A 57671-nucleotide genomic window follows, 5' to 3' on the forward strand; every position below is an offset into this window, starting at 1 on the left:
AGCCCGGCGAGCGAGGAGACGTTCAGCTCCTCGGCGATCTGCCCGCGCAGCTCGGCCGACAGGTCCTCGAAGCCCGCGGCGGCGACCAGCGCGCGCGACAGCGGCTGCCTGGTCTTGACGCCGGACTCCGCCCGGGTCGCCCGGCCCAGCTCCACCAGCCGCCGCACCAGCAGCATCCGCGCCGAGAGCTCCGGGTCGATGAGGGACGCGTCGGCCTCGGGCCAGGTCGACAGGTGCACCGAGTCCGGCGCACCGGGCACCACCGGCACCACCAGGTCCTGCCACACGCGTTCGGTGATGAAAGGCACCAGCGGCGCCATCAGCCGGGTCACCGTCTCGACCACGTCGTGCAGCGTGCGCAGCGCCGCCGCGTCACCCTGCCAGAAGCGGCGCCGCGACCGGCGCACGTACCAGTTGGACAGGTCGTCCACGAAGGACGACAGCAGCTTGCCCGCGCGCTGGGTGTCGTACGACTCCAGCGCGTCGGTGACGTCGCGCACCAGCACGTTCAGCTCGCCGACCAGCCAGCGGTCGGTCACCGGCCGGTCCTCGACCGCCGGGTCGGCCGCGGAGGGCGCCCAGCCGGACGTACGGGCGTAGAGCGCCTGGAAGGCCACCGTGTTCCAGTAGGTGAGCAGCGTCTTGCGCACCACCTCCTGGATCGTGCCGTGCCCGACCCTGCGGGCCGCCCACGGGGAGCCGCCGGCCGCCATGAACCAGCGCACCGCGTCGGCGCCGTGCTGGTCCATCAGCGGGATGGGGTCCAGGGTGTTGCCCAGGTGCTTGGACATCTTGCGGCCGTCCTCGGCCAGGATGTGGCCCAGGCACACCACGTTCTCGTACGCGGACCGGTCGAAGACCAGCGTGCCGACCGCCATCAGCGTGTAGAACCAGCCGCGGGTCTGGTCGATCGCCTCGGAGATGAACTGCGCCGGGTACGTCCGTTCGAAGACGTCCTTGTTGTGGTACGGGTAGCCCCACTGTGCGAAGGGCATCGACCCCGAGTCGTACCAGGCGTCGATGACCTCGGGCACCCGGGTCGCGGTGCCGCCGCAGGTGCCGCAGGGGAAGGTCACCGCGTCGACGTAGGGGCGGTGCGGGTCGAGGCCCGACTGGTCGGTGCCGGTCAGCTCGCTCAGCTCGGCCAGCGAGCCGACGCAGGTCAGGTGGTCCTCCTCGCAGGTCCAGATCGGCAGCGGGGTGCCCCAGTAGCGGCTGCGGGACAGCGCCCAGTCCACGTTGTTGTCCAGCCAGTCGCCGAAGCGGCCGTGCTTGACCGACTCCGGATACCAGCTGGTCCGCTCGTTCTCCCGCAGCATCGCGTCCTTGACCGCGGTGGTCCTGATGTACCAGGACGGCTGGGCGTAGTAGAGCAGCGCGGTGTGGCAGCGCCAGCAGTGCGGGTAGCTGTGCTCGTACGGCACGTGCCGGAAGAGCCGGCCGCGCGCCTGGAGCTCGCCGACCAGCGCCTCGTCGGCCTTCTTGAAGAACACCCCGCCGACCAGGGGCACCTCGGGCTCGAAGGTGCCGTCCCTGCGCACCGGGTTGACCACCGGCAGGCCGTAGGCGCGGCACGCCTTGAGGTCGTCCTCGCCGAAGGCGGGGGACTGGTGCACCAGGCCGGTGCCGTCCTCGGTGGTGACGTAGTCGGCGTTGAGGACGAAGTGCGCGTCCGGGATGTCGACCAGGTCGAGGGGCCGGTCGTACGTCCAGCGCTCCATCTCGCGGCCGGTGTAGGTCTCCCCGGTCGGCTCCCAGCCCTCACCGAGCGCCTTGCCCAGCAGCGGCTCCGCCACCACGAGCTGCTCGGTGCCGTCGGTGGCCACCGCGTAGGTGACGTCCGGGTGCGCGGCGACCGCGGTGTTGGACACCAGGGTCCAGGGGGTCGTCGTCCACACCAGCAGCGAGGCGCGGCCGGCCAGCGGGCCGCCGGTCAGCGGGAAGCGCACGTAGACCGAGGGGTCGACGACCGTCTCGTAGCCCTGCGCCAGCTCGTGGTCCGACAGGCCCGTCTGGTCCTTCGGGCACCAGGGGGCGACCCGGTAGTCCTGGATGAGCAGGCCCTTGTCGAAGATCTGCTTGAGCGACCACCAGACCGACTCGACGTACTCCGGGTCCATGGTGCGGTAGGCGTGGTCCAGGTCCACCCAGTAGCCCATCCGGGTGGTCAGCTCGGCGAAGGCGTCGGTGTGCCGGGTCACCGACTCGCGGCACTTCGCGTTGAAGGCCGCGATGCCGTACTCCTCGATGTCCTGCTTGCCGGTGAAGCCCAGCTCCTTCTCCACGGCCAGCTCCACCGGCAGGCCGTGGCAGTCCCAGCCGGCCTTGCGGGTCACGTGGTGGCCCCGCATCGTCTTGAAGCGCGGGAAGACGTCCTTGAAGACCCGGGCCTCGATGTGGTGGGCGCCGGGCATGCCGTTCGCGGTGGGCGGGCCCTCGTAGAAGACCCAGTCGGGCAGGCCGCGGGTCTGCTCGACCGAGCGGGCGAAGGTCTTGCGGTCGTCCCACAGCGCCAGCACCTCGTGTTCGAGGGCGGGCAGGTCGACCTGCGCGGGCACCTGGCGGTACTGCGGCTGGCTGTTCGGGCTCATCGGGGACTTCCTCCGGCGGACACTGGGACAGACTCCGTCGAAGGGACGAGGGCGCGCATGCGCTCCCGCGGTACCACCCTTCTTGGCGGTGGAGGACTTCCCACCGCCCCCTCATTGGGGTCAGCGATGCCGGTTCTACTCGCCCAGCGGGCTTTCTTCCGGCGGCTCCGGGCTGATCTTCACCCCGCGCACACCCCCGGGCTTCCACCGTCCCCGGGTCGCTCATGGCTGCGTGCGGCGCTACTCGTCCCATCCACACGTTTCGCTGCCGCAAGTGTACGGGGGCACGGGGTGCGGCGTCGCCGCGATTACGGCCGCCCGCGCCGGGTGGCCCGGCTGACCCGAATGGCCTGCTCCGCGCGCCAGGCAGCCGGTCGTCACGCATCGTTACGGAGGTACCGGAATACCTGGCGGTGAGCTGGGCACAACGGATGCAGACCTGTCCGCCCCGCCCCGGGCCGGCCGGGTCGGCCGGTCAGTGCCCCGCTGCCGCAGGTCCGGCGCGGACCGCCGTCGCCGGCGTGATCCGCGCAGAGGATCACAGACGTGAAGGGGCCGCGCCCATGGTCGTGGACAAGCCGGCCGCCAAGAAGGCGGCCCCGAAGAAGGCGGCCGCCAAGAAGGCCTCCCCGAAGAAAGCCGCAGGCAAGAAGGCCGCTGCGGCCGGGGAGGCGGCGGCGGAAGCGGCCGCACGGGGGAAAGCCGCAGCAAGTACGGCGGCTTCTGCTGGGGAAGCGCCCGCCGTGGGTAAGAAAGCCGGAGGCAGGAAGGCGGCCCCCGCCAAGAAGGCAGCGGGCAAGAAGGCCGCCGCCAGGGAGGCGGCGCCCGACGAGCGGGTTGCGGGCGACGGGGAGGGCGTGGGCAGGCGTGCCGCGGCCGAGGCGGCGGCCGGTGGCGGGGAAAGCGTTGGCCGGGATGGGTCCGAGACGGGAGCTGGCACTGTGGGTGTGGAGAAGACTGCGGCAGGTACGGCCGCGAGCGGCGTGCCCGCGGCGCGCGGGGCAGCCGAGGCCGGGGTGCTCGCCGTCCTGCCGGGGGAGGACCCCTGGACGGCGGACGAGGTCGAGGAGGCGAGATCCGAGCTGGTCTCCGAGGTCGAGCGGCTCAATGCCGAGATCGCGGCCTCGGAGGCGGCGGTCGCGGGCATGCTCCGCGACTCCGCCGACAGCGGCGGCGACGAGGTCGACACCGGCGCGAAGAACATCAGCCGGGAGTCGGAGCTGGCGCTCGCCGCGAACACCCGCGACATGCTCGTGCAGGCCGAGCACGCGCTCCAGCGGCTGGAGGAGGGCACCTACGGCCTGTGCGAGGTGTGCGGCAACCCGATCGGCAAGGCCAGGATGCAGGCCTTCCCCCGGGCGACCCTCTGCCTGGACGACAAACAGCGCCAGGAGCGCCGATGACCGGCCCGCGGGGTGTGCCGTACCCTCGTCAGCAGGCGAGCGTCGGAGCACACACGGGCTGAGGGCTGAGGGACCACGTGACGGAAGCGGAGCGCATCATCATCACGCCGGACGGCGACACCCCGGACGGGGCCGCGGAGTCCGCGTCCGGCACCTCCGTGGCGTCCGGCGCCGCGGACGGCGCGGGCACCGCCGACCTCGCGGCCGGGCGCCGGCGCCGCGTCCTGGTGCTGGTGGGCGTCGCGGCCTTCGCCTACCTGCTCGACCTGCTGTCGAAGATATGGGTGGTCACCAGCCTGGAGAACCACGCCCCGATCAGTGTCTTCGGCCACTACCTGCGGTTTGACGCGATCAGGAACGCCGGCGCGGCCTTCGGCCTCGGCCAGGGCATGACGATCGTCTTCACGGTGATCGCGGCCGGTGTGATCGTGGTGATCGCCCGGCTGTCCCGGCGGCTCTACAGCGTGCCGTGGGCCATCGCGCTCGGCCTGCTGCTCGGCGGCGCCTTCGGCAACCTGACCGACCGGGTCTTCCGCGCCCCCGGCGGCTTCCAGGGCCGGGTGGTGGACTTCATCGCCCCGGCCCACTTCGCGGTCTTCAACCTCGCCGACTCCGCCATCACCTGCGGCGGTGTGCTGATCGTGCTGCTGTCCTTCCGCGGCATCGACCCGGACGGCACCCGCCACCGCGACTAGGCCCCGATCCCCGGACACGGCGCTGCGTGGCCCCCTCCCGCAAGGGGGCGCCCACCAGGGGCGGGCCGGGAGGCCGGGCGGGTCCTGCATACTCGTCGGGTGAGTACCGTTCCTGAAGTCCGCTCCCTGCCCGTGCCCGACGGCCTCGAAGGCGAGCGGGTCGACGCCGCCATCGCCCGTATGTTCGGCTTCTCCCGCACCAAGGCCGCGGAGTTGGCGGCCGGCGGGAAGGTCTCCCTCGACGGGTCGGTCGCCGGCAAGTCGGAGCGGGTCCACGGCGGGGCGTGGCTGGAGGTCGAGATGCCGGCGGCCGCGGCCCCGGTGCAGATCGTCGCCGAGCCCGTGGAGGGCATGGAGATCGTCCACGACGACGACGACGTCGTGGTCATCATGAAGCCGGTCGGCGTGGCCGCCCACCCCAGCCCCGGCTGGACCGGCACCACCGTGATCGGCGGCCTGGCCGCGGCGGGCTACCGTATCTCCACCTCCGGCGCCGCGGAGCGCCAGGGCATCGTCCACCGGCTCGACGTGGGCACCTCGGGCCTGATGGTGGTCGCCAAGTCGGAGCGCGCCTACACCCGGCTCAAGCAGCAGTTCCGCGACCGGGTCGTGGACAAGCGCTACCACGCCCTGGTCCAGGGGCACCCCGACCCGATGAGCGGCACGATCGACGCCCCCGTCGGCCGGCACCCCACCCACGACTACAAGTGGGCCGTCACCGCCGACGGCAAGCCCTCGGTGACGCACTACGACCTCATCGAGGCCTACCGCTCCGCGAGCCTGCTGGACATCAAGCTGGAGACCGGCCGCACGCACCAGATCCGGGTGCACATGTCCGCGCACCGCCACCCCTGCGTCGGCGACCTCACCTACGGCGCCGACCCGGTGATGGCCAAGCGGCTCGGCCTGACCCGGCAGTGGCTGCACGCCAAGCGGCTGGGCTTCGAGCACCCCGCGGACGGCGAGTGGGTCGAGTTCGACAGCGACTACCCCGACGACCTCAGGCAGGCGCTGGAGACCGTGCGGGCGGACAGCCGATGACCGCCGTGCAGTCCGCGGGGCCCCGGATACGGGTGGTCGCCGCGGACGACGCCGACGCCATGGCCGCGGTGCACGCGATCCGGCACGAGGTCTTCGTGGTGGAGCAGAACGTGCCGGCCGACCTGGAGTGGGACGGCAAGGACGGCAGGGCCGTGCACGTGCTGGCCCCGGGCGCGGGCACCGGGCGGCTGCTGCTGGGCGCCGACGCGGCCGCCAAGAACGGCGGCGATCCGGACCTCGCGGTGCTGGGGCGGCTCGCCGTGCTCGAACCCGCCCGCGGTACGGGCCTGGGCGCCCTGCTGGTGCGCGCCCTGGAGGACGAGGCCGCCAGGCTCGGCCTGGCCGGCGTCTACCTGGAGGCCCAGGTCCACGCCATCGGCTTCTACCTCAAGCTCGGCTATGCCGCCTCCGGCCCGGAATTCCAGGACGCCGGCATCGCCCACCGCGCCATGCGGCGCATCTGGCGGCCGTAGCAGCGGCCGTGGCGGCGCTCGGCGCGGCCCGAGGGCCGCGGCGGCGCCGCGTGGCACTCTGACGGGCGTGGATCAGCTCGCCCTGTTCTTCTCGCTCATGCTCGCGGCCGTCGTGGTGGTGCCGCTCGGGGATCGTACGGGCCTGCCGTCACCGGTGCTGATGACGCTGATCGGCGGGGTGCTCGCGCTGATCCCGCAGGTCCCCAACGTCCAGATCGACCCCGACCTGATCCTGCCGCTGGTGCTGCCGCCGCTGCTGTACGCGGCGGTGCAGCGCACCTCCTGGCGGCAGTTCGCGGCCAACCGGCGGGCGATCTTCCTGCTCGCGGTGGCGCTGGTCTTCATCACCACCGCGGCCGTCGCCGCGGTGGCGGACGCGGTGGTGCCCGGCATCACCCTGGCCGCGGCCTTCACCCTCGGCGCCCTGGTGGCGCCGCCCGACCCGGTCGCGGCGACCGCGGTGGCCGGGGCACTGGGGCTGCCGCGCCGGATGATCTCCATCCTGGAGGGCGAGGGGCTCTTCAACGACGTCACCGCGATCGTGCTCTACCACGTGGCCGTGGCAGCGGCCGTCTCCGGGCACTTCTCGCTGCCGCACGCGGTGCTCGAACTGGTGCTGTCCGCGGTCGTCGCGCTCGTCGTCGGCCTGGTGCTCGGCTGGGGCGCCAACAAGCTGATGGGGGCGGTCGGCGACCCCACCCTGCAGATCAGCCTGTCGCTGCTGGTGCCCTACGCGTCCTACGCCCTCGCCGAGGAGCTCTCCGGGTCCGGCGTCCTCGCGGTCCTCACCAGCGCCCTCTTCCTGGCCGAATACGCCTTCGCCGCCGACGACGTCACCGCGCGGCTGGCCGGCACCACCTTCTGGGAGATCGTCGAGACCCTGATCACCGGGATCGCCTTCGGCCTGATCGGCCTGGAGCTGCACCATGTCTTCAGCGTCGGCTCGAGCAACTGGGGGCCGATGACCCGGCACGCGGGCCTGGTCGTGGCCGTGGTGGTGGGTGTACGGCTGCTCTACCTGCTGCCGGCCGCCTGGATCGCCAGGAGGCTGCACACGCTGCGGGACATGGACGAGGACATCCCGATGACCTGGCAGGAGACCGTCATCATGTGGTGGTCGGGCATGCGCGGGGTCGCGTCGGTCGCGCTGGCGCTGGCCATCCCGCTGACCACCGACCACGACGGGGCCTTCCCGGCCCGTACGGAACTGCTCTTCATCGCCTTCGCCGTGGTGCTGGCCACCCTGGTCGTCCAGGGCCTGACGCTGCCCTGGCTGGTCAGGCGGCTCGGGGTGAGCAGCGACATCGACGCCGAGCACGCCCTGGAGCACGACCTCGCGGTGCGGGCGATGGCCGCGGCCCGCGCCCGGCTCAAGGAGATCGAGCGGAGCGAGCCCATCGACGACGACCTGTCGGAGATGCTGCACCGCAGGGCCTTCGACATGGGCGCCCGCATCTCACCCGACATCGTGGACGAGGAGCGCCGCGAGTCGCACGCCCGCCGGGTCAAGCGGGTCAAGGCGCTGGGCCGCATCCAGGACGACATGCTGTCCGCCGCCCGCCACGAGGTGCTCGCGGCCCGCAGTGAGCCGGGCAACGACCCGGAGGTCGTCGACCGGGTGCTGCGTCACCTCGACCTGCGCTCGATGCGCACCTGAGCGGCCCTCCCGCGGTCAGGAGGCGCCGGGCGCGGACGTCGTGCTCACCCGCGGCAGCGCGTACGGGTGCTCGCGGCGCAGCCACTCGATCATCTGCTCGCGCACCAGGCAGCGCAGGTTGAAGACGTCGTCGGCGTCCTTGGCGGTGACCAGGGCCCTGAGCTGGACGGTGGTGGGCGTGGTGTCGATCACCACGAGATTCCACGCCCTGCGGTCCCACTCCCGGGTCTGCTCCAGCACCTCGTACAGCCGCTTGCGCATCGCCTCGACCGGCACCGCGTGGTCCAGGTGGAAGTAGACCGTGCCGGTCATCCGGGCGTCGCCCCGCGACCAGTTCTCGAAGGGCCTGCTGGTGAAGTACGACACCGGCATGGTGATCCGCCGCTCGTCCCAGGTGCGGACGCTCAGGTAGGTCAGGGTGATCTCCTCGACGGTGCCCCACTCGCCGTCCACCACCACCGTGTCGCCGATCCGCACCATGTCGCCGAAGGCGATCTGCAGCCCGGCGAAGAGATTTCCCAGCGTGGCCTGGGCCGCGACACCGGCGACGATGCCGATGATGCCGGCGGACGCCAGCATCGACGCCCCGACCGTGCGCATCTCGGGGAAGCTGAAGAGCATCGAGGCGACCGCGATCACCCCGACGATCGCGGTGAACACCCGCTGGATCAGCGCCGACTGGGTCCGCAGCCGGCGGATCTTCGCGACGTCCCTGGAGACCGCCGCGTAGCGCGCGTAGGAGGAGTCGGTGCCGGCGGTCGCGACCCTGACCAGCAGCCAGGCGGTGGCGCCGATCAGCACCAGGGTCAGGCCCTGCCCGACGGCCGCGCTGTGTCTCCCGCCGACGTGCGCCGTCCGGTAGGCGCCGCGCAGGATCGCCGTGCACAGTGCCACCTGGAGCGGCAGCCCGCAGCGCCGCAGCAGGTGCCACAGCGGGGTCTCCGGGTGCCGGGCGTCCGCCGCGCGCAGCGATCTGTCCACGGCCCACCCCACGGCCAGGGTGAGCGTGAGCGCCACTCCCACCACCATCACCGGCCGCAACGCGCCTTCCATGGTCACCTCTCAGGTCCGACGTCCCAATGGCACCATGGACGCGTACCCGACCTGCCGGAGGAAACCCTGTGACGATCGTCCTGTTCCACTCCATGTACGGCCTGCGGCCGGCCGTGCACACCGCCGCCGACCGGCTGCGGGCCGCGGGGCACGAGGTGCTGGTGCCCGACCTCTACGACGGCAGGACCACCACCGACGCCGAGGAGGGGATGCGGATCAAGGACGAGATCGGCAAGGACGAGCTGCTGCGCCGGGCGGTCGCCGCGGCGGCGCCGCTGTCCGACCGGGGCCTGGTCTACGCCGGGTTCTCGCTGGGCGGCTCGGTCGCGCAGAACCTGGCACTCGGCGACGAGCGGGCCCGCGGGCTGCTGCTCCTGCACGGCACCTCGGACATCGCCGACGACGCGGCCACCGACATCCCGGTGCAGCTGCACGTCGCCGACCCCGACCCCTTCGAGCCCGACGACTGGCTGAACGCCTGGTATCTGCGGATGGGCAAGGCGGGCGCCGACGTGGAGGTCCACCGCTACCGCGGCGCCGGCCACCTCTACACGGACCCCGGGCTGCCCGACTACGACGAGGAGGCCGCGACGCGCACCTGGGCGGTCGCGCTGGACTTCCTCCGGGAGCTGTAGCCCGCCGGAGGAAGCCGCACGCTGCGGGCTACTTCTTCAGCTGGGCGGCGATGCCCGCCACCACCTTGTCGGAGGCCACACCGTTGACCTCGACGGCGGTGCCGTTGACCAGGACGTAGGGGGTGCCCTTCGCGGACGCGGGGTCCTTGTTGTAGGCGGCGGTCATGGCCAGCGCCCACTTGTCGAAGGTGCCCTTCTTCACCGCGTCGGAGAACTTGGCATTGCCCTTGAGCGCCGGGACCTGCTGCGCGATGGAGATCAGCTTGTCGGCGCTCTTGTAGGAGTCCGAGGTCTCGTCGGGGTGGTTGGCCTTGGAGTACAGCGCCTTGTGGAACTGCTCGAAGGCGTCGACGGAGACGTTCAGCGCGGCGCCCATGGCGCTGAGCGCCTTCTTCGAGCCGGAGCCGTTGTCCTTGTCGTCGATGAAGGTGCCGAACGTGTAGTTGATCTGGTACTTGCCGTCCTTGGCGCCCTGCAGTACCGCGTCGCCCGCGGTCTGCTCGTAGGCGGCGCAGTAGGGGCAGCGGGGGTCCTCGAACTCGTGGACGACGTTCTTGTTGCCCGCGTCGCCGATGACGATCGTGGTGCCGTCGGTGCCCGAGGTGTTGGCCGGCTTGACCAGGGTGTTCTTGGCGGCCGCCGACCAGTAGCTGGGCTTGTTCATCTCGTTGACGGCGAAGGCGACGCCGCCGGCTATCGCCAGCAGGGCCACGACGCCGCCGCCGACGGCCAGCTGGCGGCGGACCTTGGCCCGCTTGGCGTCCTTCTCGCGCTGGGCGCGCAGCCGCTCGCGTGCGGCTTCCTTGCTGGCCTTGCTGTTGCGGTTGCTCATGACGGATCTCCGTGAGTACGCGTGGTGATGACAGGGGGTGGTGCCGAGCCGGTACCGCGGTCAGGCGGTGGCCGGGACGGGCGGACCACGGCGTACGACGGCGTGGTGCAGCCAGCGGGCGGACCGGCCGCCCGCCACGGGGGTGCGGGCTGGGCGCACCCGGTGCGGCACCGCGGTGAGCACGCTGCGGATGGCGGCAGCGGCGAACAGCAGCGGGCGGAAGGCGGCCAGCGCGACGGCCCGCACGGTCCGGTGCAGGGCCGCCTCGCCTCGCCGCAGCCACCAGGCGGCCAGCAGGCCCACGCCGACATGGACGGCGAGCAGCAGCCAGGGCAGCGCGCTGGACTGCAGCTGGGCGGCCGCCTGGGCGCTTCCCGGCACCGCGGCGAGCGGGGTGTCCGGGGTCGGGCCGACATGGCCGTTGTGGCACAGGAAGGCCTCGTTGAAGGACCGCCAGGGGCCGGTCACCGGGCCGCCGAAAGCGCCGTAGCAGGCCTGCTGCCCGGTGGTCAGCAGGGTGTCCACGGCCAGTTCGAGCGGCACCATCAGGCCGGCCAGCGTCCAGAAGCCGCACTCGGGGCGGGCGGTGGCCAGGTACACCAGCGCGAAGACCGCGCCGAAGGCCCCGGCCACCGCGGGCAGCGGCAGCGGGGCCTTGGCCATCAGGACGTGCGAGGTCGAGGAGAGCGTGACGCACAGCGCGGCGAAGAGGGCGGCACGCAGTGCCCTCAGCCGCGGTCGTATCGCCTCCATGGCGACAGAGTGTGCCACGGGTACCTGTAGGTGTGACCTAAGAGCGCGTAACAGATGAGGTACGGGAGGCGGCGGCGGGCCCCCTACAGGCCCCTTATGCGGCCGTTGCGGAAGAGGTCCACGAAGATCCGGTGGTCGGAGCGGACCCGGTCGCCGTAGGAGTGGGCGAAGTCCACCAGCATCGGCGCGAAGCCCTCCTCGTCCGCGCCGATCGCCTCGTCGATGGCGTCCTCGGTGGAGAAGGGCACCAGCGAGTGCCCGCTCTCGTCGTCCGCGGCCGCGTGCATCGTCGCGGTGGCCCGGCCCAGGTCCGCCACCACCGCCTCGATCTGCGCCGGGTCGTCCAGGTCCGACCAGTCCAGGTCCACCGCGTAGGGCGACACCTCGGCGACCAGCTGCCCTGCCCCGTCCAGCTCGGTCCAGCCCAGCCACTCGTCGGCGTGCGCCTGCAGCGCCCGCTGCGAGACGACCGTGCGCTGGCCCTCGTGCAGGAAGTAGCCGCGCACCGCGGGGTCGGTGATGTGCCGGGAGACCGCGGGGGTCTGGCCCTGCTTCATGTAGATGACGACGTCGTTCTCCAGCGCGTCGGTGGTGCCTTCGAGCAGCAGGTTGTACGACGGCAGGCCCGCGCTGCCGATGCCGACCCCGCGCCGCCCCACCACGTCCTTGACCCGCAGGCTGTCCGGGCGCACCCGGCTGGCCTCCGGCAGCGTCTCCAGATACGCCCCGAAGGCGGTCAGCACCGCGCCGCGGGTGGCCGCGTCCAGCGCGACGGCGCCGCCGTCCGCGGTGAAGCGCCGGTCGTGGTCGCGCACCTCGGTGAGCGAGTCGAGCAGCCCCACCCTGGTCCGGGTGCGGGCGCTGCGCAGGGCGTCGAGCAGCGGGCCCCGCGCGGTGTCCAGGGTCAGCTGCGGCACCGTCTCGCCCTTGGCCAGCAGCCGGATCTGCTCGCGGTAGGCGGCGGCGTAGACCGTCACCAGGCGGCTGATCATGTCGTCGCCGAGCGCCTTGACATAGCCGAGCAGCGCCACGGAGCCGGCGAAGCGCTTGAGGTCCCAGGTGAAGGGGCCGACGAAGGCCTCGTCGAAGTCGTTGACGTTGAAGACCAGCCGGCCGTTGGACGCCAGGTAGGTGCCGAAGTTCTCGGCGTGCAGGTCGCCGTGGATCCACACCCGGCCGGTGCGGTCCGTCACATAGGGCCCCGCGTCCTGCTCGCCGTCCAGGTCGGCGTAGAACAGGCACGCGGTGCCCCGGTAGAAGGCGAAGGCCGACGCGGCCATCTTTCGGAACTTCACCCGGAATGCGGCCGGGTCGGCGGCCAGCAGCTCGCCGAAGGCGCTGTCGAAGACGGAGAGGATGTGCGCTCCGCGCGGGCCGTCGCCCGCAGTGATGTCTGCCACGACAGGGGGGACGACGGGCGCGGCGCGATGGTTGCCTCCTGTCCGGTCCTGGGGGGTGCCGCCGCCGGGTTGCGGCCCGCTCTGTCGGACCCGGGTCGTAGACTCACCGACGCCGCCAGACAACCCGTTCCGATGGCCCGTTCTCGCCGGAGGTGTCGCCGCCTTGACCGATCAGCCCTTCACTCATCTGCACGTCCACACCCAGTATTCGCTGCTGGACGGAGCGGCGAGACTGAAGGACATGTTCAAGGCGTGCAACGAGATGGAGATGAGCCATGTGGCCATCACCGATCACGGCAACCTGCACGGCGCCTACGACTTCTTCCACCAGGCCAAGGACGCCGGTGTGACCCCGGTGATGGGGATCGAAGCGTATCTGGCGCCCGAGTCGCGGCGGTACAACAAACCGGTCAAATGGGGCGCGCCGCACCAGAAGGGCGACGACGTCTCCGGCGCGGGCGCGTACACCCACATGACGATCTGGGCGCGCAACAGCGTCGGGCTGCACAACCTCTTCCGCGCCCAGTCCCGGGCCTCCTTCGAGGGCTACTTCCGCAAGCCCCGGATGGACCGCGAGCTGCTCGGCGAATACGCCGAGGGCCTGATGGCCACCACCGGCTGCCCGTCCGGCGAGATCTCCACCCGGATCCGGCTGGGGCAGATGGACGAGGCGATCAAGGCCGCCGGCGAATACCAGGACATCTTCGGCAAGGAGAACTTCTTCGTCGAGATCATGGACCACGACATCGACATCGACCGCCGGGCCCGCAAGGGACTGGAGGAGATCGCCAGGAAGATCCAGGCGCCGTTCGTGGTCACCAACGACTCGCACTACACCTACGCCGGGGAGTCGTCCGCGCACGACACCCTGCTGTGCATCCAGACCGGCTCGAACATGTCGGACCCGGACCGCTTCAAGTTCGACGGCTCCGGCTACTACCTCAAGTCCGCCGCCGAGATGTACGCGATCGACTCCTCGGACGCCTGGCAGGAGGGCTGCCGCAACAGCCAGCTGCTGATCGCCGACCGGGTCGAGACCGAGGGCATGTTCCAGTTCAGGAACCTGATGCCCAAGTTCGACGTGCCCGAGGGCTACACCGAGGTCACCTGGTTCCGCGAGGAGGTCGCCCGCGGCATGGCCAGGCGCTTCCCCGGCGGCATCCCCGAGGACCGGCGCAAGCTCGCGGACTACGAGATGGACACCATCGTCCAGATGGGCTTCCCCGGGTACTTCCTGGTGGTCGCCGACTTCATCATGTGGGCGAAGAACAACGGCATCGCGGTCGGCCCCGGCCGCGGCTCCGCGGCCGGCTCGATCGTCGCCTACGCGATGGGCATCACCGACCTCGACCCGGTCCCGCACGGGCTGATCTTCGAGCGGTTCCTGAATCCCGAGCGCGTCTCCATGCCCGACGTCGACATCGACTTCGACGAGCGCAGGCGCGGCGAGGTCATCCGGTACGTGACCGAGAAGTACGGCTCCGACAAGGTCGCGCAGATCGCCACCTACGGCACCATCAAGGCCAAGGCCGCGATCAAGGACTCGGCCCGGGTGCTGGGCTACCCGTTCTCGATGGGCGACCGGATCACCAAGGCGATGCCCGCCGACGTCCTCGGCAAGGGCATCCCGCTGTCCGGCATCACCGACAAGGACCACCCCCGCTACAGCGAGGCGGGCGAGGTCCGGGCGATGTACGAGAACGAGCCGGACGTCACCAAGGTGATCAACTCGGCGAAGGGCATCGAGGGCCTGGTCCGGCAGATGGGCGTGCACGCCGCCGGTGTGATCATGTCCGCCGAGCCGCTGATCGACCATGTGCCGATCTTCTCGCCGAAGAACGACGGCGCGGTCGTCACGCAGTGGGACTACCCGAGCTGCGAGTCGCTCGGCCTGCTCAAGATGGACTTCCTCGGCCTGCGCAACCTGACGATCATGGATGACGCGGTCAAGTCGATCAAGGCCAACAAGGGCGTCGACATCGACCTGCTCTCGCTGCCGCTCGACGACCCCAACACCTACGCCCTGCTGGGCCGCGGTGACACGCTGGGCGTCTTCCAGTTCGACGGCGGGCCCATGCGGGCCCTGCTGCGGATGATGAAGCCCGACAACTTCGAGGACATCTCCGCCGTCTCGGCCCTCTACCGGCCGGGCCCGATGGGCATGAATTCGCACATCAACTACGCCCTGCGCAAGAACAAGCAGCAGGAGATCACCCCGATCCACAAGGAGCTGGAAGAACCGCTCCGCGAGGTCCTCGAAGTCACCTACGGCCTGATCGTCTACCAGGAGCAGGTGCAGAAGGCCGCCCAGGTGCTGGCCGGCTACTCGCTGGGCCAGGCCGACCTGCTGCGCCGGGCGATGGGCAAGAAGAAGAAAGAGGTCCTGGACAAGGAGTTCATCCCCTTCCAGGCGGGCATGCGCGAGCGCGGCTATTCCGACCAGGCCATCCAGGCGGTCTGGGACGTGCTGGTGCCCTTCGCGGGCTACGCGTTCAACAAGGCGCACTCCGCCGCGTACGGCCTGGTGTCGTACTGGACGGCCTATCTCAAGGCGAACTATCCGGCCGAGTACATGGCCGGCCTGCTGACGTCCGTGAAGGACGACAAGGACAAGATGGCGCTCTATCTCAACGAGTGCCGCCGGATGGGCATCAAGGTGCTGCCCCCGGACGTGAACGAGTCCAACGCCAACTTCACCCCGCGCGGCGACGACACGATCGTCTTCGGCCTCACCGCGGTCCGCAACGTCGGGCAGAACGTGGTGGAGTCCGTCGTCAGGTGCCGCAAGTCCAAGGGCCGCTACGCGAGCTTCCCCGACTTCCTCGACAAGGTCGAGGTCGTGGTCTGCAACAAGCGGACGGTCGAGTCGCTGATCAAGGCCGGCGCCTTCGACACCATGAAGCACACCAGGCGCGGCCTGACCGAGCACTTCGAGTCGATGATCGACAACGTGGTGCAGGTCAAGCGCAAGGAGGCCGAGGGGCAGTTCGACCTCTTCGGCGGCATGGGCGACGGCGACGCTGACGACGGTCCCGCCTTCGGCATGGACGTCGTCTTCTCCGACATCGAATGGGACAAGGCCTATCTGCTCGCCCAGGAAAGGGAGATGCTCGGCCTGTACGTGTCCGACCATCCGCTGTTCGGCATCGAGCACATCCTCGGCGACAAGACCGACACCGCCATCGCCGCACTCGCGGGCGACTACCAGGACGGCGCCATCGTCACCATCGGCGGCATCATCTCCGGCCTCCAGCGCAAGATGACCAAGCAGGGCAACGCCTGGGCGATCGCCACCGTCGAGGACCTGGCCGGCTCGGTGGACTGCATGTTCTTCCCCGCGACCTACCAGCTGGTGTCCACCCAACTGATGGAGGACGCGGTGGTCTTCGTCAAGGGCCGGCTCGACAAGCGCGAGGACATCCCGCGGCTGGTCGCCATGGAGCTGATGGTCCCCGACCTGACCGACGTCGGCACCAACGCGCCGGTGAGCATCTCCATCCCGACGGTCAAGGTCACCCCGCCGCTGGTCGCCAGGCTCGGCGAGGTGCTGGCCAGCCACAAGGGCAACACCGAGGTGCGGGTGCGCCTGCAGGGCGTGCGGTCCACCACGGTGCTGCGGCTCGACCGGCACCGGGTGACCGCCGCCCCGTCGCTCTTCGGCGACCTCAAGGCGCTGCTGGGGCCTGCCTGCCTGGGTGCGGGCCAGCAGGCGGGCTGACCGCCGTACGACGGGCGCGGGGGTGCCCCGAAAGGGACACCCCCGCTCATGCTGCGTTGCCTCATTGCCTCATGCCCAACGGCAGGGGCGGCACGTTCAGTTGTGGCCGAACCGCTTCTGCTGCTTGCCGCGCGGCGCCTGGCCGGCGGCGGGCATCATGCGCTCCTCCGACTGGTGGGCGCGGTCCTGCTCGTGCTCCTCCGCGCCGGAGTTGCGCTGCTGGTCCTGGTTCTGCTCGGGCCGGCGGTTCGGGTTCTGGTTCCGGTTCTTAGCCACTTTCGTGCCTTCCTGATGAGGGGATGTCGGCCGATCGGCCTGCCGCCACTGCGGGCTTGACGCCCAGCGGGCTCTCCGCCCCGGTGGGGCTGGTGGCCGAGCGGCCGACATCAGATTTGCACGGGAGTACGAAGGGCGCATTTCGGACAGTTGGCGGGGTGGGTGTGGCGAAAATGCCATGACCGCCACGCCGAAGATCGTGTTCCAGCTCATAACGCCCCCGCATTCGGGCAGACTCGTGGAGACCTGGGGGGATTCAGGGCCGAGGGGGGCGACCGGAAGAGGTGCGATATGGACCGCTGCGTCGTCCTGGTGGACGCCGGGTATCTACTGGGCGCAGCAGCAAGCCTTCTGGCCGGTGAACCCTCCCGTTCCCGGATCGTCGTGGATCATGCCGGCGTCGTCGCTGGCCTGCGGGAAAGAGCCGAACTCGAGACCGGGCAGCCACTGCTGCGGATCTACTGGTTCGACGGCGCACCCGACCGCGTTCCGCAACCCGAGCACCGCAGACTGCGGGTGATGCCCCGGGTGACCGTACGGCTCGGCGCACTCACCCGGACGGACGGCCGGTGGGCGCAGAAGGGCGTCGACGCCGCCATGCACGCCGAGCTGTCGGAACTGGCCCGCAACCGGGCCTGCTCCGACATCGTCCTGGTCACCGGTGACGGCGACCTGCTGCCCGGCATGATGTCCGCCAAGGAGCACGGCGTCGCCGTCCACCTGTGGGCCGTCCAGGCCGCCGACGGCGACTACAACCAGTCGGAGGACCTGGTCGCCGAGGCCGACGAGCGCCGGGTCCTGGACCGGGAGTGGATCACCGCCGCGATCAGGGCCAGGGACGGGATCTGTCCCCCGGCGGGCGGTACGCGGCCCGACATCGGCCCGGAGATCGCCGCGATCCTCTCCGCGCCGCTGCCCGAGTCCGCAGGCGGCCCGCCCCCGCAGGAGCCGCACCCCGCCCACCCCGCCCATCCCGCCCATCCGCCCCACCCCCCGCACCCGCTCACGCACCCCCACCCCGCGGACAACGGCACCACGCCGGCCGCCGAGCCCGCGGAGCCGGCCGGACCCGGCAGCAAGGCCGTACCCACCCCCAAGGATCTGGCCGGCCTCGGCAAGCAGCACGCCGCCCCGCCGGCCCCCTCGCACCCCGCACCCAGCGCCACCCTGCGCTGGTCGTCGGACAAGGGCTGGACCGACCGCGCGGGCGGCCCCGACCTGCCCGACACAAGCGGCCTGCCCACCCTGGCCCAGCTGACCAGCGCCGAGCAGCGCTGGGCCGACCGGGAGGCCGACATCACCGCGGTCAGCGGCGACCCCTACGAAGTCGGCCAGGTCTTCGCCCGCCGCTGGATCGCCCGCCTGCCCGACACCGGCCAGCTCCAGCAGCTGTCCACCCACTACCCACGGGTCCCGCACCGCATCGACGGCGAGCTGCTGCGATACGCGGCCCGCTTCGGCCTGCTCGCCCACAAGGACGACCAGATCGACGAGCACGACCGGTACGCGATCAGGGCCGGATTCTGGCGCGAGATCGACGCGCGTACCGGCGTCGACCACAGCCAGGGCGGCGACTGACCCGCGGTGCGGGTCCACGCGTACAACCCCCGTTGCCCCACGAGCCGTCCGCGCCGCGTAGTCTCGATCCTCGTGAATACGGGCACGGAGGACGAGGCGCCCCCGGCGGTCGCCGCGGCCCGCGACGCGGTGTGCACCGTGCGCGGACTGATCAGGACGTACCCGGCAGGCTCCGGCGCGCGCCGCCGCGGGCTGCGCCGCCGCGGCCCCGCCGCCGAGCCCGCCGTCGTGAGGGCCAGCGACGGCATCGACCTCGATGTGCGGCGCGGCGAGCTGTTCGGCATCCTCGGCCCCAACGGGGCGGGCAAGACCACGCTCGTACGCCAGCTCACCGGCCTGCTGCGGCCGGACGCGGGCAGCATCGACCTGCTCGGCCACGACCTCGTACGCCACCCCGACCGGGCCGCCCGGCTGATCGGCTACCTCGGCCAGGAGTCCATCGCGCTGGACGAACTGACCGTGTCGCTGGCCGCCGAGACCACCGGACGGCTGCGCGGCCTCGACGCGGCGGCCGCCCGCGCCGCCAGGGACGCCGTGCTGGACGAGCTCGAACTCGGCACGATCGCGTCCCGCCCCATCAAGCGCCTCTCCGGCGGCCAGCGCCGGCTGGCCTGCTTCGCCGCGGCCCTGGTGGGGGAGCGGCCGATACTGGTCCTCGACGAGCCCACCACCGGCATGGACCCCGTCGCCCGGCGGGCGGTGTGGGCCGCGCTCGGCCGCCGCAGGACGGAGAACGGCGCCACCGTGCTGCTCGTCACGCACAACGTCATCGAGGCCGAGACCGTCCTCGACCGGGTCGCCGTGCTCGACCACGGCCGCGTCATCGCCTGCGACACCCCCGCGGGCCTGCGCGCCCTGGTCGCCGACGAGGTGCGCCTCGACCTCGTGTGGCGCACCGACCCGCCGCTCGACCTCCCCGAGATCGCCGCACTCCACCCGCTGGCCGACATCGCGGGCCGCCGCTGGACCCTGCGGCTGCCCCACGACCACGCCCGCACCACCGTCGCCCAGCTCACCGCCGGCCCCGCCTACGCCTCCCTGGACGACTTCACCCTGGCCACGCCCAGCCTGGAAGACGTCTACCTGGCCCTGGGCGGCCGCTCGAAGGGCCTGGTGAAGTCGTGAACACGGTTCGCCGCCCCGCGGGCGGCCGGGGGGCACCGGTCCCGGTCGGCTCGGCTCTCAGGCCCGGAGGCCGCAGATGACCGTCATCGCACAGGCCGGCCCCGGGCGGGGCGGGGCCACCGCCGCGGCCGCCGGCGCCGTGGAAGCCGCGCCGCTCGCGCCGCGCGCCCGGTTCTGGTCCGCCTTCGCCGCCGTCTACCGGGCGCAGCTCTCCCGCGCCCGGGTCGCGCGGATCCCGCTGCTGTTCGTGGCCACCTTCCAGTCCGTCGGGATCATGGTCATGATGCGCGGGGTCGTCGAGGCGGGCGACGGCGAGGCCGCACGGGCCGTCGTCGCCGGCTCCAGCGTCCTCGTCGTGGCCTTCGTCGCCCTCAACCTGCTGGCGCAGTACTTCGGGCAGCTGCGGGCCTCCGGCGGCCTCGACCACTACGCCACCCTGCCGGTGCCGCCCGCCGCCGTCGTACTCGGCGCGGCCGGCGCCTACGCGTCCTTCACCGTGCCCGGCACCCTGCTCACCGCGGTCGTCGGGTGCGTGCTCTTCCACCTCACGCTGACCACCCTGTGGGTGCTCGCCGTGGTCATCCCGCTGGCCGGCGCCGCCCTGTCCGGCCTCGGTGCCGCTCTGGGGCTGCTGGCGCCCCGCCAGGAGATCGCCACGCTCTTCGGGCAGCTCGGCATGTCCGCGGCCCTGCTGCTCGGTGTGCTGCCCGCCTCGCACCTTCCCGCGCCCATCGGCTGGGTGCGCGACCTGCTGCCGTCCACCTACGGCGTCGAGGCCTTCGCCCGCACGCTGGGCGGCAGCGCGGGCACCGACTGGGCGGCGGTCCTCGGCGACCTGTCGGTGTGCGCGGCCGTCGGCGTCGCCTCGCTGGCCGTCGCCACCTGGGCCTACCGCAGGGCCGCCTGCCGGTGAGGCGTCCCGCGCCCGGACCTGGCACGATGGTCGGGTGACCGCTCCCCTGACTCCCCACGACCACTCGCCGCACCTGCCGCCCGATCCGGGCTCCGGGTCCGACCCCGGCATGGGCGAGAACCGCAGGAAGGCGGTGCTCTCCGAGGTCCGCAGAGGCGCGCTCGTCGCGCTGCTGGTCACGGTGTGCGGAATCGCCCTCGGCCTGCTCTGGCTGTGGCTGTCCCCCCGGGTCCCGCTGGTCTCGGACGGCAAGGCGGTCTACCTCAAGGACACCGAGGGCGAGGAGGCGATCGGCGGCGACGGCACCTTCGCGCTCATCGCGGCCGGGCTCGGTGTGCTGACCGCCGCGGTGGTCTTCTGGCGCTACCGCCGCGGCGGGGTCGGCGTCGTCCTCGGCCTCGCGGCCGGCGGCGTCCTGGCCTCCGTCGTCGGCTGGCGCCTCGGCGTCTGGCTCGGCCCCGACACCGACATCGTGGCTCACGCCACGGCGGTCGGCCCGAAGGTCGTCTTCGACGCGCCCCTCGAACTGCGGGCCAAGTCCGCGCTCGTCGCGTGGTCGGTGGCCGCCATGATCGTTCACCTCGCGCTGACGTCCGCGTTCGGCCCGCGAGACCCGGCCGAGCCGTCCAAGTCCGCCGACTCGTCCGGCCCGTACTGGCCCCCCGGCCCGACCTCACCCCCGCCCCCACCTGCGGCGCACCCGCACACCCCTCCGCCCCACGACGACTGACCGCGCCGCCGGGCGCCGATTTCCGCGGCAGGCGCCGCGTGGGCGCGCTCAGCCCCCGCAGGCCGGTGGTCCGGGACGCACCGAACAGCCCCTTTCGGACGGTGGCGACGTGCAGCTTGTCGACGGCTGGTCGCGCAGTTCCCCGCGCCCCTGCGGGCTCGGCTCTGCCGCAGAGGGCAACCACCCAGGGGCGCTGGGAACGGCGCGCGCAGCCCACCACCCGCCGGTGGTCCGGGACGGACCGAACAGCCCCTTGGGACCGCGGGCTGCTCGCGCCCCTGGAGGGCGTCAGGCCCTGGCGATGGGTGCGGACGTCGCCGACGTCAGAGCTCGGAGGTCGGCGGGCGTCAGCTCGACCTCAAGGCCGCGCTTTCCCGCGGAGACGAAGACCGTCGGGAAGGGGAGGGCCGAGGTGTCCAGGACCGTGGGGAGGGGGCGGCGCTGGCCCAGCGGGGAGATGCCGCCCAGGACGTAGCCGGTCGTGCGTTCGGCCACCGCCGGGTCCGCCATCGCGGCGCGCTTGCCGCCGACCGCCGCGGCCAGGGCCTTGAGGTCGAGCGAGCCGGCGACCGGGACGACCGCGACGGTCAGGGTGCCGTCGACTTCCGCGACCAGCGTCTTGAACACCCGGTCAGGGCTCGTACCGAGGGCCGCCGCCGCCTCGTCGCCGTACGAGAGTGAAGACGACGGATCGTGTTCGTAGGCGTGCACGCTGAAAGGGACGCCGGCCTTCTCCAGGGCCACCGTCGCCGGAGTCCCCCCGGCGGAGCCGCTCCGCTTCCTGGCCATGTCAGTTCGCGCTGATCGGCTGGCTGGTCAGATCGACCGCGGGCAGCGACGGCAGCTTCTCGATGACCGCGGTCTCGCGGCGCAGCAGCCGCAGCTCCGCGGCCAGCCGGGCCGCGCTGCTCGGCTCTTCGAGCAGTGCCTGCTTCACCGGCGTCTCCGCGATGAGCGCGGCCGCGACCAGATACGACAGCACGGTCGGGTCGTCGGGGAATTCCTGGCCCGGCGCCAGAGTGCGCTCCCGCGCTCCCGCCAGCCGCTTCTGGTAGGTGCCGAACACCCGGGTCACCTCCGACGCCAGCGCGCCCGCGCCACCGCCCGGGTCCTCCGGGATCTCCTCGATCTCCGCGGTCAGATACGGGCCGCTGACGTCCAGCGAGAGCAGCTTGAAGCGGAGCAGCCCGGTGGCGACCAGCTCGTAGCCGCCGCCGTCGCGCTCGGCGATACCCGTCGCGTCCGCGATGCACCCGACGCCGTGCAGGGCGGCGAGCGGGTCCTCGCCGAGACCTGCGGCCGGGCCCGCGGCCCTGCCCTCCTGACCGGTGGGGGCGACCTCCTGGCCGTTCTTGATCGCGACCACGCCGAATCGCCGCGGGCCGTCCTCCGGGAGGGCCAGCAGATCCGCCACCAGGGAGCGGTAGCGCTCCTCGAAGACGTTCAGCGGGAGCACGAGGCCGGGGAACAGTGCCGTGCCCAGGGGGAAGAGCGGAATCCGATCGGTCACAATGAGCCAGCGTACGGCCTCTTCTGCGAGCCAGTACGCTCCTTTCCCCCTCCCCCCGGGGCCCCGGTCAAGAAGTGCGGCGCAGGAGGCGGGTGGCGCCTGCCGCGGCGGTGGTGGCGAGCATCCAGCCGAGGAGGGTGAGCAGGGAGGCGACCCACTGCGCGAGCCCGGACTCGCGCCACGCGTTGTCCTGGCCCAGGTCGATGACCGGGAGGAGCAGGTCCAGGGCGTAGAGCGCCGGGCTCCAGTGCGGCCGGTAACCGCCCGCGTCCGCCGCCGGGGGCGTGTGGTGGAGGGCGAAGTAGACGGCGCCCAGTGCCCAGAGCACCCCCATCCAGACCGCGGCGCGGCCCGGGCGGTAGCCGTAGCCGACGGTGACGTCCTGGAGCCAGCCCCAGACCCGCCCGGCGGCCGGCAGGGTGTCGCGGCGGCGGCGCTGCCGGGCGAGCAGCACCTCGCGGGCCTCGGCGTCCTCGCCGGCGGCCCGCAGCGCCGCGGCCAGCCGCTCGTACGGCTCCGGCCGGAATTCCGGGGTCGCCGCCTGGAGCCAGTCGAGCCGCTCGCGGAGCGGGAATTCGGCGAGCGGGGTGAGGGTGTCGTAGCTGAAGCCGGTCATCCGCAGCCGCCCGGCCGCGGGCCACGCCCCGACGGAGTCGTTGAGCTTGCCGATCTTCGAGCCGGACAGCACCACGGGGCCCTCGGGGGCCCGCGGCAGCGTGAAGCACAGCTCGGGCGTCTGGACGCGCCGCAGCGACACCTGCTGGTCGCCGGTGAGATGGAAGCGCGCCCGGCTGATGATCACCGCATTGCCGAACCGTCCGTCGTCGAGGCGGAGCCCGCCGTGGCAGGTGAATTCCCGCACGGTGACGCCCCCGGGCGGCGGCGCGGACGAGCCGCCGACGCTCCTGGCGTTCCATCCGCCGGACAGGTACAGCGTGTGCTCGACGGCGATGCGGGCGGCGTTGAGCGCCTGTCGGCCGTCGGGATTGCGCAGGGTGGCGCCGCGCAGGCTGAGCCGGCCGCCTATGCGGGCGCTGCGCAGGCTGAACTCCCCGGTGATGTCGATGAGTTCGGCGTCGACGTCCTGGCCGACGGTCAGCCCGTCGGCGGCGAACGCCTGGGCGGCCCGGCCGCGCAGCACGGTGAGCTGGTTGAGCAGCAGGTCGGTGCCTATCTGCGCGTCGGCCATCCGGACACCCCCGGTGACCAGGCACTGCGGCAGGTGCAGGTCGCCGTCGACCTGGATCCTGGCCGCGTCGATCCTGGGCATCCGGCAGCGCACCATGCGCATGCTGCCGACCCGGCACTCCTGGAGCATCAGCGGGTCGTCGAAGCGGCAGTCGTCGAGCTGGACGTACGGCGTCACCGTGCCGCCGGAGAGCATCAGCCGCCGGTGATCCGCGTCCCGGCCAGCTTCAGCGCCGTCACCCGCCCCGGGACCGCGGGCGGCCCGTCGAGCAGCAGCTCGGCGACGGCCTGGGCGCGCACGGTGCGGTCGGCGCCCCAGGCGGGGCCGGTTGGGGGTACCCCCACGCGAAGCCATGGGGGAGGATCGTCCGCGTCGGCGCGCCCGGTGCGCAGGTCGCAGGTGCGGCCCTCGCGGAAGGCGTGCCACATGCGCTGCTCCACCGGCGTCCAGCCCTGCGGCGGTGCCCCGCCGGCCGCCTCTGCCATCGGATTCCCCTCCCCGTCGTCGCGCCGCACACCGTAGCGGGTCGGTGCGACGGCGGCGTATCACGGACTGGAACCTGCGACCGACCCGCAGACCTGGGTCTCTACACTTGGCACCGTGATCTCCCGAATCGATCTGCGTGGTGCCGCCTTCCCCGAGGGCGGGATCGACCGCGACCTGCTGCCCCGTGCCGACTTCGACGTGGAGGCCGCGCTGGAGGCAGTGCGGCCGATCTGCGATGACGTCCGCCATCGGGGCTCGGTGGCGGTGCTCGACCACGGGGAGCGCTTCGACGGGGTGCGCCCCGCCTCGCTGCGGGTGCCCGCGGCGGCGCTGGAGACCGCGCTGGCCGAGCTGGACCCTGCGGTCAGGGCAGCGCTCGAGGAGTCGGTGCGGCGGGCCAGGATCGTGCACCGCGAGCAGCGCCGCACCGACGTCACCACCCAGGTGGTGCCGGGCGGCACGGTCACCGAGCGGTGGGTGCCGGTCGAGCGCGTCGGGCTGTACGTGCCCGGCGGCCTGGCGGTCTACCCGTCCTCCGTGGTGATGAACGTGGTGCCCGCCCAGGAGGCCGGAGTCGAGGGCATCGCGGTGGCCTCGCCCGCGCAGAAGGACTTCGGCGGCCTGCCCCACCCCGCCATCCTCGCCGCCTGCGCCCTGCTCGGGGTGACCGAGGTCTACGCGACCGGCGGCGCCCAGGCGATCGCGATGTTCGCCTACGGCACCGAGGACTGCCGCCCGGTGAACCTGGTCACAGGCCCCGGCAACATCTACGTGGCCGCCGCCAAGCGGCTGCTCAAGGGCCGCGTCGGCATCGACGCCGAGGCCGGGCCCACCGAGATCGCGGTCCTCGCCGACGACTCCGCCGACCCCGCCTTCGTCGCCGCCGACCTGATCAGCCAGGCCGAGCACGACCCGCTGGCCGCCGCGGTGCTGGTCACCACCTCGCCCGAGCTGGCCGACGCGGTCGACAAGCAGCTGGACGTCCAGGTCGCCGCCGCCAAGCACCGCGAGCGGATCACCGCCGCGCTGTCCGGCCGGCAGTCCGCGACCGTGCTGGTCGACACGCTCGACCAGGGCCTCGCGGTGGTCGACGCCTACGCGGCCGAGCACCTGGAGATCCAGACCAGGGACTCCGCCGCGACCGCCGCCCGGGTGCGCAATGCCGGCGCGGTCTTCGTCGGCCCGCACGCCCCGGTCTCGCTCGGCGACTACTGCGCCGGGTCCAACCACGTGCTGCCCACCGGCGGTTGCGCCTGCCACTCCTCGGGCCTGTCCGTGCAGTCCTTCCTGCGCGGCATCCACGTGGTGGACTACTCGCGCGACGCGCTGGCCGAGGTCGCCGCCCACGTGGTGACGCTGGCGAACGCCGAGGACCTGCCCGCGCACGGCGAGGCGGTCCGGATCAGGTTCGACGGGGGGACGGCGTGACGCGCATCGAGGACCTGCCCATCCGTGACGAGCTGCGCGGCCAGTCCCCGTACGGGGCCCCGCAGCTGGACGTGGCCGTGCGGCTGAACACCAACGAGAACCCGTACCCGCTGCCCGAGGCCCTGGTCGCCAGGATCACCGAGCGGGTCGCCGAGGCCGCCCGCGGCCTGAACCGCTACCCGGACCGGGACGCGGTCGAGCTGCGCACCGCGCTCGCGGCGTACCTCACCAGGACCGCCGGCCACCGGGTCGGCCTGGCCCAGGTGTGGGCGGCGAACGGCTCCAACGAGATCATCCAGCAGCTGCTGCAGACCTTCGGCGGCCCCGGCCGCACCGCGATCGGCTTCGAGCCGTCGTATTCGATGCACGCGCTGATCTCCCGCGGCACCGGCACCGGCTGGATCTCCGGGCCGCGCAGGGCCGACTTCACCATCGACCTGGCCGCGGCCGTGCGGGAGATCGCCGAGCGCCGCCCCGACGTGGTCTTCGTCTGCTCGCCCAACAACCCGACCGGCACCGCGGTCGCCGCCGACACCGTCGTGGCGCTCTACGAGGCGGCGCAAGCCGCCCGCCCCTCGCTGGTCGTGGTGGACGAGGCCTACGGCGAGTTCTCGCACCGCCCTTCGCTGCTGCCGCTCATCGAGGGCCGGCCCAACCTGGTGCTGACCCGCACGATGTCCAAGGCCTTCGGCGCCGCCGGGCTGCGGCTCGGCTACCTGGCCGCCGACCCCGCCGTGGTCGACGCGGTGCAGATCGTCCGGCTGCCCTACCACCTGTCCGCGGTCACCCAGGCGACCGCGCTGGCCGCGCTGGAGTACACCGACACGCTGCTCGGCTACGTGGACCAGCTGAAGGCCGAACGCGACCGCCTGGTCCGCGAGCTGCGCGCCACCGGCTACGAGGTGGTCGACTCCGACGCGAACTTCGTGCAGTTCGGCCGGTTCGCCGACAGCCACACCGCCTGGGAGGCGGTGCTCGCCCACGGCGTGCTGGTCCGGGACAACGGGGTGCCCGGCTGGCTGCGGGTCTCGGTCGGCACACCCGCGGAGAACGACGCGTTCCTGGACGCGGCGCGGGCTGTCTTCAAGGAACACAGCACTACAGAGGAGCAGGTATGACCCGCGTGGGCCGCGTCGAGCGCACCACCAAGGAGACGTCGGTGGTCGTCGAGATCGACCTCGACGGCACCGGGCAGGTCGCCGTGTCCACCGGCGTCGGCTTCTACGACCACATGCTGGACCAGCTCGGCAGGCACGGGCTGTTCGACCTGTCGGTGAAGACCGAGGGCGACCTGCACATCGACACCCACCACACCATCGAGGACACCGCCCTCGCGCTGGGCGCCGCCTTCAAGCAGGCGCTCGGCGACAAGGTCGGCATCTACCGCTTCGGCAACTGCACGGTCCCGCTGGACGAGTCGCTCGCCCAGGTCACCGTCGACCTCTCGGGACGCCCCTACCTGGTGCACACCGAGCCGGAGGGCATGGCGCCGATGATCGGCTCGTACGACACCACGATGACCCGGCACATCCTGGAGTCCTTCGTCGCCCAGGCCCAGATCGCCCTGCATGTGCACGTGCCCTACGGGCGCAATGCGCACCACATCGTGGAGTGCCAGTTCAAGGCCCTCGCCAGGGCGCTGCGTTACGCCAGCGAGCGCGACCCGCGCGCCGCCGGGATTCTGCCGTCGACGAAGGGCGCGCTGTGAGCGACGCGCGCAAGGCCACTCAGCCGCAGTCAGGACGCCGCGCGAGCTGTCGCCGCGCGGGCGGAGAAGCGAACGGACAAACACAGTGAGCAAGGGATCGACCCTCTTCATCCTGCTGGGGCTGTTCCTGGCAGGCGGGGTGTACTCGTTCTGGCAGCAGAAGCAGTCCAAGAGCCTGATCGCGCTGCTCGCCGTCGGCTCGGTGATGGCACTCGTCACCGGCCTGCTACAGCTCTAGGGGGCAGGGATGGGCAAGAGCGTCGTCGTCCTCGACTACGGTTTCGGCAACGTCAGATCGGCCGAGCGCGCCCTCGCGCACGCCGGCGCCGACGTCGAGATCACCGCCGACTTCGACAAGGCGATGCGGGCCGACGGCCTGCTGGTGCCCGGTGTCGGCGCCTTCGAGGCGTGCATGGCCGGCCTCAGGGGCGTACGCGGCGAGTGGATCGTCGGACGCCGGCTGGCCGGCGGGCGGCCGGTGATGGGCATCTGCGTCGGCATGCAGATCCTCTTCGCCCGCGGCATCGAGCACGGCGTCGAGACCGAGGGCCTGGACGAGTGGCCGGGCACCGTCGAGCCGCTGCAGGCCCCCGTCGTCCCGCACATGGGGTGGAACACGGTCAAGGCCGCCGAGGGCTCCCGGCTGTTCGCGGGCAGCGACGAGGACGCCCGCTTCTACTTCGTGCACTCCTACGCGGTGCGCAGCTGGGACCTGGAGTCGCGCAGCGACCGCATCAGCGGCCCCAAGGTCAGCTGGACCACCCACGGCGAGCCCTTCGTGGCCGCGGTGGAGAACGGCCCGCTGTGGGCCACCCAGTTCCACCCGGAGAAGTCCGGCGAGGCCGGCGCCCGACTGCTCGCCAACTGGCTCGACACCCTCTAGCCCACCGATCCGCCCCACCCGCGAGGACGCACCCCGATGACCAAGCTCGAACTGCTCCCCGCCGTCGACGTACGCGACGGCCAGGCCGTACGCCTCGTGCACGGCGAGTCCGGCTCAGAGACGTCGTACGGCGACCCGCTCGCCGCGGCGCTCGCCTGGCAGGGCGCGGGCGCGGAGTGGCTGCATCTGGTGGACCTCGACGCGGCCTTCGGCACCGGCGACAACCGGGCGCGTATCGCCGAGGTGGCCCGCACCATGGACATCAAGGTCGAGCTGTCCGGCGGCATCCGCGACGACGACACCCTCGCCGCGGCGCTCGCCACCGGCTGCACCCGGGTCAACCTGGGCACGGCCGCGCTGGAGACCCCCGAATGGGTCGCCAAGGTCATCGCCGAGCACGGCGACAAGATCGCTGTCGGCCTCGACGTGCGCGGCACCACCCTTCGCGGCCGCGGCTGGACCCGCGACGGCGGCGACCTCTACGAGACGCTGTCCCGGCTGGACTCCGAAGGCTGCGCCCGCTACGTCGTCACCGACATCGCCAAGGACGGTACCCTCCAGGGCCCGAACCTGGAGCTGCTCACCGGCGTGTGCGCGGCCACCGACCGCCCGGTCGTCGCGTCCGGCGGCGTCTCCAGCCTTGACGACCTGCGCGCCATCGCGTCTCTTGTTCCGCAGGGTGTGGAAGGCGCGATCGTCGGCAAGGCGCTCTACGCGAAGGCGTTCACTCTCGAAGAGGCCTTGGAGGCAGTGTCACGATGACCGGAACCCCCGCAGTACGGCGCGATCAGTCCGACAGCCCGCTGGAGGAGACGATCGGCTTCGCCCGTGCCGTCGCCGCGGGGGACCTGGTGCTGGTCGCCGGCACCATGCCGCTCGTCGACGGCGCGGTCAGGGGCGAGGGCAGCCCGTACGAGCAGACGCTGCTGGCCTTCCGCAACGCGCTGGCCGCACTGGAGCCGTTCGGCCTGGGGCCGGACAGCGTCATCCGCACCCGGATGTACCTGAGCCACTCCAGGGACGCCGACGACGCTGGCCGCGCCCACCGCGAGCTGTTCGGCGACATCCGCCCGGTCACGACGATGGTCGTGGTGGCCGGCTTCATGGACTCCCGGGTGCTGGTGGAAGTCGAGATCGAAGCCTTCCGAGATGTCCGAGGAGACACCGAATGACCCTCGCGGTGCGCGTCATCCCCTGCCTCGACGTGGACAACGGACGGGTCGTCAAGGGCGTCAACTTCCAGAACCTGCGGGACGCGGGCGACCCGGTCGAGATGGCCAGGCTCTACGACGCCGAGGGCGCCGACGAGTTGACCTTCCTGGACATCACCGCGTCCTCCGGCGACCGCGAGACCACCTACGACGTGGTCCGCCGCACCGCCGAGCAGGTCTTCATCCCGCTCACCGTCGGCGGCGGGGTGCGCAGCGCCGACGACGTCGACAAGCTGCTGCGGGCCGGCGCCGACAAGGTCGGCGTCAACACCGCGGCCATCGCCCGGCCCGAGCTGATCCGGGAGATCGCGGAGCGCTTCGGGCGGCAGGTGCTCGTGCTGTCGGTGGACGCGCGGCGGGCCGCCTCCGGCGCCGGCTTCGAGGTCACCACCCACGGCGGCCGCCGCGGCACCGGCATCGACGCCGTCGAATGGGCCGAGCGGGCGGCCGAGCTGGGCGCCGGCGAGATCCTGCTCAACTCCATGGACGCGGACGGCACGAAGGACGGCTACGACACCGAGATGATCGCGGCGGTGCGCTCCCGGGTGTCCGTCCCGGTCATCGCCTCCGGCGGCGCGGGACGGCTGGCCGACTTCCCGCCGGCCGTCGCTGCGGGAGCCGACGCGGTCCTGGCCGCGTCCGTCTTCCACTTCGGCGACCTGCGCATCCCCGAGGTCAAGTCCGCGCTGCGCTCCGCCGGGCACCCGGTGCGCTGAGCCGGGTCAGCGCCGCGTCCCGACCAGCACCGCCAGGTCGGGGGCCAGCGGGATCTCGACCGTACGCAGCGCCGGGTGGTCCAGCCAGTGCAGGCGGGCGGTGTCAGGGCGGCCGTCGTGGACCGGGGGCGCGCCCCGCGACGGGGTGAAGTCGTCGACGACCACGACGCCGCCGGGCCGCAGCAGCGCGGCCGGGTCGGCCGCCGGGCCGTCCCCCTTGCCCTGGCCGCCGCCGTCCAGGACCAGCAGGTCGAAGGGGCCGTGCTCGGCGATCGCCGTCCAGTCGGCGTGCAGCACGCGGACCCGGGGCCCGTGCGCGCCGAAGAGGTCCGCCGCGGCCCCGGCGCGGTCGGCGTCGCTCTCGACGCTGACCGCGGAGGCGCCGCCCCGCATGCCGGAGACCAGCCAGGCCAGGCCGACCCCGCAGCCGGTGCCGGTCTCGCCGATGCGTTCCGCGCCCGCGGCGAGCGCGCGCAGCAGCCGGCCGTGCTCGGGCCGGCAGGAGTAGGGGAAGTCCAGCCGGGTCGCGGTGAGGGCGGCGCGCTCCACCAGGGGCGGCAGATCACCGGGGCCGCTGAGGTGCGCTCGGGTGCCGTCGAGAGACATGGCGGTCATCCTGCCGGGACCGGCAGGGCGGACGGGTGCGATCAGGTGAGAAAGAAAAGTTGCGCAACTTCCGTTGTGCAAATTTATTTGCGCATCTAGTCTGGGGATGTGACCGATCAGGACCGCTCCCAGCGCATCACCGACCTCGACGCCCTCAAGGTCTTCACCCACCCGCTCCGCATCCGCCTCTACCGCGCGCTGTTCACCGCCCGCACCGCGACCGCCTCCCACCTGGCCGACCAGGTCGACGAGGCGGTCTCACTGGTCAGCTACCACCTGCGGAAGATGGCCGCGCACGGCTTCATCGTCGAGGCCCCCGAGCACGGTACGGACGGCCGCGAGCGCTGGTGGAAGGTCTCCGCGGAGCGCGGGTTCTCCTTCCGCAGCGCCGACTTCCACGACCGGCCGGAAGGCGCCGCCGTCCTCGCCCAGGTCACCAGGCAGCTGCTCGCCACCCGCGCCGAGCGCTACGAGCAGTACCTGGACCAGCAGTCCGCCTGGCCCCGCGAGTGGACCGACGCGTCCTTCTCCTCCGAGTACATGCCGCTGCTCAACGCGGCCGAGCTGCAGCGGATGGCCGAGGAGATCGGCGAGCTGATGCAGCGCTGGACCGACCGCGGCCGGGCCGCGGAGGACGCGGGCGACACCGAAGGCCGCGAGCACGTCGCCGTACAGATGTACGGCTTCCCCTTCCGCCCCTGACACAGGGAAGGCCCATGACGGCGACCACGACAACCCGCCCCCTCACGCGGCCCGCCTACCGCGACGGCAACGTCCTGCGCTGGCTCACCGCCTACACCGCGTCGCTCCTCGGCGACTCCGTCTACTTCGTCGCCCTCGGCTTCGCCGCCGCCAAGGTCGCGGCGCCCGCCCAGGTCGGCCTCGTCATGGCCGCGGGCGCGGTGCCGCGGGCCGTCCTCATGCTCGGCGGCGGGGTGATCGCCGACCGCTTCGGCCCGCGCCTGGTCGTCATCGGCAGCGACGCCGTCCGCTGCGCCCTGATCATCACCGCGGCCGCGGCGCTCGCGCTGGCGTCGCCCGGACTGTGGCTGCTGGTCGCCGTCGCGCTCGCCTTCGGCGTGGTCGACGCGCTCTTCATGCCCGCGGTCGGGGCGCTGCCGCCCCGGATCACCACGCCCGACCAGCTGGTACGCCTCCAGGGCCTGCGCGCGCTGACCATACGGCTCGGCACGGTCGTCGGGCCGCCGATGGGCGGCCTCGCGATGGGCCTCGGCGGGGCCTCCGCCGCCTTCGCGGTCGCCGGGCTGCTCTTCGCGACGTCCGTCCCACTGCTGCTCGGCACGAGGATCAGCCCGCTGCCCGCCTCCGCCTCCGCGCCGGCCGTACGGCCGCCGGCCGGCCGCGAACTGCGCGACGGGCTGCGCTACATCCGCCACCATCGACTGGTCGGACCCCTGGTCCTGTCCGGCGCGCTCTGCGAACTCGGCCTCGTCGGGCCGCTCAACGTCGGCATGGTGCTTCTCGCGCAGGAACGCGGGTGGGGGGCCGCGGGATACGGCTGGATCATCGCCGCGTTCGGCGGCGGCGCCGCGGCCAGCGCGCTGCTCCTCGCCGTACGCGGGCGGGTGCGCCGGGCCGGCGCCGTGCAGACCGCCACGGTCTTCGCCGGGGCCGCGGCTGTCGGCCTCATCGGCGTCGCCCCCGTCCTGGCCGTCGCGGCCGCGGTGGCCTTCCTGGCGGGTCTGCTCTGCGGTATTTGCGGCGGGCTCGCCGCGGCTCTCATCCAGACGGCGACGGATGCCGCGTATCTTGGCCGGGTCACGTCCGTCATGAGCCTCACGAGTTTCGGTCTGGCCCCGCTGGCCTATCCGCTCTTCGCCGCGGCGACCGGTGCTTTCGGGGTGGCCCGGGTCTTCCTCGCCAGTGCGGCCATGGCCGCACTGGGCGGCACCATCACGGCCACCCTCCCCACCCCCCGCTCGGCCCAACTCCCCACCCGCCGCTGACCTGCCGCTGCCCGGCGGGCCCCTGAGGCCCTGCCCCTTGCGGTGCGTTGCCTGCCCGCGGCCCGGTGGGGGCTGGTCGCTCCGCTCTCCCCAGAGCATCGCCTGGGGGTACCCCCACGCGCCCCTGGGTGGTTGCCACTTGCGGTGGCGTTGCTTTCTTTCCCGCCTCTTCGGCGGGGCGCGCAGTTCCCCGCGCCCCTTGTGGCCTGCGTCCTCCTACGCCCAGGCGTTGGCCCCTGCCAGGGGCCCTCTGCGCAGGAGGGTGAGCGTTTTTCAGGGGGCGCGTGGGGGTACCCCCAGGCGAAGCTCTGGGGGAGAACTGCGCGACAAGCCACGACGGCAGCCGCGGGTGGGCAGCGTGCCGCAAGGGGCAGGGGCCTGGGGGCGCGGGGAACGGCGGGAGGCTAGAGGCCAAGGCCGGCGGCGTGGGCTGCGGCCACGGCCGCCTTGTCGCCTACGGCGACGACGTCGGCGGCGTCCTGGCGGCCGAAGGCGAAGAGGGTGAGTTCGGCGGGGGCGCCGGTGACCGTGACGACGGGGGAGCCGCGGTGGGCCACCACCGTCTGGCCGTCGGGACGGCGAAGGACGAGGCCGACGGGAGAGCGCCGCCCGGCGAGTCGGGCGACGCGTTCGAGCCGGGACCAGAGCGCGTCCGCGAAGACCGGGTCGATCTCCCGCGGCGCCCAGTCGGCTTGCGCCCGCCGCACATCCTCGGTGTGGACGTAGAACTCCACCGTGTTCGACGCCTCGTCGAGCTGTTTGAGGGCGAACGGCGACAGCCGCGGCGGCCCGGTCCTGATCAGCTGGATCAGTTCCTCGTACGGCCGCCGCGCGTATTCGCGGCGCACCCTTTCGAGCCGGTCCGCGAGCCGCGCGACGACGAGCCCGGCGGCAGCGTCCCCGCGGCGCTCGCGTACCACGACGTGCGCGGCAAGGTCCCGGGCGGTCCAGCCCTCGCAGAGGGTCGGCGCGTCGGGGCCCGCGCTCTCCAGCAGGTCGGCGAGGAGCAGACGTTCACGCTGCGCATGGGTCGTCATGCCGCCAGGTTAACGACCGGCGGGCGCCTGCGCCCGCTTCCCGCGCCACGGCCGGTCAGCTGAGCTTGCTGTGCAGCTTCTTGCCGTTGGTGCCGTCGTTGAGGGTGAGGGAGCAGGTGACGGTGTTGCGGCCCTGCAGCTGATAGGTGATCAGCTGTGGGAACAGCACGTAGGAGTAGTAGTCCCCGCCGGCAGGCGCGCGCTTGGTGGCGTCGGCCTCGCACAGCGCGAACGCCTTCTTCTCGATCTGGTCCTCGGTGGTGAAGGTGCCGGACAGCGTCTTGTCGGCGATGGCCTGCGCGTCGTGCGCCGAGGAGCAGGGCACCGTCTGGACGCTGCTGATGCCGGGCGTCATCGAGGGCGCGTTGAAGCACTTGCCCGGGTCGACGACGACGTAGGGCATCTCCTCGTCGTCCGTCGCCGACGGCTCGGGCTCGTCGCTGCTCGACGGGAAGTCGGTCGGCAGGTCGAGGCTCGGGAAGTCCGTGGGCAGCGTGAAGGTGGGCGTCGGCATGGTCGGAATGGTCGGCATCGCGGTGAGCGAGGGCACCACAGGGGTGTCCTTGGCGCTGGGCTTGTCGTCGCCGCCGCTGGACGCGGCGATGGCGCCGACGATCGCGCCGACCACGGCGATCGCGCCGACGGCGATCCACACATTGCGCTTGGTGTGGTTGCGCGGCGGCTGCGGCGGCGGGTAGCCGCCGCCCGGGTAACCGCCGCCGGGATAGCCGTAGCCGCCGGGCGAGACCGGGGGTCCGGGCGGTCCCGGCGGCCCGTAGGCGCCGCCCTGCTGCGGGTAGCCGTAGCCGTCGGCGGGCGGCGGCGGACCGAAGCCGTCACCGGGCGGGGGCGGCGGCCCGAAACCGTCGCTGGGCGGCGGCGGACCGAAGCCCTGCGGCGGCCCGTAGCCGCCGCCCTGTTCGGGTGGCGGCGGCGGTCCATTGTGCGGCGGCGGAGGAAAACCCATGGTGGAAGGATGCCCCATACGGGTGACGTCGGCGGGTAACAACCCTGCGACAGGTGGGTGACGGCTCAATGTGCTTACCCTCTTTGCCGGTTATTGACGTCTTCCTCAGCCGGACGGCGTATCGGGCCGGGCCGGAAAGGGGGGTGGCGGACCGGCCGCGGGACCACCGGCCGGACGCCGTTTCCGCCGCCGGCGCCTCCGGCGGCATCATGGGGTCATGTCCGCGATCTCGCTCGATCCCGCCATCGCCGCCCGCCTCAAGCGCAACCCCGACGGCCTGGTGCCCGCCGTCGCCCAGCAGCACGACACCGGTGAGGTGCTGATGCTGGGCTGGATGGACGACGAGGCGCTGCACCGCACGCTGACCACCGGCCGCTGCACGTACTGGAGCCGCAGCCGCGGCGAATACTGGGTCAAGGGCGACACCTCGGGGCACGTGCAGCACGTGAAGTCGGTCGCGCTGGACTGCGACGGCGACACCGTGCTGGTGAAGGTCGACCAGGTCGGCCCGGCCTGCCACACGGGCGACCGCACATGCTTCGACTCCGACCTCCTGCTGCCCGCGCCGGGCCTCGGCCCCGCCTGACCGATCCCGTCCGGTCGGCAGCACACGGCACGCACGCACCAGACCCCGCCGCGAGGGCGGACGACGCTTCAGACAGTCCTAGTAATGTCTGCGGCCATGGACCTCGATACGTTCCGCAAGCTGGCGGTCGACCGCCGCGTCATCCCGGTCAGCCGGCGGCTCCTCGCGGACGGCGACACGCCGGTCGGGCTGTACCGCAAGCTCGCGGCGGAGCGGGTCGGCACCTTCCTGCTGGAGTCGGCCGACACCAGCTCCAACAGCGGTGCGGGCGGCGGCTCCTGGTCGCGCTACTCCTTCGTCGGTGTGCGCTCCGCCGCGGCGCTGACCGCCGTCGACGGGCAGGCGCACTGGCTGGGCACCCCGCCGGTCGGCGTCCCGGTCGACGGCGACCCGCTGGCGGCGCTGCGCGCCACCGTCGAGGCGCTGCACACCCCGCGCGACCTGACCGCGGGCATGCCGCCCTTCACCGGCGGCATGGTCGGCTATCTGGGCTACGACATCGTGCGCCGCCTGGAGCGCATCGGCGACAGCACGCACGACTCGCTGCGGCTGCCGGAACTGACGATGCTGCTGACCTCCGACCTCGCGGTGCTCGACCACTGGGACGGCACGGTGCTGCTGATCGCCAACGCGATCAACCACAACGACGAGGACACCGGCGTGGACGAGGCCTACGCCGACGCCGTCGGCCGCCTCGACGCGATGGAGGCGGACCTGGCCCGTGCCGTGACGCAGCGGCCGACCGCGCTTCCGGAGTCGATCGACTTCGGCGTCGGCTGGAGCTTCGGCGGCGCGCGCTACACCGACGCGGTCCTGGACATCAAGGAGCGCATCCACGCCGGCGAGGCCTTCCAGGTGGTCCTCTCGCAGGAGATGACGACCGAGTGCACCGCCAGTGCCCTGGACGTCTACCGGGTTTTGCGGACGACCAACCCGTCGCCGTACATGTACCTGCTGCGCTTCGACGGCTTCGACGTGGTCGGCTCCAGCCCCGAGGCGCTGGTGAAGGTCGCGGACGGCCGGGCGATGGTGCACCCGATCGCGGGCACCAGGCCGCGCGGGGCGACCCCGCAGGCCGACGCGGCGCTCGCCGAGGAGCTGCTCGCGGACCCCAAGGAGCGGGCCGAGCACCTGATGCTGGTCGACCTCGGGCGCAACGACCTGGGCCGGGTGTGCGAGCCGGGCAGCGTCGAGGTGGTCGACTTCATGTCGGTCGAGCGCTATTCGCACGTGATGCACATCGTCTCGACCGTCACCGGCCAGGTCGCGCCGGGGAAGACCGCCTTCGACGTGCTCACCGCGTGCTTCCCGGCCGGCACCCTGTCCGGCGCCCCCAAGCCGCGCGCGATGCAGATCATCGAGGAGCTGGAGCCGACCAGGCGCGGGGTCTACGGCGGCTGCATCGGCTACCTGGACTTCGCCGGCGACTCCGACACCGCCATCGCGATCCGCACGGCGGTGCTGCGCGACGGCGTCGCCTACGTCCAGGCGGGCGCGGGCATCGTCGCCGACTCGGACCCGGACGCCGAGGACACCGAGTGCCGCAACAAGGCCGCCGCGGTGCTGCGGGCGGTCGCGACGGCCAACGAGATGACCCGCTGACGCGGCCCGGACGTACCGGAGGCCGGGGCGGCCACCACGCCGCCCCGCCCTCCGCCACGCGGGTCGGCCGGTGAAGGCCGCCAGGCCGTTCGGGGTGCCGAGCCCGGTCGGGCCGACGTAGCCGGCGGCTCCCGTGCGCAGGTACGAGCCGGCGCACTCGCCGTCCTGCTGCCAGGCGGGCCTGGGGTCGTAGGCCGGGCAGCCGGAGCCGGCCCCGCCCCACACCGTGATGGCGAAGGCGCTGCGCAGCTCGGTGGGTCCGTAACCCGACGGGATGGCCGCCGGGTGCGCGGAGCGCGCCGAGGGTGCGAGGGTGTCGGCGCCGCTGGTGACCTTGACCGCCTTGCCTTGCCCCGGTCCGTCCGGTAAGGCCGCGTCCCGTCCGGTACGCCCCGCCTCGGACCCCGGTCGACGCGGCCGGCCACCGGCAGGGGATAGTGGACAGGTGACCTCCGTCCCGCAGCAGCCCCACCCCGCACCGGACCCCGCGCCCACCGCCGAGCCGGACGACGCGCCCGCCGCGTCCCGGCGCACGGGCATGCGGACGCTGGCCGCCGCGCTGCCCGCCGGCGCGCTCGGGGCGAGCCTGGTGCTGGTCGCCGCGGGCAAGACCTGGTCGCGCGGCGCCGCCGTCCTCGGCGCCACCCGGCTGCCGGTGCACGCCACCGGCACCGACACCACCGCGCTGCCCGGGGCGCTCGCCCTGGTCGGGCTGGCCTCGCTGGTCGCCGTCTTCGCCGTCCGCAGGGCCGGCCGCTACACCGTCGCCGCGCTGCTCGCCCTCAGCGGGCTCGGCGTCGTCGTCCTGGCGCTGACCAGGCGCGGCGACCACGCGGCGATCGACAGCGCCGCGGGTACGGCCGCCGGCATCGCCCGCACCACCGCGGAGCACACCTCCACCACCGGCTGGCCGCTGGTCTCCGCCGCCGGCGGCGCCCTGCTGCTGCTCGCCGGCCTGCTCGCGCTGCGCTACGGCCCGGCCTGGCCCGCGATGTCCAGCCGCTACGACCGTCCGGGCACCCGCCGCCCGGTCCGCGCCAGGGCCGCCGCCTCCGCCGCCGCGGCCGGCCGTCCGGCCACCGTCGACCCGGACCGCGCCGAGGACCTGTGGAAGGCCCTCGACCGCGGCGAGGACCCCACCCAGGCATAGGGCCCGGCGTCCGGGCCGCGGGGCTCGCGCGGACGGTGCCGCCGACCCCCATGCGTGGTCTGCCGCCGATACGCGCAACAATGGTGGACGACGTGGAAGGCGACGGTCGCCTCCCACCGGGAGCATCAGGGAGTATTCATGGCGGCCCAGCACGACCACGGACACACCCCGGCCGCGTGGACCGGAGTGATCATCTCCTTCGTCGGCTTCTGTGCCGGCGGAGCCTTCATGGTCGCCGCCATGCCGGTCCCGTTCTGGGGCAGCATGGGCGTGATACTGCTCGGCCCGCTGGTCGGCGGGATCATGAAGATGATGGGTATGGGCAGCAAGGCGGCGCCGCACGCGCACACCCCGGCCGTCCGCACCGAGAAGCCGCAGGAGGAAGCCGCCGCGCCCGCCGGCGTCTGACCCCGCCCCCGGCCGCCACCTGGCGCAGCGGCGCGCTGCGCCCTCGTGCGTCCCGGGGCAGAATCGTCGCCGTGACCATCTACCGGGCCGCGGCGGCTCCCACCGGCCGGCGCGGCAGGCTGCGCGCGGCCGCCGTACCGCTCGGCGTGCTCGGCGCCGTCGCCGCGGGCTTCGGCTATGTCGCCGCGGTCGACCCCGGGCAGCCCGGCCACTACCCGGCCTGCCCGCTGCTGTACTACACCGGCGTCTACTGCCCCGGCTGCGGCGGCCTGCGCGGCGCCCACGCGCTGGCCCACGGCGACCTGGGCACCGCGATCGGCTGCAATGCCGCGGCCGTCGCCGGATACGCCGTCTTCGCCGTCGTGTGGACGCTCTGGTTCACCCGCGCCCTGCGCGGCAGGCGCTTCGATCCCGCACTGCCCCCGAGCGCGCTCTACGCGCTCTGCGGGCTGCTGCTGGCTTTCACCGTGGTCAGGAACCTGCCCTTCGGCGCCGCCCTCGCCCCCTGACGGGACCGCCGGGCGGGGCAAGATTGTCCAGGTGATGGGACCGCCGATCACCGGATGAGGGATGGCGGGCCGCCGCCCGATACCATCGCAGTGCCGGAGGTTTCCGCCACCGGCCAGAACATGTCGCTGCACGGCCGGCCGGAAAGGGAGCCTCGCGTGAGTGTGCTCGACGAGATCATCGACGGAGTCCGCGCAGACCTCGCCGAACGGCAGGCACGGGTCTCCCTCGACGACCTCAAGGAGCGCGCCGCCAAGGCGCGGGAAGCCAAGGACGGGGTCGCCGCACTGCGCGGCGAGGCCGTCAAGGTGATCTGCGAGGTCAAGCGGTCCAGCCCGTCCAAGGGCGCGCTCGCCGCGATCGCCGACCCCGCGGGCCTGGCCGCCGACTACGAGGCGGGCGGCGCCGCCGTCATCAGCGTCCTCACCGAGCAGCGCCGCTTCGGCGGCTCGCTCGCCGACCTCGAAGCGGTCCGCGCCAAGGTCGACATCCCGGTGCTCCGCAAGGACTTCATCGTCACCGCCTACCAGCTGTGGGAGGCCCGCGCCCACGGCGCCGACCTCGCGCTGCTGATCGTCGCCGCGCTCGACCAGCCGGCGCTGGTCTCCCTCATCGAGCGGGCCGAGTCCATCGGGCTCACCCCGATCGTCGAGGTCCACGACGAGGAGGAGGCCGGCCGGGCGGTGGACGCGGGCGCGCGCATCATCGGGGTGAACGCGCGCGACCTGAAGACGCTGGAGGTCGACCGGGGCAATTTCGGGCGGATCGCGCCGGAGATCCCCGACCACATCGTGAAGATCGCCGAGTCCGGCGTCCGCGGCCCCCACGACCTGATCGCGTACGCGAACGACGGCGCCGACGCGGTGCTCGTCGGCGAGTCGCTGGTCACCGGGCGCGACCCCCGCACCGCCGTGGCCGATCTGGTCGCCGCCGGCGCCCACCCGGCACTGCGTCCGGGCCGCGACCAGTAGAGTGCTCCACGTGTCCTTGGAATCGCGCCTCGCACCCGGGTGCCGCCCCCGCGGCTGCCGCGCTCCCGCGCGCCGCGTGCTGGGCCGCCGGGTGCGGTATGTGATCGGGTGCGAGCCCGGCCAGGTGAACGGCAGGCGATGGCGCCGCGGCTGAGCCGCGCACCAGTCCGCGTACAGCCGTAGGCGGGGCCCGTCACGCCCCGGACACCATGACCAGGGGACACCCATGCCAGAAAAGCCTGACTTCTTCCTGCCCGACCCCGAAGGCCTGAGCCCCAGCCCTGAGGGCTACTTCGGCGCCTTCGGCGGGAAGTTCATCCCGGAGGCGCTGGTCGCCGCCGTGGACGAGGTCGCCGAGGAATACGAGAAGGCGAAGGCCGACCCGGCCTTCGCGGCCGAGCTGAACGAGCTGATGGCCAACTACACCGGCCGCCCCAGCGCCCTGACCGAGGTGGCGCGGTTCGCCGAGCACGCGGGCGGGGCCAGGGTCTTCCTCAAGCGGGAGGACCTGAACCACACCGGCTCGCACAAGATCAACAATGTGCTGGGTCAGGCGCTGCTGACCCGGCGGATGGGCAAGACCCGGGTCATCGCCGAGACCGGCGCGGGCCAGCACGGGGTCGCCACGGCCACGGCGTGCGCGCTGTTCGGCCTGGAGTGCACGATCTACATGGGCGAGATCGACACGAAGCGGCAGGCGCTGAACGTGGCGCGGATGCGCATGCTGGGCGCCGAGGTCGTCTCGGTGACCTCGGGCAGCCGCACCCTCAAGGACGCGATCAACGAGGCCTTCCGCGACTGGGTCGCGAACGTCGACCGCACGCACTACCTCTTCGGCACCGTCGCGGGGCCGCACCCCTTCCCGGCGCTGGTGCGCGACTTCCACCGGGTCATCGGCGTCGAGGCGCGGCGCCAGCTGCTGGAGCGGACCGGGCGGCTGCCCGACGTGGCCGTGGCCTGCGTCGGCGGCGGCTCCAACGCCATGGGCCTCTTCCACGCCTTCCTGCCGGACACGGGCGTCCGGCTGGTCGGCTGCGAGCCGGCCGGCCACGGCGTGGAGACCGGCGAGCACGCGGCGACCCTGACCGCGGGCGAGCCCGGCATCCTGCACGGCTCGCGCTCCTACGTCCTACAGGACGACGAGGGCCAGATCACCGAGCCCTACTCGATCTCCGCGGGCCTGGACTACCCGGGTGTCGGTCCCGAGCACTCCTACCTCAAGGACAGCGGCCGGGCCGAATACCGCGCCGTCACCGACGACGCGGCCATGCAGGCGCTGCGGCTGCTGTCCCGCACCGAGGGCATCATCCCCGCCATCGAGAGCGCCCACGCGCTGGCCGGCGCCCTGGAGCTGGGCCGTGAGCTGGGCCCGGACGCCCTGCTGCTGGTGAACCTCTCCGGACGCGGCGACAAGGACATGGACACCGCGGCCCGCTACTTCGGGCTGTACGACTCCGACACGCAGGTCGCCGCCGACGCGGCGGACACCGCCGAGATCGAGAGGGACGCCAAGTGAGCGGGAGCATCGAACTGCTGCGAGAGGCCCTCGCGACCGCGAAGGCCGAGAACCGCGCCGCCCTCATCGCCTACCTGCCGGCCGGCTTCCCGACCGTCGACGGCGGCATCGAGGCCGTCAAGGCGGCCCTCGACGGCGGCGCCGACATCGTCGAGGTCGGGCTGCCGCACAGCGACCCGGTGCTCGACGGCCCGGTCATCCAGACCGCCGACGACATCGCGCTCAAGAACGGCGTCCGCATCGCCGACGTGCTGCGCACGGTCCGCGAGGCGCACGCGGCCACCGGCAAGCCGCTGCTGGTGATGACCTACTGGAACCCGGTCGACCGCTACGGCGTCGAGCGCTTCGCCGCCGAGCTGGCCGAGGCGGGCGGCGCCGGCTGCATCCTGCCCGACCTGCCGGTCGAGGAGTCCGACGGGTGGCGCAAGGCCGCCGAGCAGCACGGCCTGGCCACCGTCTTCGTCGTCGCCCCCTCCAGCAAGGACGAGCGGCTGGCCAGGATCACCGCGGCCGGCTCCGGCTTCGTCTACGCGGCCTCGCTGATGGGCGTGACCGGCACCCGCGCCAGCGTCGGCGAGCAGGCGGCCGGCCTGGTCCGGCGCACCCGGGCCACCACGGAGCTGCCGGTCTGCGTCGGCCTCGGCGTCTCCGACGCCGCCCAGGCCGCCGAGGTCGCCGCCTTCGCCGACGGTGTGATCGTCGGTTCGGCCTTCGTCAAGCGCATCCTGGACGCCGGCGGCGACGAGGCGGCCGGGCTCACCGCGGTCCGTGCGCTGGCCGCCGAGCTGGCGGAAGGCGTACGCAAGCGGACCTGACGATCACCCGTGGGAGCGGGTTTTGTCACTCCCGCGAGCGAAAAACGGTGGGGGGAGGCGCTGAGCGCCTCCCCCCACCGTTGCGTGTGCGTGAGCCAACGCAACAGTGACGGAAAGCGCAGCGCCCGCGAGGCCCTGCAGGAACAGCGGGCCAGGGAAGCCTCCCGCGCCAAGGTCAAGCGGACCGTGGTGGTGGCGAGCACCTTGGTGGCCGTCCTCGCCATCGCCGCGGTGATCGGGGTGGTGTCCTCCAACCACCACTCCGACAAAGCCGCCCGAGCCGGCACCCCGGCCGAGGCCCCCACCGGCGCCACCGGGACGGACAGCCTGGTGATCCCGGTGGGCTCCCCCGCCGCGCCCTCGACCCTCACCATCTTCGAGGACTTCCGCTGCCCGGCCTGCAAGGCGTTCGAGGAGCAGTTCACCCCGACCATCCACAGCCTGGAGGACAGCGGGCAGATCAGGACCGAATACCACCTGGTCACCCTCATCGACGGCAATCTCGGCGGCACCGGCTCGCTGAACGCCGCCAATGCCGCTGCCTGCGCCCAGGACGCCGGCAGATTCCGCGCCTACCACGACGTCCTCTACGCCAACCAGCCCGACGAGCAGGACGACGAGTTCAGCCACACGGACAACCTCATCGACCTCGCCGAGAAGGTCCCGGGGCTGAAGACGACGAGCTTCACCGACTGTGTGAAACAAGGCACACACGACACGTGGGTGAAGAAGTCCAACGAAGCCTTCAGCAATTCCGGCTTCGACTCCACGCCGACGATCCTGCTGAACGGCAAGACCGTCTTCGGGCAGAAGGCCCCGCTCACCCCGGACAGCCTCAAGCAGATGGTCGCCGCCGCGAACAAGGGGAAGCAGCCCGCGAAGGTCACCGCCACCCCGTCCTGAACGGCTCGCGGCGGCCCGCAGGGTACGGCACCGCGCCCCCGCCGTTATCCAGACGTAGCCCGGCGGGCTGCCGCGTACCCGTCCGGCACGGTAGCGTCGGACATTGCCATGGAACTCGCATTCATCCCCAGCCCCGCGCACGGCGTCGTCCACCTCGGACCGATCCCGCTGCGCGGCTACGCGTTCTGCATCATCATCGGCGTCTTCGTTGCCGTCTGGTACGGCAACAAGCGCTGGCTCGCCCGCGGCGGATCGGCCGGCACGGTCGCCGACATCGCCGTGTGGGCGGTGCCGTTCGGCCTGATCGGTGGCCGGCTCTACCACGTGATCACCGATTACGAGCTGTACTTCACCGACGGCAAGGACTGGGTCGACGCCTTCAAGGTGTGGCAGGGCGGGCTGGGCATCTGGGGTGCCATCGCCTTCGGCGCGCTGGGCGCCTGGATCGGCTGCCGCCGCCGCGGTATCGCGCTGCCGGCGTACGCCGACGCCATCGCCCCGGGCATCGCCTTCGCGCAGGCCATCGGCCGCTGGGGCAACTGGTTCAACCAGGAGCTGTACGGCGGGCCGACCACCCTGCCGTGGGGCCTGAAGATCGACGCCGCGCACCGGCCCGACAACACGCCGGACCTGGTCACGTACCACCCGACGTTCCTCTACGAGTCGCTGTGGTGCATCGGGGTCGCGCTGCTGGTGATCTGGGCCGACCGGCGCTTCAAGCTCGGGCACGGCCGGGCCTTCGCGCTCTACGTCGCCGCCTACACGGTGGGCCGGGCGTGGATCGAGCACATGCGGGTCGACTACGCGCACCACATCCTGGGCATGCGTCTCAACGACTGGACGGCGATCGTCGTCTTCGTCGGCGCCGTCGTCTACCTGGTGCTCTCCGCCCGGATGCGCCCCGGCCGCGAGGAGACCGTGGAGCCGCTGCCCGCCGGGGACGCGGGCCTGGCGGCGGAAGGCGCCGGGGACACCGCGGCCGAGGCCGACGGGACCGCCGTCGACCTGGGGAAAGAGCCCGCCGCCGACTCCGCGCCGGACGCGGCCGGTGACACGGCGGAGTCGCCGGAGGCCGACGAGCAGGCCGAGGGCGAGCCGTCCAAGGCTGCCGCAGGACCGGCCGGCGGACCGGTCACCCCGTAGTTTCCGCAGGTCAGGTCAGCCTTTCCTTGCTGGCGGGCGCCCCGCGTCCGCAGGTACGGTCGAACCCGTTTCCGAAACGGACGCGGCCGCACGGCCGCGCGGGGGAGGGTGAACCGTATGACAAGCGCCGCCGTCGAGAAGGCCGCCGCCACGCCGTACCACGTCCCCCACCACGTGCACAGGGACGTGACCGGCGGGTGGCTGCGGCCCGCCGTCTTCGGGGCGATGGACGGCCTGGTGTCCAACCTCGCGCTGATGACCGGCGTGGCCGGCGGTGACGTGAGCTCCCGCACCGTGGTGGTCACCGGCCTGGCGGGCCTGGCGGCCGGCGCCTTCTCCATGGCGGCCGGCGAATACACCTCGGTGGCCTCCCAGCGCGAGCTGGTCGAGGCCGAGCTGGCCGTCGAGCGGATCGAGCTGGACCGGCACCCCGAGGACGAGCTGCGGGAGCTGGCAGCCCTCTACGTCTCCCGCGGGGTGGAGCCCGCGCTGGCCCACGAGGTGGCCAGGCAGCTGTCCGCCGACCCCGAGCAGGCACTGGAGATCCACGCCCGCGAGGAGCTGGGCGTGGACCCGACCGACCTGCCCTCGCCGCTGCTGGCCGCCGGCTCGTCCTTCGTGTCCTTCGCGCTGGGCGCGCTGCTGCCGGTGCTGCCGTATCTGCTGGGCGCCGACGTGCTGTGGCCCGCGGTGCTGCTCGCCCTGGCCGGGCTCTTCGGCTGCGGGGCCGCTGTGGCGCGGGTGACCGCCAGGTCCTGGTGGTACGGCGGCCTTCGCCAGCTGGCCTTGGGCGGGGCGGCCTGCGGAGTTACCTTCGTATTGGGCGCGCTCATCGGCACCGCCGTCGGCTGAGACCGCGCCCACCGGGAAGCCGTCGCTCACAAGCCCCGTGTTTCCCCGTCGTTTCAGCCGCCACCGCACGGGGCATCACTCGGTAACGCACCGGCAGAGCCGCCAGGGCACGTGCCGGAATCGTCGGTCAACCCCCGGTCTGACGCTGGCCCGAAACGGCTGCTCCACGTCCTGGAACGTCCACATGCTGGAATTGAGTATCCGCTTCTCGAACACTCGGCCATCATGTAACCTGCACGAAATCGCAGAGGGCCAACGTCGTCCCTGTTGCGCATGCCTGGGAACAGGCAATGCATACAAGCCAATGACGACGACGGGAGAGCCATGCGTTCGCGTTCCGCGTTCATGGACGGGCGCCCCGCCCCGCAGGGGATGTACGACCCCCGCAACGAGCACGACGCCTGCGGCGTCGGCTTCGTGGCCACCCTCACCGGCGAGGCGAGCCATGCTCTGGTGGAGCAGGCGCTCACCGTCCTGCGCAACCTGGAACACCGCGGAGCCACCGGCGCCGAGCCCGACTCGGGCGACGGGGCGGGCATGCTGCTCCAGGTTCCCGACGCCTTCCTGCGTGACGCCGTCGACTTCGAGCTGCCCGCCGCCGGGCACTACGCGGTCGGCGTGGCCTTCCTGCCCGTCGAGAACGAGGACCGCGCCAAGGCCGTCGACACCATCGAGCGCATCGCCGGCGAAGAGGGCCTGACCGTCCTCGGCTGGCGCGAGGTCCCGGTCGCCCCCGAGCTGCTCGGCGCGACCGCCCGCTCGACGATGCCGTACTTCTCCCAGCTCTTCGTGGCCCACGCCGATGGCGCGTTCCTGGCCGGAATCGAGCTCGACCGGCCCGCCTTCGTGCTGCGCAAGCGCGCCGAGCGCGAGGCCGACGTCTACTTCCCCTCGCTGTCCGCCCGCACCCTGGTCTACAAGGGCATGCTCACCACCGGGCAGCTTGAGCCGTTCTTCCCCGACCTGTCGGACCGCAGGTTCGCCACCGCCATCGCGCTGGTGCACTCGCGCTTCTCGACCAACACCTTCCCGAGCTGGCCGCTCGCCCACCCCTACCGCTTCGTCGCGCACAACGGCGAGATCAACACGGTCAAGGGCAACCGCAACTGGATGCGGGCCCGCGAGTCGCAGCTGGCCAGCGGCCTGTTCTCCGGCGACATCGAGCGGATCTACCCGGTCTGCACCCCCGAGGCGTCCGACACCGCGTCCTTCGACGAGGTCCTGGAACTGCTGCACCTCGGCGGGCGCTCGCTGCCGCACAGCGTGCTGATGATGATCCCCGAGGCGTGGGAGAACCACGACTCGATGGACCCCGCGCGGCGGGCGTTCTACCAGTACCACTCCACGCTGATGGAGCCCTGGGACGGCCCGGCGTGCGTCACCTTCTCCGACGGCTCGGTCGTCGGAGCGGTCCTGGACCGCAACGGTCTGCGCCCCGGCCGCTACTGGGTCACCGACGACGGCCTGGTCGTGCTGGCCTCCGAGTCCGGTGTGCTGGACATCGCCCCGCACAAGGTGGTCCGCAAGGGCCGCCTGCAGCCCGGCCGGATGTTCCTGGTCGACACCGTCTCGCACCGGATCGTCGAGGACGACGAGATCAAGGCCGCCATCGCGGCCGAGAACCCGTACGCCGACTGGCTCGAAGCCGGCCTGATCGACCTCGCCGACCTGCCCGAGCGCGAGCACATCGTGCACACCCACGCCTCGGTCACCCGGCGCCAGCAGACCTTCGGCTACACCGAGGAGGAGCTGCGGGTCATCCTCGCCCCGATGGCCAGGACCGGCGGCGAACCGCTCGGCTCGATGGGCACGGACTCGCCGATCGCGGCGCTGTCGGAGCGGCCCCGGCTGCTGTTCGACTACTTCACCCAGCTCTTCGCCCAGGTCACCAACCCGCCGCTGGACGCGATCCGCGAAGAGCTGGTCACCTCGCTGATCTCCACCATCGGCCCCTCGGGCAACCTGCTGGAGCCCAGCCCCGCGTCCTGTCGCAACATCACCCTGCCCTTCCCGGTGATCGACAACGACGAGCTGGCCAAGCTCATCCACGTCAACGCCGACGGCGACATGCCAGGGCTGAAGGCCGCCACCCTGTCGGGCCTCTACCGGGTCACCGGCGGCGGCGAGGCACTGGCCGCCAGGCTCGCCGAGATCTGCGCCGAGGCCGACGCCGCCATAGAGGACGGCGCCCGGCTGATCGTGCTGTCCGACCGGCACTCCGACGCCGAGCACGCCCCGATCCCCTCGCTGCTGCTCACCTCCGCGGTGCACCACCACCTCATCCGCACCAAGCAGCGCACCCAGGTCGGGCTGCTGGTCGAGGCCGGCGACGTCCGCGAGGTCCACCACGTCGCGCTGCTCATCGGCTACGGCGCCGCCGCCGTCAACCCCTACCTGGCCATGGAGTCCGTCGAGGACCTGGCCGTGGCAGGCACCTTCCTCGGCGGCATCGAGGCCGAGGCGGCGCTGCGCAACCTGATCAAGGCGCTCGGCAAGGGCGTGCTCAAGGTCATGTCCAAGATGGGCATCTCCACCGTGGCCTCCTACCGCGGCGCCCAGGTCTTCGAGGCCATCGGCCTCGACGCCGACTTCGTGGACACCTACTTCCACCTCACCGACAGCAAGATCGGCGGGGTGGGCATCGACGTCATCGCCGCCGAGGTCGCCGCCCGGCACGCCAAGGCCTACCCGGTCTCCGGCATCCCGGCCGCGCACCGCCGCCTGGAGATCGGCGGCGAATACCAGTGGCGCCGCGAGGGCGAGCCGCACCTGTTCGACCCGGACACCGTCTTCCGGCTCCAGCACGCCACCCGCACCCGCCGCTACGACATCTTCAAGCAGTACACGCAGCGGGTGAACGAGCAGTCCGAGCGGCTGATGACGCTGCGCGGCCTGTTCGGCCTGAAGTCCGAGCGCGAGCCGATCCCGATCGACGAGGTCGAGCCGGTCTCCGAGATCGTCCGGCGGTTCTCCACCGGCGCCATGTCGTACGGTTCGATCTCCCGCGAGGCGCACGAGACGCTGGCCATCGCCATGAACCAGCTCGGCGGCAAGTCCAACACCGGCGAGGGCGGCGAGGACCCGGAGCGGCTGTACGACCCGGCCCGGCGCAGCGCCATCAAGCAGGTCGCCTCCGGACGCTTCGGTGTGACCTCGGAATACCTGGTCAACGCGGACGACATCCAGATCAAGATGGCCCAGGGCGCCAAGCCCGGCGAGGGCGGCCAGCTGCCCGGCCACAAGGTCTACCCGTGGATCGCCGGCACCCGGCACTCCACCGCGGGCGTCGGCCTGATCTCCCCGCCGCCGCACCACGACATCTACTCCATCGAGGACCTCGCCCAGCTGATCCACGACCTGAAGAACGCCAACCCCAAGGCGCGGGTCCACGTCAAGCTGGTCTCCGAGGTCGGTGTCGGCACGGTCGCCACGGGCGTCAGCAAGGCGCACGCCGACGTCGTCCTCATCTCCGGGCACGACGGCGGCACCGGCGCCTCCCCGCTGACCTCGCTCAAGCACGCGGGCGGCCCCTGGGAGCTGGGGCTCGCCGAGACCCAGCAGACCCTGCTGCTCAACGGGCTGCGCGACCGTATCGTGGTGCAGACCGACGGCCAGCTCAAGACCGGCCGCGACGTCGTCATCGCCGCGCTGCTCGGCGCCGAGGAGTTCGGCTTCGCCACCGCCCCGCTGGTGGTCTCCGGCTGCATCATGATGCGGGTCTGCCACCTGGACACCTGCCCGGTCGGCGTCGCCACCCAGAACCCGGTGCTGCGCGACCGCTTCTCCGGCAAGCCCGAATTCGTGGTGAACTTCTTCGAGTTCATCGCCGAGGAGGTCAGGGAGATCCTGGCCGAGCTGGGCTTCCGCACCATCGAGGAGGCCGTCGGCCGCGCCGAGCTGATCGACGCCGGCCGCGCGGTCAGCCACTGGAAGGCGCAGGGCCTGGACCTCGCCCCGCTGCTGCACGTGCCCGCGCTGCCCGAGGGCGCCGCGCTGCACCGCACCACCGAGCAGGACCACGGCCTGGCCAAGGCGCTGGACAACGAGCTGATCAAGCTCGCCGCCGACGCCCTGGACAGCGGCGCCCCGGTCCGCGCCCAGGTGCCGATCCGCAACGTCAACCGCACGGTCGGCACCATGCTCGGCCACGAGGTGACCAAGAAGTACGGCGGTGCGGGCCTGCCCGAGGGCACCATCGACATCACCTTCACCGGCTCCGCGGGCCAGTCCTTCGGCGCCTTCCTGCCCAAGGGCATCACCCTGCGCCTCGAAGGCGACGCCAACGACTACGTCGGCAAGGGCCTGTCCGGCGGCCGGGTCGTGGTCCGCCCCGACCGCGCCGCCGACCACCTCGCCGAATACAGCACCATCGCGGGCAACACCATCGCCTACGGCGCCACCGGCGGCGAGCTGTTCCTGCGCGGCAGGACCGGCGAGCGCTTCTGCGTCCGCAATTCCGGTGCCACCGTCGTCTCCGAAGGCGTCGGCGACCACGGCTGCGAGTACATGACCGGCGGCCGTGCCGTCGTCCTCGGTGCCACCGGCCGCAACTTCGCGGCCGGCATGTCCGGCGGTATCGCCTACGTCCTCGACCTGGACCCGGCCGCCGTCAACCCCGGCATGGTCGCGATCGAGTCGCTGGACGCCGACGACATCACGTGGCTGCACGATGTGGTGCGCCGTCACGCCGAGGAGACCGGCTCCACCGTCGCGGAGCGGCTGCTCGCCGACTGGGGCGCCGCCCTCACCCGCTTCGGCAAGGTCATGCCGAGGGACTACAAGGCAGTGCTCGCCGCCAAGAACGCCGCCGAGCAGGCCGGACTCTCCGAGTCCGAGACCACAGCGAAGATGATGGAGGCGGCAAATGGCTGACCCCAAGGGCTTCCTCACCACCGGCCGCGAGACCGCCCCGACGCGCCCGGTCGAGGAGCGCAGGCAGGACTGGAACGAGGTCTACGTCCCCGGCGGGCTGCTGCCGATCATCAGCAAGCAGGCCGGCCGCTGCATGGACTGCGGCATCCCCTTCTGCCACAACGGCTGTCCGCTGGGGAACCTGATCCCCGAGTGGAACGACTACGCCTACCGCGAGGACTGGCAGGCCGCGTCCGAGCGGCTGCACGCCACCAACAACTTCCCGGAATTCACCGGGCGACTGTGCCCGGCGCCCTGCGAGTCCGCGTGCGTGCTCGGCATCAACCAGCCCGCGGTCACCATCAAGAACGTCGAAGTCACCATCATCGACAAGGCCTGGGACGCCGGCGACGTGATCCCGCAGCCGCCCGATCGGCTGTCCGGCAAGACCGTCGCCGTGATCGGCTCGGGCCCCGCGGGCCTGGCCGCCGCCCAGCAGCTCACCCGGGCCGGCCACACCGTCGCGGTCTACGAGCGGGCCGACCGGATCGGCGGACTGCTGCGCTACGGCATCCCCGAGTTCAAGATGGAGAAGCGGCACATCAACCGGCGCATCGAGCAGATGCGCGCGGAGGGCACCAAATTCCGCACCGGTGTCCAGATCGGCACCGACCTGGACGCCGGCAAGCTCGCCAGGCGCTACGACGCTGTCGTCATCGCGGCCGGCGCGACGATATCGCGCGACCTGCCGGTCCCCGGCCGGGAGCTGAACGGCATCCACTACGCGATGGAGTACCTGCCGCTGGCCAACAAGGTGCAGGAGGGCGACTTCGTGGCGCCCCCCGTCACCGCGGAGGGCAAGCACGTCGTCGTCATCGGCGGCGGCGACACCGGCGCGGACTGCGTGGGCACCGCCCACCGCCAGGGCGCGCTGTCGGTCACGCAGCTGGAGATCATGCCGCGCCCCTCCGACGAGCGCCCCGCGGGCCAGCCCTGGCCGACGATGCCGGCGATCTACAAGGTCACCTCGGCCCACGAGGAGGGCGGCGAGCGGGTCTACGCCGTCAACACCATGAAGTTCACCGGCGACGCGGACGGCAACGTCAGCGAACTGCACCTCGTGGAGGTCGTCTTCGAAGACGGCCGCTTCGTCCCGCAGGACGGCACCGAGAAGGTCATCCCGGCGCAGCTGGTGACCCTCGCGATGGGCTTCACCGGCACCGACCAGTCCAACGGCCTGGTCGACCAGCTCGGCCTGGACCTGGACGCCCGCGGTAACATCGCCCGTGACGGCGGCTACGCCACGAACGTCGACGGCGTCTTCGTCGCCGGCGACGCGGGCCGCGGCCAGTCGCTCATCGTGTGGGCCATCGCCGAAGGCCGTTCGGCGGCCAAGGCCGTCGACGCGTACCTCACCGGGTTGCCGTCCGCCCTGCACGCCCCGATCCGCCCCACGGACCGGCCCCTGACCGTCTGACGGTCCCCGGATGTCCCGCACAATGGCGTGCGGAACGCAGTAAAACCAGCAGCGCCCGCCACTCCCCGACCAAGGAGGCGGGCGCTGTGCCTTTGCCCGGACCCCGGCCCGCTCAGGTGTCGGCGTCCAGCTCCGTGTGGCACAGGGCGCAGCGCGCCCGCAGCCGCCCCCTGCAGGGCAGCCGGATGCGCTGGAAGCACGTGGGGCAGGGGAAGGCGACCCGCACGGTCGAACCGGCGGACTCGAAGGAGTAGTCCGGGCCCGCGGTCAGCGACCTGCGGTCCTTGGCGTAGCGGCGCCGGGCGGCCCAGCCCGCGGCGGCCAGCGGCGCCCGCCGGAAGTCCTGCTCCGCGCGGGCCAGGCCGGCGCGGTAGGCGTCGCGGGCCTGCGCGGACCTGAACCACGGCTCGACGTCGTCGCCGAAGGCGGCCGCGCGCTTGGCGAGGACGTACCCGAACTCCTCGGGCGTCAGGTAGCCCAGCTTGTACGCCGACATCATCAGCCGCTCGCCGCGGATCGCGGCCTCCTCGCGGTAGGCGTCGAGCAGCAGCCAGCCCGCGCCCAGATACGTCGTCACCGTGTCGGTGAGTATCTCGTTGTCGCGGGTGCCGGGGAATTCCAGGCCGAGGCGGTGCAGGTAGACGTGCGTCACCTCGTGCGCCAGCGCCGCCCCCACATCGCGCCGGTCGGTCCTGAAGCGGGAGTGCAGCTCGATGAAATACTCCGGGCCCGCCGCCAGTTCGACATTCCCCGCGTGGACCATGTCGCGGAACCCGACCACCATACGGGCGTCCGGCAGCCGGAAGTGCTGCACCATCACCCGGGCCACCCGCTGGGCGCCCAGATACAGGTCCTCGTCGTCGGGGAAGTCCGCCAGCTCGGGGTGCACACTGCTCGGGAAGCGCTGCACACCGTCGCCGGAGAGCCGCCGGTAGAGCGCGGTCAGCGCCGCCCGTACGGTGTCGAGGTGCGGGAAGCCGTGCACGATGGGCCCGCCCCCCGCGGTCGAAGCCCCCGGCTCCGCGTACTCGGCCATGTCCACCTCCCCCCGCCGAGCCTACGCGCCGCGCCGCCCGCCTGTCCCCGGCGGCACGGCTTGCGGCAGCATGTGCCGCATGCCTGTTCTGACCCACGCCGAGGCCGAGACCCGTGCCCGCGACCTGACCGTCCACCACTACGCGCTCGACCTCGACCTGACCGGGGGCGACGAGGAGTTCGGCTCGACCACCGTGATCCGGTTCCGTGCGCTGCGGGACTGCGACACCTTCGCCGAGATCCGGCCCGCCACGCTGCGCCGCGCCGTCCTCGACGGCCGTGACCTCGACCCCGGCCTGCTCGCCGACAACCGGCTCCCGCTGGCAGGCCTGACCGCGGGGGACCACGAGCTGCGGGTCGAGGCGGACATGCCGTACTCGCGCACCGGCGAGGGCATGCACCGCTTCACCGACCCGGAGGACGGCGAGGCGTACGTGTACAGCCAGCTGTTCATGAACGACATGCAGCGCGTCGCCGCCTCCTTCGACCAGCCCGACCTCAAGGCCGTCTTCGACATCACGGTCAGCGCCCCGCAGGAGTGGACCGTCCTCGGCAACGGCGTCGCCGCCAGGACCGCACCCGGCCGCTGGCAGCTCGCCACCACCCAGCCGCTGGCCACCTACTTCGTCGCGGTGGCAGCCGGGCCCTGGCACTCGGTGCGCACCGAGCACGCCGGGCTGCCGTTCGGCCTGCACTGCCGCCGCTCGCTCGGCGAGCACCTGGACCGCGACGCCGACGCGATCCTCGACATCACCCGGCGCTGCTTCGACCGCTACCACGAGCTGTTCGCAGAGCCGTACCCCTACGACTCCTACGACCAGGCCTTCGTGCCCGAATTCAACGCCGGCGCGATGGAGAACCCCGGCCTGGTCACCTTCCGCGAGGACTTCGTCCACCGGTCGGCCGTCACACCCGGCGAGGAGCAGTTCCGCGGGGTCGTCATCGCCCACGAGATGGCCCACATGTGGTTCGGCAACCTCGTCACACTGCGCTGGTGGGACGACATCTGGCTGAACGAGTCCTTCGCCGAGTACATGGGCTTCCAGGTGCTGTCCGAGGCCACCGACTTCACCGGCACGTGGACGGACTTCGCGGTCGCCCGCAAGGCCTGGGGCTACGACGCCGACCAGCGCCCCTCCACCCACCCCGTCGCCCCCGACCCGGCGGCGGTGCCGGACACCGCGTCCGCGATGAACAACTTCGACGGGATCTCCTACGCCAAGGGCGCCTCCGCGCTGCGCCAACTCGTCGCCTGGCTCGGCCCCAAGGCCTTCACCGCCGGGCTCAACACGCACTTCGCCCGGCACCGCTTCGGCAATGCCGCGCTCGCCGACTTCCTCGACTCCCTCGGTACGGCCACCGACCGGGACGTCCCCGCCTGGGCGGCGGCCTGGCTGCGCACCTCGGGCCCGGACACCCTGACGCCCGCGGTGCCGTCCGGCGGCGCCGAAGGCGGCTGGCAGCTGGAGATCGGCCACCGCGGCAACCGCCCGCACCGGATCGAGGTCGGCCTCTACGACCGGGCCGTCGGCGACCCCGGCGTCCTCGTGCCGCGCGACCGGCTCACCGTCGACATCGCCGCGGGCTCGGTCACCGAGCGGCACGAGCTGGGCGGGCCGCGGCCCGACGTGATCCTGCTCAACGACGGCGACCTGACCTTCGCCAAGGTCCACTTCGACCCGGAGTCCTGGGCGACCCTGCGCGAGACCCTCGGCGGGCTGCCCGACCCGCTCGCCCGTGCGGTCGTCTGGAACGCGGCACGCGACCTCGTACGCGACGGCGGCATCGCGCCCGCCGACTACCTGGAACTGGCCGCCGCGCACCTGCCGGGCGAGACCGAGCCGGGCATCGTCGACGCCGTCCTCACCTTCTGCCGCGGCCAGCTCGCCGACCACTTCCTCGACCCGGCGCTGCGCCCGGCCGCGCTGAGCACTCTCGCGGACACCGCACGCGCGCTGCTCGCCGCCGGCCTCGGCTCCACCCGGCTCAGCGCCACCCGCGCGCTGGTCGACGCGGCCCTGTCCGCCGCCGACGCGCAGGCGCTGCGCGGCTGGTACGACCAGGGGGAGATCCCCGGGGGCTCGCCCCTGGACCCCGACCTGCGCTGGCGGACGCTGCTGCGGCTCGCGGTGCTCGGCGCGGCCACCCCCGCCGACATCGACGCGGAGCTGGAGCGGGACCCGAGCGCCGTCGGGCGGGAGGGCGCGACCAGGTGCCGGGCGTCGCTGCCGGACGCCGACGCCAAGGCGGCCGCGTGGGAGGCGATGTTCCACGACGACTCGCAGTCGAACTACCTCTTCACGGCCAATGCGCAGGGTTTCTGGCATCCCGAACACGCGGCGCTCACCGCGCCGTACGTGTCGCGGTACTTCGCCGACGCCGTGCCGCTCGCCGCTCGGCGCGGCACCGCGATCGCCGAGCTCGCCGGGCGGACGGCCTTCCCGTCCACCGCCGTCGACTCCGAGACGCTGCGGCTGGGCCGCGCCTGCCTCGCCGATCCGGCCGTCCTTCCGGCCCTGTCCCGCGCCGTCGCCGACCGCCTCGACGACCTCTCCCGCCACCTCCGCATCCGCTCGGCCTGAGTCTTTCCCCCGGGCAGCCCGGACCCCTTCTCCCGGGACCTTCCCCCGGCGGTGGGCTGGTCGCGCGGTTCCCCGCGCCCCTTTCGGCCTGCGTCCTCCTGGGCCACGCGTCGGCCCTGCCGCGGAGGGTGAGCGTTTATCAGGGGCGCGGGGAACCGCGGGACCGGCCCCCGACGCAGCGGCACCGTGAATCCGTAACAGCACCCCGCGGGGGAAGGGCGTACCCGGGACGGGGCGTGGGTCGTTGTGTGGGGGGAGGAACGGAAACGGGGAGGACGGTTGAAGGAGATGCCCGGCCTGGCGGGCGGCCGGCAAGGGCCGGCGGAACTGCGGCCCCTGGTCGAGACGGTGCTGAGCGCGCTGGAGGAGGGCGCCGCAGCCCGCGGGGGGCCGCTGCCGGCGGGCGGCCCCAAGGAGACCGCCAGACGCGTCGCCGGCGCCCTGGGCAGGCCGCTGCCGAGCCAGGGCACCGGCGCCCACGAGGCGCTGCACACCCTCGTACGGGAGCTGGCGCGGGGCGCCGCGGACCCGGCGGACCCCTACTGCGCAGCCCATCTGCACTGCCCGCCGCTGGCCCTGGCCGCGGCGGCGGAACTGGCCGCGGCCTCGCTCAACCCGTCCCTGGACTCCTGGGACCAGGCACCCGCCGCCACCGAGATCGAGGCGCGGGCCACGGCGGCGCTGGCGGCGGTGGTCTACCCGGACCTGCCGGCCCCCGACGCGCTGATCACGACCGGCGGGACGGAGTCCAACCAGCTCGCCCTGCTGCTGGCCAGGGAGAGGGCGGCCGGAGGGCCGCGCGTGCAGGTGGTGTGCGGGGCGAACGCGCATCACAGCGTGCAGCGCGCCGCGTGGCTGCTCGGCCTGCCGCGACCGGTCGTCGTGGACACCCCCGCGGGCGTGCTCGACCCGGACCACGCGGACGCCGCCCTGGACGAACTCCCGGGCCGCGCGCTGCTCGTGGCGACCGCGGGCACCACGGACACCGGCGCGATCGACCCGCTGCCGCAACTGGCGCAGGCCGCCGCCCGGCACGGCGCCGAACTGCACGTGGACGCGGCCTACGGCGGCCCGCTGCTCTTCAGCCGGCACGAGGCAGGCAAGCTCGACGGGCTGCAGTCAGCCGTGTCCGTCACCTTCGACCTGCACAAGCTCGGCTGGCAGCCGGTCGCGGCCGGCCTGCTGGCCGTGCCCGACGGCGCCGCGCTGCGCCCGCTCGGGCACCAGGCGGACTACCTCAACGCCACCGACGACACCGAGGCCGGGCTGCCCGATCTGCTGGGGCGCTCGCTGCGCACCACCCGCAGGCCCGACGTGCTGAAGATCGCCGTCACCCTGCGGGCGCTGGGCCGCGAGGGGCTGGGCGCGCTGGTGGACGCGGTGTGCGGGCACGCGCACCAGCTGGCCGCGGCGGTCGAGCGGCACCCGGCGCTCGACCTGCACGCGCCGCCGGAGATCAGCACCGTGCTGTTCCGTCCCACGGGCGCCGACGACGAGCAGGTGGCGGCGCTGCGGCGGGAGCTGATGTACGAGGGGCGGGCGGTGCTCGGGCGCGCGTCGGCGGACGGCCGGCTGTGGCTCAAGGCGACGCTGCTCAACCCGCACATCCGCCCGCAGGACCTCGACGCCCTGCTCAGGCTGGTGACCGACGCGCAGGCCAGGCAGAGCCAGGCGGCGCGGTGACCGAGAAGGAAGGCCAAGCACCGATGAACGCCCCGACCGTACCGGAGAAGGTGCCGGAAAAGGACCAGGACCAGGAGCCGGACCCGGAGGCCGCGAAGCCGCAGGAGCAGGTGCCGTTCGACCTGCTGGGCGTCGGCATCGGCCCTTTCAACCTGTCGCTGGCCGCACTCGCCGACGCCGTACCCGACCTGACCGCCGCCTTCTACGACCAGCGGCAGGACTTCCAGTGGCACCCCGGGCTGCTGATCGACGGCGCGACCTTGCAGGTGCCCTTCCTCGCCGACCTGGTGACCCTCGCCGACCCGGCGAGCCGCTGGTCGTTCCTGAACTTCCTCAAGGCCCGCGAGCGGCTCTTCCCGTTCTACTTCTCCGAGCGCTTCCATGTGCACCGGGCCGAATACGACGCCTACTGCCGCTGGGTCGCCGGCGCGCTGCCGTCCACGCGCTTCGGGCAGCAGGTCGACACCGTCCGCTGGGACGCGGCGGCCGGCCACTTCGAGGTCGACCACACCCGGCTCGACGTGCACGGCGAGGCCGAGGCGCTGGGCCGTACGTACGCCAGGCACCTGGTGCTGGGCATCGGCACGGCCCCCTTCGTGCCCGAGCCGCTGCGGCCGCTCGCCGAGGCGCCGGCCGTACCCGTGGTGCACTCCGCGGACTACCTGCCGCAGCGGGAGCGGCTGCTGGCCGCCGAGCACATCACCGTGATCGGCTCGGGCCAGTCCGGCGCCGAGGTCTTCCTCGACCTGCTGCGGTCCCGGCCTGCGGGCCGGGAGGCGATCACCTGGCTGGCGCGCACCCCGGCCTTCGCGCCGATGGAGTACAGCCGGCTCGGCCTCGAACACTTCACGCCCGACTACACCCGCTACTTCCACGGCCTGCCCGAGCCGGTGCGGGACCGGCTGGTGCCCGGCCAGTGGCAGCTACACAAGGGCATCGACACCGAGACCATCACCGCGATCCACGACGAGCTGTACCGCCGCACCCTGGACGGCGGTTGGCCGGACGC

At 72.7% G+C, this 57671-nt stretch carries 49 protein-coding genes and 1 pseudogene (2 of these 50 only partly in view); 37 read left to right on the top strand and 13 right to left on the bottom strand.

Annotation, left to right across the window (positions count from 1 at the left end; genetic code table 11):
• Positions 1 to 2591 carry the 5' portion of an isoleucine--tRNA ligase gene (gene ileS, locus OG900_30370; protein ID WUH94007.1) on the bottom strand. The gene continues 586 nt to the left of window position 1, outside the view, so the window shows 2591 of its 3177 coding nt (coding positions 1-2591); it begins with the start codon at positions 2589 to 2591; the stop codon falls past the left edge of the window.
• Positions 2592 to 3154: 563 nt separating this feature from the next.
• On the opposite strand from ileS, the gene OG900_30375 reads away from it, so the two are divergent.
• The 5 genes from OG900_30375 (at position 3155) to OG900_30395 (ending at position 7860) form a co-directional block, all read left to right on the top strand.
• Complete coding sequence (locus OG900_30375; protein ID WUH94008.1) at positions 3155 to 3994, top strand: TraR/DksA family transcriptional regulator; 840 nt, start codon at positions 3155 to 3157, stop codon at positions 3992 to 3994.
• 77 nt (positions 3995 to 4071) lie between these two features.
• Positions 4072 to 4689, top strand: a complete 618-nt coding sequence (gene lspA, locus OG900_30380; protein ID WUH94009.1) for a signal peptidase II — start codon at positions 4072 to 4074, stop codon at positions 4687 to 4689.
• A 99-nt stretch (positions 4690 to 4788) separates the two neighbouring features.
• Complete coding sequence (locus tag OG900_30385) at positions 4789 to 5730, top strand: RluA family pseudouridine synthase (protein WUH94010.1); 942 nt, start codon at positions 4789 to 4791, stop codon at positions 5728 to 5730.
• Positions 5731 to 5789: 59 nt separating this feature from the next.
• Complete coding sequence (locus OG900_30390) at positions 5790 to 6203, top strand: GNAT family N-acetyltransferase (protein ID WUH95987.1); 414 nt, start codon at positions 5790 to 5792, stop codon at positions 6201 to 6203.
• Between the two features lie 67 nt (positions 6204 to 6270).
• Positions 6271 to 7860 (top strand): Na+/H+ antiporter, encoded by a 1590-nt coding sequence (locus OG900_30395; protein ID WUH94011.1) that lies wholly within the window; start codon positions 6271 to 6273, stop codon positions 7858 to 7860.
• A 15-nt stretch (positions 7861 to 7875) separates the two neighbouring features.
• Here OG900_30395 and OG900_30400 read toward each other — a convergent pair whose 3' ends face one another.
• A complete protein-coding gene (locus OG900_30400) occupies positions 7876 to 8913 on the bottom strand; it encodes a mechanosensitive ion channel family protein (protein WUH94012.1) in 1038 nt (345 codons plus the stop codon).
• Between the two features lie 26 nt (positions 8914 to 8939).
• Here OG900_30400 and OG900_30405 point away from each other — a divergent pair, with 26 nt between their 5' ends.
• Positions 8940 to 9548: a dienelactone hydrolase family protein gene (locus tag OG900_30405; protein WUH94013.1), complete on the top strand. Its 609-nt coding sequence runs from the start codon at positions 8940 to 8942 to the stop codon at positions 9546 to 9548.
• A 28-nt stretch (positions 9549 to 9576) separates the two neighbouring features.
• Here OG900_30405 and OG900_30410 read toward each other — a convergent pair whose 3' ends face one another.
• From OG900_30410 to OG900_30420, 3 genes are all read right to left on the bottom strand, one after another.
• A complete protein-coding gene (locus OG900_30410; GenBank protein ID WUH94014.1) occupies positions 9577 to 10380 on the bottom strand; it encodes a DsbA family protein in 804 nt (267 codons plus the stop codon).
• A 60-nt stretch (positions 10381 to 10440) separates the two neighbouring features.
• A complete protein-coding gene (locus tag OG900_30415) occupies positions 10441 to 11133 on the bottom strand; it encodes a hypothetical protein (GenBank protein ID WUH94015.1) in 693 nt (230 codons plus the stop codon).
• An 83-nt stretch (positions 11134 to 11216) separates the two neighbouring features.
• Positions 11217 to 12533, bottom strand: coding sequence for a DUF2252 domain-containing protein (locus tag OG900_30420; GenBank protein WUH94016.1), 1317 nt, complete (start codon positions 12531 to 12533; stop codon positions 11217 to 11219).
• A gap of 163 nt (positions 12534 to 12696) precedes the next feature.
• Between OG900_30420 and dnaE the strand changes: the two genes are divergently transcribed.
• Entirely contained in the window at positions 12697 to 16251 is a 3555-nt protein-coding gene (gene dnaE, locus OG900_30425; protein ID WUH94017.1) for a DNA polymerase III subunit alpha, read from the top strand.
• 96 nt (positions 16252 to 16347) lie between these two features.
• On the opposite strand, the gene OG900_30430 is transcribed toward dnaE, so the two are convergent.
• Complete coding sequence (locus tag OG900_30430) at positions 16348 to 16527, bottom strand: hypothetical protein (protein WUH94018.1); 180 nt, start codon at positions 16525 to 16527, stop codon at positions 16348 to 16350.
• Positions 16528 to 16818: 291 nt separating this feature from the next.
• Here OG900_30430 and OG900_30435 point away from each other — a divergent pair, with 291 nt between their 5' ends.
• The 4 genes from OG900_30435 to OG900_30450 all read left to right on the top strand — a co-directional run bounded on the left by OG900_30435 (position 16819) and on the right by OG900_30450 (position 20873).
• On the top strand, positions 16819 to 18105 hold the full coding sequence (locus tag OG900_30435) for an NYN domain-containing protein (GenBank protein WUH94019.1): 1287 nt from the start codon (positions 16819 to 16821) through the stop codon (positions 18103 to 18105).
• Between the two features lie 72 nt (positions 18106 to 18177).
• The gene (locus OG900_30440; protein WUH94020.1) at positions 18178 to 19230 is read left to right on the top strand and encodes an ABC transporter ATP-binding protein; all 1053 of its coding nucleotides are present in this window, start codon (positions 18178 to 18180) and stop codon (positions 19228 to 19230) included.
• A gap of 76 nt (positions 19231 to 19306) precedes the next feature.
• Positions 19307 to 20143 (top strand): ABC transporter permease, encoded by an 837-nt coding sequence (locus OG900_30445; protein ID WUH94021.1) that lies wholly within the window; start codon positions 19307 to 19309, stop codon positions 20141 to 20143.
• 34 nt (positions 20144 to 20177) lie between these two features.
• Positions 20178 to 20873 carry an ABC transporter permease gene (locus OG900_30450; GenBank protein ID WUH94022.1) on the top strand — a complete coding sequence of 232 codons (696 nt, stop codon included), beginning with the start codon at positions 20178 to 20180 and terminating at the stop codon, positions 20871 to 20873.
• A gap of 288 nt (positions 20874 to 21161) precedes the next feature.
• Here OG900_30450 and ybaK read toward each other — a convergent pair whose 3' ends face one another.
• From ybaK to OG900_30465, 3 genes and pseudogenes are all read right to left on the bottom strand, one after another.
• A complete protein-coding gene (ybaK, locus tag OG900_30455) occupies positions 21162 to 21662 on the bottom strand; it encodes a Cys-tRNA(Pro) deacylase (GenBank protein ID WUH94023.1) in 501 nt (166 codons plus the stop codon).
• Between the two features lies 1 nt (position 21663).
• Complete coding sequence (locus tag OG900_30460; GenBank protein ID WUH95988.1) at positions 21664 to 22386, bottom strand: LON peptidase substrate-binding domain-containing protein; 723 nt, start codon at positions 22384 to 22386, stop codon at positions 21664 to 21666.
• Positions 22387 to 22450: 64 nt separating this feature from the next.
• Positions 22451 to 24057, bottom strand: a pseudogene (locus tag OG900_30465) (GerMN domain-containing protein).
• Positions 24058 to 24172: 115 nt separating this feature from the next.
• Between OG900_30465 and hisD the strand changes: the two are divergent.
• The 8 genes from hisD (at position 24173) to hisF (ending at position 30004) form a co-directional block, all read left to right on the top strand.
• Positions 24173 to 25486, top strand: coding sequence for a histidinol dehydrogenase (gene hisD, locus OG900_30470; GenBank protein ID WUH94024.1), 1314 nt, complete (start codon positions 24173 to 24175; stop codon positions 25484 to 25486).
• Positions 25483 to 26604, top strand: coding sequence for a histidinol-phosphate transaminase (locus OG900_30475; protein ID WUH94025.1), 1122 nt, complete (start codon positions 25483 to 25485; stop codon positions 26602 to 26604). The genes hisD and OG900_30475 overlap by 4 nt, the downstream gene beginning before the upstream one ends.
• The gene (gene hisB / locus OG900_30480) at positions 26601 to 27194 is read left to right on the top strand and encodes an imidazoleglycerol-phosphate dehydratase HisB (GenBank protein ID WUH94026.1); all 594 of its coding nucleotides are present in this window, start codon (positions 26601 to 26603) and stop codon (positions 27192 to 27194) included. Before OG900_30475 ends, hisB begins: the two co-directional genes overlap by 4 nt.
• Positions 27195 to 27279: 85 nt before the next feature.
• Positions 27280 to 27432 (top strand): hypothetical protein, encoded by a 153-nt coding sequence (locus tag OG900_30485; GenBank protein ID WUH94027.1) that lies wholly within the window; start codon positions 27280 to 27282, stop codon positions 27430 to 27432.
• Positions 27433 to 27441: 9 nt separating this feature from the next.
• Positions 27442 to 28077 carry an imidazole glycerol phosphate synthase subunit HisH gene (gene hisH, locus OG900_30490; GenBank protein WUH94028.1) on the top strand — a complete coding sequence of 212 codons (636 nt, stop codon included), beginning with the start codon at positions 27442 to 27444 and terminating at the stop codon, positions 28075 to 28077.
• A 36-nt stretch (positions 28078 to 28113) separates the two neighbouring features.
• On the top strand, positions 28114 to 28839 hold the full coding sequence (gene priA, locus OG900_30495) for a bifunctional 1-(5-phosphoribosyl)-5-((5-phosphoribosylamino)methylideneamino)imidazole-4-carboxamide isomerase/phosphoribosylanthranilate isomerase PriA (GenBank protein ID WUH94029.1): 726 nt from the start codon (positions 28114 to 28116) through the stop codon (positions 28837 to 28839).
• Positions 28836 to 29249 carry a Rid family hydrolase gene (locus OG900_30500; GenBank protein WUH94030.1) on the top strand — a complete coding sequence of 138 codons (414 nt, stop codon included), beginning with the start codon at positions 28836 to 28838 and terminating at the stop codon, positions 29247 to 29249. The genes priA and OG900_30500 overlap by 4 nt, the downstream gene beginning before the upstream one ends.
• Positions 29246 to 30004, top strand: coding sequence for an imidazole glycerol phosphate synthase subunit HisF (hisF, locus tag OG900_30505; GenBank protein WUH94031.1), 759 nt, complete (start codon positions 29246 to 29248; stop codon positions 30002 to 30004). The genes OG900_30500 and hisF overlap by 4 nt, the downstream gene beginning before the upstream one ends.
• A gap of 6 nt (positions 30005 to 30010) precedes the next feature.
• On the opposite strand, the gene OG900_30510 is transcribed toward hisF, so the two are convergent.
• Entirely contained in the window at positions 30011 to 30610 is a 600-nt protein-coding gene (locus OG900_30510; GenBank protein ID WUH94032.1) for a class I SAM-dependent methyltransferase, read from the bottom strand.
• A 108-nt stretch (positions 30611 to 30718) separates the two neighbouring features.
• Between OG900_30510 and OG900_30515 the strand changes: the two genes are divergently transcribed.
• Both OG900_30515 and OG900_30520 read left to right on the top strand, forming a co-directional pair.
• Positions 30719 to 31312 (top strand): helix-turn-helix domain-containing protein, encoded by a 594-nt coding sequence (locus OG900_30515; protein ID WUH94033.1) that lies wholly within the window; start codon positions 30719 to 30721, stop codon positions 31310 to 31312.
• A 14-nt stretch (positions 31313 to 31326) separates the two neighbouring features.
• Complete coding sequence (locus OG900_30520) at positions 31327 to 32577, top strand: MFS transporter (protein WUH94034.1); 1251 nt, start codon at positions 31327 to 31329, stop codon at positions 32575 to 32577.
• A 404-nt stretch (positions 32578 to 32981) separates the two neighbouring features.
• Here OG900_30520 and OG900_30525 read toward each other — a convergent pair whose 3' ends face one another.
• Both OG900_30525 and OG900_30530 read right to left on the bottom strand, forming a co-directional pair.
• A complete protein-coding gene (locus OG900_30525) occupies positions 32982 to 33614 on the bottom strand; it encodes a TIGR03085 family metal-binding protein (protein ID WUH94035.1) in 633 nt (210 codons plus the stop codon).
• A 55-nt stretch (positions 33615 to 33669) separates the two neighbouring features.
• On the bottom strand, positions 33670 to 34581 hold the full coding sequence (locus tag OG900_30530) for a hypothetical protein (GenBank protein WUH94036.1): 912 nt from the start codon (positions 34579 to 34581) through the stop codon (positions 33670 to 33672).
• A 217-nt stretch (positions 34582 to 34798) separates the two neighbouring features.
• Between OG900_30530 and hisI the strand changes: the two genes are divergently transcribed.
• The 13 genes from hisI to OG900_30595 all read left to right on the top strand — a co-directional run bounded on the left by hisI (position 34799) and on the right by OG900_30595 (position 51362).
• Positions 34799 to 35167, top strand: coding sequence for a phosphoribosyl-AMP cyclohydrolase (hisI, locus tag OG900_30535; GenBank protein ID WUH94037.1), 369 nt, complete (start codon positions 34799 to 34801; stop codon positions 35165 to 35167).
• Positions 35168 to 35263: 96 nt separating this feature from the next.
• Positions 35264 to 36769, top strand: a complete 1506-nt coding sequence (locus OG900_30540; GenBank protein ID WUH94038.1) for an anthranilate synthase component I — start codon at positions 35264 to 35266, stop codon at positions 36767 to 36769.
• Positions 36770 to 37307: 538 nt separating this feature from the next.
• Positions 37308 to 37919 carry a TIGR02234 family membrane protein gene (locus tag OG900_30545; protein ID WUH95989.1) on the top strand — a complete coding sequence of 204 codons (612 nt, stop codon included), beginning with the start codon at positions 37308 to 37310 and terminating at the stop codon, positions 37917 to 37919.
• Positions 37920 to 38057: 138 nt separating this feature from the next.
• The gene (locus tag OG900_30550; GenBank protein WUH94039.1) at positions 38058 to 38327 is read left to right on the top strand and encodes a hypothetical protein; all 270 of its coding nucleotides are present in this window, start codon (positions 38058 to 38060) and stop codon (positions 38325 to 38327) included.
• 77 nt (positions 38328 to 38404) lie between these two features.
• Positions 38405 to 38836 carry a DUF2752 domain-containing protein gene (locus OG900_30555; protein WUH95990.1) on the top strand — a complete coding sequence of 144 codons (432 nt, stop codon included), beginning with the start codon at positions 38405 to 38407 and terminating at the stop codon, positions 38834 to 38836.
• A gap of 156 nt (positions 38837 to 38992) precedes the next feature.
• Entirely contained in the window at positions 38993 to 39805 is an 813-nt protein-coding gene (trpC, locus tag OG900_30560) for an indole-3-glycerol phosphate synthase TrpC (protein ID WUH94040.1), read from the top strand.
• A 226-nt stretch (positions 39806 to 40031) separates the two neighbouring features.
• Complete coding sequence (trpB, locus tag OG900_30565; GenBank protein WUH94041.1) at positions 40032 to 41321, top strand: tryptophan synthase subunit beta; 1290 nt, start codon at positions 40032 to 40034, stop codon at positions 41319 to 41321.
• On the top strand, positions 41318 to 42136 hold the full coding sequence (gene trpA, locus OG900_30570; GenBank protein ID WUH94042.1) for a tryptophan synthase subunit alpha: 819 nt from the start codon (positions 41318 to 41320) through the stop codon (positions 42134 to 42136). Before trpB ends, trpA begins: the two co-directional genes overlap by 4 nt.
• 90 nt (positions 42137 to 42226) lie before the next feature.
• On the top strand, positions 42227 to 43039 hold the full coding sequence (locus tag OG900_30575; protein WUH94043.1) for a DsbA family protein: 813 nt from the start codon (positions 42227 to 42229) through the stop codon (positions 43037 to 43039).
• A gap of 108 nt (positions 43040 to 43147) precedes the next feature.
• Positions 43148 to 44182, top strand: a complete 1035-nt coding sequence (lgt, locus tag OG900_30580; GenBank protein WUH94044.1) for a prolipoprotein diacylglyceryl transferase — start codon at positions 43148 to 43150, stop codon at positions 44180 to 44182.
• Positions 44183 to 44299: 117 nt separating this feature from the next.
• Positions 44300 to 45034 (top strand): VIT1/CCC1 transporter family protein, encoded by a 735-nt coding sequence (locus OG900_30585; protein WUH94045.1) that lies wholly within the window; start codon positions 44300 to 44302, stop codon positions 45032 to 45034.
• Positions 45035 to 45358: 324 nt separating this feature from the next.
• Positions 45359 to 49906 carry a glutamate synthase large subunit gene (gltB, locus tag OG900_30590; GenBank protein ID WUH94046.1) on the top strand — a complete coding sequence of 1516 codons (4548 nt, stop codon included), beginning with the start codon at positions 45359 to 45361 and terminating at the stop codon, positions 49904 to 49906.
• Positions 49899 to 51362, top strand: coding sequence for a glutamate synthase subunit beta (locus OG900_30595; protein WUH94047.1), 1464 nt, complete (start codon positions 49899 to 49901; stop codon positions 51360 to 51362). Before gltB ends, OG900_30595 begins: the two co-directional genes overlap by 8 nt.
• Before the next feature lie 112 nt (positions 51363 to 51474).
• On the opposite strand, the gene OG900_30600 is transcribed toward OG900_30595, so the two are convergent.
• Positions 51475 to 52398 carry a hypothetical protein gene (locus tag OG900_30600; protein WUH94048.1) on the bottom strand — a complete coding sequence of 308 codons (924 nt, stop codon included), beginning with the start codon at positions 52396 to 52398 and terminating at the stop codon, positions 51475 to 51477.
• 79 nt (positions 52399 to 52477) lie between these two features.
• On the opposite strand from OG900_30600, the gene pepN reads away from it, so the two are divergent.
• The 3 genes from pepN to OG900_30615 all read left to right on the top strand — a co-directional run.
• Complete coding sequence (gene pepN / locus OG900_30605; protein ID WUH94049.1) at positions 52478 to 54979, top strand: aminopeptidase N; 2502 nt, start codon at positions 52478 to 52480, stop codon at positions 54977 to 54979.
• 288 nt (positions 54980 to 55267) lie between these two features.
• Positions 55268 to 56662 carry an aminotransferase class V-fold PLP-dependent enzyme gene (locus OG900_30610; protein WUH95991.1) on the top strand — a complete coding sequence of 465 codons (1395 nt, stop codon included), beginning with the start codon at positions 55268 to 55270 and terminating at the stop codon, positions 56660 to 56662.
• Between the two features lie 23 nt (positions 56663 to 56685).
• Positions 56686 to 57671, top strand: the 5' portion of a protein-coding gene (locus OG900_30615) for a SidA/IucD/PvdA family monooxygenase (protein ID WUH94050.1). The gene runs 481 nt beyond the window's last position; the window shows 986 of its 1467 coding nt (coding positions 1-986); the start codon lies at positions 56686 to 56688; the stop codon falls past the right edge of the window.

It is taken from the genome of Streptomyces sp. NBC_00433 (assembly GCA_036015235.1).
GTDB lineage: Bacteria > Actinomycetota > Actinomycetes > Streptomycetales > Streptomycetaceae > Actinacidiphila.

Coding starts and splice junctions, on each gene's coding strand:
- OG900_30375 (WUH94008.1), top strand. CDS start 3,155: ATGGTCGTGGACAAGCCGGCCGCCAAGAAGGCGGCCCCGAAGAAGGCG.
- OG900_30390 (WUH95987.1), top strand. CDS start 5,790: ATGGCCGCGGTGCACGCGATCCGGCACGAGGTCTTCGTGGTGGAGCAG.
- OG900_30400 (WUH94012.1), bottom strand. CDS start 8,913: ATGGAAGGCGCGTTGCGGCCGGTGATGGTGGTGGGAGTGGCGCTCACG.
- OG900_30405 (WUH94013.1), top strand. CDS start 8,940: ATGGCACCATGGACGCGTACCCGACCTGCCGGAGGAAACCCTGTGACG.
- OG900_30410 (WUH94014.1), bottom strand. CDS start 10,380: ATGAGCAACCGCAACAGCAAGGCCAGCAAGGAAGCCGCACGCGAGCGG.
- OG900_30415 (WUH94015.1), bottom strand. CDS start 11,133: ATGGAGGCGATACGACCGCGGCTGAGGGCACTGCGTGCCGCCCTCTTC.
- OG900_30435 (WUH94019.1), top strand. CDS start 16,819: ATGGACCGCTGCGTCGTCCTGGTGGACGCCGGGTATCTACTGGGCGCA.
- OG900_30445 (WUH94021.1), top strand. CDS start 19,307: ATGACCGTCATCGCACAGGCCGGCCCCGGGCGGGGCGGGGCCACCGCC.
- ybaK (WUH94023.1), bottom strand. CDS start 21,662: ATGGCCAGGAAGCGGAGCGGCTCCGCCGGGGGGACTCCGGCGACGGTG.
- hisB (WUH94026.1), top strand. CDS start 26,601: ATGACCCGCGTGGGCCGCGTCGAGCGCACCACCAAGGAGACGTCGGTG.
- hisH (WUH94028.1), top strand. CDS start 27,442: ATGGGCAAGAGCGTCGTCGTCCTCGACTACGGTTTCGGCAACGTCAGA.
- priA (WUH94029.1), top strand. CDS start 28,114: ATGACCAAGCTCGAACTGCTCCCCGCCGTCGACGTACGCGACGGCCAG.
- OG900_30500 (WUH94030.1), top strand. CDS start 28,836: ATGACCGGAACCCCCGCAGTACGGCGCGATCAGTCCGACAGCCCGCTG.
- hisF (WUH94031.1), top strand. CDS start 29,246: ATGACCCTCGCGGTGCGCGTCATCCCCTGCCTCGACGTGGACAACGGA.
- OG900_30510 (WUH94032.1), bottom strand. CDS start 30,610: ATGTCTCTCGACGGCACCCGAGCGCACCTCAGCGGCCCCGGTGATCTG.
- OG900_30520 (WUH94034.1), top strand. CDS start 31,327: ATGACGGCGACCACGACAACCCGCCCCCTCACGCGGCCCGCCTACCGC.
- OG900_30525 (WUH94035.1), bottom strand. CDS start 33,614: ATGACGACCCATGCGCAGCGTGAACGTCTGCTCCTCGCCGACCTGCTG.
- OG900_30530 (WUH94036.1), bottom strand. CDS start 34,581: ATGGGTTTTCCTCCGCCGCCGCACAATGGACCGCCGCCGCCACCCGAA.
- hisI (WUH94037.1), top strand. CDS start 34,799: ATGTCCGCGATCTCGCTCGATCCCGCCATCGCCGCCCGCCTCAAGCGC.
- OG900_30540 (WUH94038.1), top strand. CDS start 35,264: ATGGACCTCGATACGTTCCGCAAGCTGGCGGTCGACCGCCGCGTCATC.
- OG900_30545 (WUH95989.1), top strand. CDS start 37,308: ATGCGGACGCTGGCCGCCGCGCTGCCCGCCGGCGCGCTCGGGGCGAGC.
- OG900_30550 (WUH94039.1), top strand. CDS start 38,058: ATGGCGGCCCAGCACGACCACGGACACACCCCGGCCGCGTGGACCGGA.
- trpB (WUH94041.1), top strand. CDS start 40,032: ATGCCAGAAAAGCCTGACTTCTTCCTGCCCGACCCCGAAGGCCTGAGC.
- lgt (WUH94044.1), top strand. CDS start 43,148: ATGGAACTCGCATTCATCCCCAGCCCCGCGCACGGCGTCGTCCACCTC.
- OG900_30585 (WUH94045.1), top strand. CDS start 44,300: ATGACAAGCGCCGCCGTCGAGAAGGCCGCCGCCACGCCGTACCACGTC.
- gltB (WUH94046.1), top strand. CDS start 45,359: ATGCGTTCGCGTTCCGCGTTCATGGACGGGCGCCCCGCCCCGCAGGGG.
- OG900_30595 (WUH94047.1), top strand. CDS start 49,899: ATGGCTGACCCCAAGGGCTTCCTCACCACCGGCCGCGAGACCGCCCCG.
- OG900_30600 (WUH94048.1), bottom strand. CDS start 52,398: ATGGCCGAGTACGCGGAGCCGGGGGCTTCGACCGCGGGGGGCGGGCCC.
- pepN (WUH94049.1), top strand. CDS start 52,478: ATGCCTGTTCTGACCCACGCCGAGGCCGAGACCCGTGCCCGCGACCTG.
- OG900_30610 (WUH95991.1), top strand. CDS start 55,268: ATGCCCGGCCTGGCGGGCGGCCGGCAAGGGCCGGCGGAACTGCGGCCC.